Source organism: Mycolicibacterium parafortuitum, assembly GCF_002086815.1.
GTDB classification, from domain to species: Bacteria; Actinomycetota; Actinomycetes; order Mycobacteriales; family Mycobacteriaceae; genus Mycobacterium; species Mycobacterium parafortuitum.
In genome coordinates this window covers 57672-111131 of record NZ_MVID01000025.1, presented here as the reverse complement: position 1 = coordinate 111131, position 53460 = coordinate 57672, and the positions used below count along the sequence as shown (strand labels likewise).

Below are 53460 nucleotides of genomic sequence, written 5' to 3'. Positions count from 1 at the left end.
ACCAACATCGACGACCTCACCCTGGCCTGCCAGCCCGACAACCTGATGATCGACAACACCGCCTGGACCACCGGCAAGAACACCACAAACCACACCGAATGGCTCCCCCCACCCGACCTCGACACCGGCCGGCACCGCATCAACGGCTACCACCACCCCGAACGCCACCTCCTCGAAGACGAAGACACCGATGATGAGGTCCCGTAGCCGGGTAACCTCTGGCAATGCGCACACACCGGGGGTATTCGATGCTCGCCGCAGCCGCGGGCTGCGCGGTCTTCGTCGCGACGCCGGCGGCGCCCGCGCACGCGGCACCGTCCTACGGAAGCAACGGCGTCTTCGGCGTCACAACCCAGGCACGCGACGGCTGGGCGACGACGTTCATCCCGCCCGGCCGTTACCGGGTCGACCAGTCGCCGAGCATGCAGCCCTACCAGAGCCCGCCCGGTATGTGGTTCCGGTGCAGCAATTTCCCCTGCGCCGCAACATTTCCGGGCAACATCATCGCAACCGGAGCAGCATTGCGCGACGCCCCGACGTTCGTCGACATCCTGCCGAGCGACGTTGCGGTGTCACTGCTGAACGTCACCCTGACGCCGGCCTGACCTACAGCGGCGACGCGCCGCGCAGATGCTCGAAGATCAGCGATGTCTGTGTGCCCGCGACATCGGCGTCGGCGTTCAGGTTCTCCACGACGAATGCCCGCAGGTCGTCGGTGTCGCGCGCCGCCACGTGCAGGATGAAGTCGTCGGCGCCGGCCAGGAAGTACACGTCCATCACCTGTGGCTTGCGCCGGATGGTCTGGATGAAGTTGCGGATCTTGCCCCGCGAACTGGCCTGCAGGCTGACCGAGATCATCGCCTGCAGGTTCAGGCCGATCGCCGCCGGGTCGATGTCGGTGTAGAAGCCGCGGATCACACCGAGCTCCTGAAGGCGGCGCACCCGGCCGTGACATGTCGACGGCGCGATGCCGACCAGCTCGGCCAACGCGTTGTTGGCGATCCGGGCGTCGGCGTGCAGCGCCGTCAGGATGCGGCGGTCGACGTCATCGATCGGAACCGGCCGAACATCCTTCGGCGCCACGGACCGAACAGGCTCCTGTGCCGATGATATTTCTGACATTCCAGCATCATAATGAATCTTTGTCGCAAATATTGCGCTGGATTTCACTTTTCTTCACACTCTTAACCAGCCCATTCCTAGCTGAGGAGCGATCATGCGCGTCGGTATCCCGACCGAGATCAAGAACAACGAATACCGCGTCGCGGCCACCCCGTCGGGCGTCGCCGAGCTGGTCCACCGCGGCCACGAGGTGCTGGTCCAGGTCGGCGCCGGCGACGGATCGGCGATCTCCGACGCCGACTTCAAGCGCGCCGGCGCGCAGCTGATCAGCACCGCCGACGAGGTGTGGGCCGAGGCCGACCTGCTGCTGAAGGTCAAGGAGCCCATCGAGGCCGAATACGCGAAGATGCGCAAGGGCCAGACCCTGTTCACCTATCTCCACCTCGCCGCGTCCAAGCCCTGTACCGATGCGCTGATGGCCTCCGGCACCACGTCGATCGCGTACGAGACCGTGCAGACCCCTGACGGCGCGCTTCCTCTTCTGGCCCCGATGAGTGAGGTCGCCGGCCGCCTGTCGGCCCAGGTCGGCGCCTACCACCTGATGCGTAGCCACGGCGGACGCGGCGTGCTGATGGGCGGTGTCCCCGGCGTCGCCCCGGCCGAGGTCGTCGTCATCGGCGGCGGTGTGGCCGGCTACAACGCCGCCCGCATCGCCAAGGGCATGGGCGCTCACGTCAACGTCTTCGACGTCAACATCAACACCTTGCGCAAGATCGACAACGAGTTCAACGGCAGCATCGAGACCCGCTACTCGTCCTCGCTCGACCTGGAGGATGCCGTCAAGGGCGCCGACCTCGTCATCGGCGCGGTGCTCGTGCCCGGCGCGAAGGCCCCCAAGCTGGTCACCAATTCGACTGTCGCCGCGATGAAGTCGGGTGCGGTGCTGGTCGACATCGCGATCGACCAAGGCGGCTGCTTCGAGGACTCGCGCCCCACCACGCACGACGATCCGACGTTCGCGGTGCACGACACGGTGTTCTACTGCGTCGCCAACATGCCCGGCGCCGTGCCGCGCACGTCCACCTACGCGCTGACCAACGCGACGCTGCCCTACGTGATCAAGCTCGCGAACCAGGGCTGGCAGGACGCCTGCCGCGCGGACGCGGCTCTGGCGAAGGGCCTGTCGACCCACGAGGGCGCGCTGCTGTCCGAGCAGGTGGCCTCCGATCTCGACCTGCCCTACACCGATCCCGCGAGCCTGCTGGCCTGACTCAGTCGAAGAGATCGCCGTCGACGTAGAACCACCGCCCGGCGCGCCGCGCGAAGCGCGACCGCTCGTGCAGCACTCCGGCGCGGTGGTACGCGCGGAACTCGACCTCACCGGTGTCGTCCGCCGGCCCGCCGCCGACCCGGTCGAGGATCTCCAGCCGCGACCAGGTGACCGTCAGGTCCGAGACCTCGTCCGGACGGGTGCGGGGGTGCCATGTGCGCCACACATATTCGGAGTCGCCCACGACGTACGCGCTGTAGCGCGAGCGCATCAGCTCTTCGGCCGTCTCGGCCTGCCGGTCGCCGACATGCAACGGCCGGCAGCAGGATCCGAACACCTCACCGCTGCCGCACGGGCACGGTTCGTCAGCGCGCACCGGTGGACGGCCCGTCCAGCTCGGCCAGCACCAGCGTCGCCAACTCCCCGATCAGCGGCCGCAGGCTCGGCGCATCGGGGTCGTCGGTGATCGACCGGGTCATCACCGCGACCACCAGCCGCTGGCCGTCCGGCCCGAACACGACGCCGACATCGTTGGTGGTGCCATAGTCGCCGCTGCCGGTCTTGTCGGCGCTCGTGAATCCCTGCGGGAGGCCGGCGCGCATGCTGGAGGTCTGGTTGGCCAGCATCCAGTCGGTGAGCTGCTGTCGGCCCGCGGGCTCCAGCACGTCGCCGGTCAGCAGCGCGCGATACCCCGTCCCCAACGCCCGCGGCGTACTCGTGTCGCGCGGATCGCCGGGCACCGCCGAGTTCAGCTCGACTTCCCAGCGGTCCAGGCGGGTCTGGTCGTCGCCGATGCCGCGGGCGAACTCGGTGATCGCGGGCGGTCCGCCGAGCACGCCGAGCAATGCGTTGGCCGCGGCGTTGTCGCTCTGCTGCAGCGCGGCCTGACAAAGCTCGGCCAGCGTCATCTCGGTGCCGACCCACGGTTCGGTGACCGGCGAGTGCGGGCGGATGTCCTCGGCCCGGATCGGCACCGTGTCGCCGAGGCGCAGCGCGCCCTGCTGAACCCGCTGCAACACCGCACCCGCGGCGTAGGCCTTGAACGTCGAGCACATCGCGAATCGCTCGGTGTCACCGAACGCGAGGCTGTCACCGGTATCGAGATTGGCTGCGTACAAACCGATTTGCGCATTGTGCCGCTGGCCCAGCGCAGCGATCCGGTCCTGCGCCGGGGGCAGCGGTCCGGCAGGTTCGGCGAGAACGGTCTGTGTGGAACACGCGGTCAGCGCGAACAGGGACAGCCCGCCGAGAAGTACGTGTCGTCGGGTGAGTTCCGTCATCGCCCGCCAGGCTACCGGTCAGCCGGTGATCTTTTGAAGTGGCCTGGGCAGCGCGCGTTTCGAACGCACCGGTCCGAGCACCGCGGCACCGAACGGCCGGGTGAGCAGTTGGCGCGCCACCGCGTTGACCTCGTCGAGGGACACCGCGTCGATCCGCGACAGCGTCTCGGCGATCGTGTGGTGCTCGCCGAAGTTGAGCTCGCTGCGGCCGATGCGGTTCATCCGCGAGCCCGAATCCTCCAGGCCCAACACCAGGCCACCCCGCAGCGACCCCTTCGCGATCCGGCATTCGTCGGCGGTGATGCCGTCGCGGGCGACGTCGTCCAGCACGTCGGTGGTCACACGGACCACCTCGTCGAATCGCTCCGGTAGACACCCTGCGTAGATCGACAGCGCACCGCTGTCGGCGAACGTGTCGATGGTCGAATAGACCGAGTAGGCCAGTCCCCTGCTCTCCCGGATCTGTTGGAACAGACGCGAACTCAGGCCTCCGCCGAGCGCGGTGTTCAGCACCGACAGCGCCCACCGATGCTCCCAGTGCCGGCCCGGCGTGCGCACCCCGAGTGACAGGTGGGTCTGCTCGGCGTCGCGTTTGACCAGTTCCAGCGTCGGGCGCCCGGTGACGCGACCGGTGCCCTTACGCGGGGGCACCGGGGCGCGACCGCGCACCAGGTGCGGACCGAAGTGCCGCCGCACCAGCCGGACCACCTCGTCGTGCTCGACGTTTCCGGCCACCGCGACGACCATCCGGTCCGGGGTGTAGCGGCGCACGTGGAACGAATGCAGTTGCGAGCGGGTCATCCCCGAGATCGACTCGACGCTGCCGATGACCGGCCTGCCGACGGGGTGGTCGCCGAACATCGCCGACAGGAACACGTCGCCGAGGGTGTCCTCGGGGTCGTCGTCACGCATCGCGATCTCTTCGAGCACGACGTCACGCTCGACCTCGACGTCCTCGACCGCGCAGCGGCCGTTGAGCACCACGTCGGACACCAGGTCCACCGCCAGCGCCAGATCCGCGTCGAGCACGTGCGCGTAGTAGCAGGTGTGCTCGCGCGAGGTGAACGCGTTCAGCTCACCGCCGACCGCGTCCACCTCCTGGGCGATCTGCACCGCGGTGCGCGTCGGAGTCGACTTGAACAGCAGGTGTTCGAGGAAGTGCGCGGCGCCGGCCACACTGCGGCCCTCGTCGCGCGATCCCACGTTCACCCAGACGCCGACCGACGCCGAGTGCACCGACGGGATGTGTTCGGTGACCACACGCAGGCCACCGGGTAACCGCGTGCGGCGCACCGCCAGGGACGTGTCGTTGCCACGACGTCCCCGGCGGAGCGCCCCAGAATCAGCTGCTGGCGGTCGCGGCATCAACCGGTGCGGACGCGTCGGCGGGAGCCTCTGCAACCTCGTCTTCGGCGACCAGGACCAGCGAGATCTTGCCGCGGTTGTCGATGTCGGCGATCTCCACGCGGATCTTGTCACCGACCTTCACGACGTCCTCGACCTTGTTGACCCGCTTGCCGCGGCCCAACTTCGAGATGTGCACCAGGCCGTCGCGGCCCGGCAGTAAGGAAACGAAGGCTCCAAAATCAGTGGTTTTCACCACCGTTCCGAGGAACCGCTCGCCGACCTTGGGCAGCTGCGGGTTCGCGATCGCGTTGATCTTGTCGATCGCGGCCTGCGCGGCCTCGCCGTTGGAGGCGCCGACGAACACGGTGCCGTCGTCCTCGATGGAGATCGACGCGCCGGTCTCCTCGGTGATCGAGTTGATCATCTTGCCCTTGGGCCCGATGACCTCGCCGATCTTGTCGACCGGCACCTTGATCGTGGTGATGCGCGGCGCGTACGGGCTCATCTCGTCGGGCTCGTCGATGGCCTCGGCCATCACCTCGAGGATGGTGATCCGGGCGTCCTTGGCCTGCGCGAGCGCACCGGCCAGCACCTGGGACGGGATGCCGTCGAGCTTGGTGTCCAACTGCAGGGCGGTGACGAAGTCCTTGGTGCCCGCGCACTTGAAGTCCATGTCGCCGAACGCGTCCTCGGCGCCGAGGATGTCGGTCAGCGTGACGAAGCGGCGCTCCGTCTTGCCATCCACCTCGACATCGTCGGACACCAGGCCCATCGCGATACCCGCGACCGGCGCCTTCAGCGGCACACCGGCGTTCAGCAGCGACAGCGTCGACGCACACACCGACCCCATCGAGGTCGAGCCGTTGGAGCTCAGCGCCTCCGACACCTGACGGATCGCGTACGGGAACTCCTCGACACTCGGCAGCACCGGCATCAGCGCACGCTCGGCGAGCGCCCCGTGGCCGATCTCGCGGCGCTTCGGCGAACCGACGCGGCCGGTCTCACCCGTCGAGAACGGCGGGAAGTTGTAGTGGTGCATGTAGCGCTTGCTGGTCTCCGGTCCCAGCGAGTCGATCTGCTGGGCCATCTTGACCATGTCGAGGGTGGTGACGCCCATGATCTGGGTCTCGCCACGCTCGAACAGCGCGCTGCCGTGTGCCCGCGGGACGACCGCGACCTCGGCGGACAGTGCGCGGATGTCGGTGACACCGCGGCCGTCGATGCGGAAGTGGTCGGTCAGGATGCGCTGGCGCACAAGCTTCTTCGTCAGCGAGCGGTACGCCGCGCCGATCTCCTTCTCACGGCCCGCGTACTGCTCGGCGAGCCGTTCGACGACCTCGGCCTTGATCTCGTTGGTGCGGTCGTCGCGCTCTTCCTTGCCCGCGATGGTCAGCGCCTCGGCCAGGGCGTCGGTCGCGACCGACGCGACGGAGTAGTAGACGTCCTCGGCGTAGTCCGGGAACACCGGGTACTCGGCGGTCTCCTTGCCGGCGGCACCGGCGAGCTCGGCCTGCGCATCGCACAGCACCGCGATGAACGGCTTGGCGGCCTCCAGGCCCTCGGCCACCACCGACTCGGTCGGTGCGCCCGCACCGCCGGCGATCAGGTCGATGACCTTGTCGGTGGCCTCGGCCTCGACCATCATGATCGCGACGTCGTCGCCGGCCTTCCGGCCCGCGACGACCATGTCGAACACGGCGCCTTCGAGCTGCTCGACGGTCGGGAAAGCGACCCACTGGCCGTCAATCAGCGCGACGCGCACGCCGCCGACCGGGCCGTTGAACGGGATGCCCGAGATCTGGGTCGACGCCGACGCGGCGTTGATGGCCAGCACGTCGTACAGATCCTTGGGATCCAGGCTCAGCACGGTGACGACGACCTGGATCTCGTTCCGCAGACCCGAGATGAACGTCGGGCGCAGCGGCCGGTCGATCAGTCGGCAGGTCAGGATCGCGTCGGTGGACGGACGACCCTCGCGGCGGAAGAACGAGCCGGGGATGCGCCCGGCGGCGTACATCCGCTCCTCGACGTCGATCGTCAGCGGGAAGAAGTCGAAATGGTCCTTGGGCTGCTTGCTCGCGGTGGTCGCGCTCAGCAGCATGGTGTCGTCGTCGAGGTAGGCGACGACGGCGCCGGCGGCCTGCTTGGCCAGCCGGCCGGTCTCGAAACGGATGGTGCGGGTGCCGAAGCTCCCGTTGTCGATGGTGGCGGTCGACTCGAACACGCCCTCTTCGATTTCAACTACAGACATAGACGTCCGTACGGCCTCTCTGATCATTCAGCTGTTTCGCGTGGACACGCGCAGGTGAAAGCGGGCCCGGGTAATCCCGTCAGCCCGGCCTTGATGCGTCGACGGCCGTCGATCGAAGCTGTCGGAGATCTCTCCGGCAGCCACTACCGAAGACCGCGCGATCAGGCGGTTCATGTTCGTGTCTACGCGGGAACGGTGCGCGCGGGTCTGCGAGGACCGCACCCGGTCTGTTCGTGCCAAAGGCAGCCGAACGAACCTCATGCTACATCCCGGTACCTGCGAAACCCCTAATCCGGGCCTTTCGGCACAAAACGAGTCCGCCCCGCTGCCGTGCGGCAGCGGGGCGGATCGCAGACGACGAGCGCCGTGTCAGCGACGCAGGCCCAGGCGCTCGATCAGCGAGCGGTAGCGTGCGACGTCGACCTGGGCGACGTACTTCAGCAGCCGGCGACGGCGGCCGACCAGCAGCAGCAGGCCACGACGCGAGTGGTGGTCATGCTTGTGCTGCTTGAGGTGTTCGGTGAGATCCGTGATCCGCTTGGTCAGCAGTGCGACCTGGGCTTCCGGGGATCCGGTATCGGTGTCGTGCAGGCCGTACTGGCCAAGGATTTCTTTCTTCTGTTCGGCAGTGAGCGCCACGAAACAACTCCATCGATTCGGTCCGCGAACGTTGGGGCCCGGTACAGATCGGACCCCGAAAAAGCGCGGCCACCGCGAACTGCAGCACGCGCCGGGTCGGCAGGGAGTCTAGCAGCGGGCCCCACCCGCCGACGAATCGCCGAATGCGCAGCTAGTGAGCCGACAAGATGGTGCGGGCGCGTTCGGTGTCGACGCCCATCGCGACGATCAGATCGTCGACCGAGTCGAACTTCTCCTGGCCGCGCAACCGGGCGACGAAATCGACGGCGACGTGCTGGCCGTACAGATCGGCCTCGGTGTCGAGGACGAACGCCTCGACCGTGCGGGTGCGCCCCGAGAACGTCGGGTTGGTGCCGACCGACACGGCGGCCTGATATCTCTCCCCCGGCATGACCGTGCCGACGACGGGTCCGTGCCCGAGCACGGTGAACCACGCGGCGTAGACGCCGTCGGCCGGGATCGCCGAGTACATCGGCGGTGCGACGTTGGCCGTCGGGAACCCCAGCACCCGGCCGCGGCCGTCGCCCCGGACCACCACGCCCTCGACGCGGTGCGGGCGGCCCAACGCCTCGGCGGCGGCGACCATGTCGCCGGCGTCCACGCAGGAGCGGATGTAGGTCGACGAGAACGTCACCGTCTCGTCCTGGTGATGCTCGGCGACCAGGGACAGCGAGTCGACGGCGAAGCCGAACCGGTCGCCGGCCTTGCGCAGCAGGTCGACGTTTCCGGCAGCCTTCTTACCGAACGTGAAGTTGTCCCCGACCACGACCTCGACGACGTGCAGGCGTTCGACGAGCAACTCGTGGATGTAGCGCTCCGGGGTGAGCTTCATGAAGTCGGCGGTGAACGGCACCACCAGGAAAACGTCGATGCCGAGTTCCTCGACCAGTTCGGCGCGCCGGGTCAGGGTGGTCAGCTGCGCCGGGTGACTGCCCGGGAACACGACCTCCATCGGGTGCGGGTCGAACGTCATCAGCACCGTCGGCACCCCGCGGGAGCGGCCGGCCTTCACGGCGCGGTTGATCAGCTCCTGGTGGCCGCGGTGTACCCCGTCGAAAACCCCGATGGTGACGACACATCGACCCCAGTCTGTGGGGATGTCGTCCTGCCCCCGCCAGCGCTGCACGCCCGCTAGCCTACGACCCGCGCCCGGCTCTGGTCTAAACACCGGGCGAGCGACACCACCGGATCAGGTGATGATTGCCTAAACTCAATGATCGTGAGTCCTGACGCCGCCAATCCCACCGATCTGTCGACGGTCGCCCAGGACTATCTGAAGGTCATCTGGACCGCCCAGGAGTGGTCCCCCGACAAGGTCAGCACCAAGCTGCTCGCCGACCGGATCGGCGTCTCGGCCAGCACCGCGTCGGAGTCGATCCGCAAGCTCGCCGACCAGGGCCTGGTGGACCACGAGAAGTACGGTGCGGTGACGCTGACCGACGCGGGCCGTCGCGCCGCGCTGGCGATGGTGCGCCGGCACCGGCTGATGGAGACGTTCCTCGTCAACGAGCTCGGCTACGGCTGGGACGAGGTGCACGACGAGGCCGAGATCCTCGAGCATGCCGTCTCGGACCGGATGCTCGACCGCATCGACGCGAAGCTCGGCTATCCGACCCGCGATCCGCACGGCGATCCGATCCCCGCGCCCGACGGCCGGGTTCCGACTCCCCCGGCGCGGCAGCTCTCGGCGTGCCAGGACGGCGAGTCCGGCACCGTCGCACGGATCTCCGACGCCGACCCGGAGATGCTGCGCTACTTCGACACCGTCGGCATCAGCCTGGATTCCCGGCTGCGGGTGGTGGCCCGGCGCGACTTCGCGGGCATGATCTCGGTGGCGATCGAGGACCCTGCCACCACCGGAACAGAGACGACTGTTGATTTGGGAAGCCCTGCCGCACAAGCGATCTGGGTCGTAGCGTAAGGAGTCGCGTGGCCAAGCTGGAGTTGTCCCGATCGTTGGCGATGTCCGCCGAGGACGCCTGGGCACATGCATCGGACCTGTCCTCGCTGGGCGACTGGATGCCGATGCACCAGGGGTGGCGCTCCGACGTCCCCGACGAGATCACCGTCGGGACGACGATCGTCGGGGTGGCCGGTGCCAAGGGGATGCGTAACCGGGTGACGTGGACGGTCAAGGAGTTCACCCCGCCGTCGTCGCTCGCGGTGCACGGTGAGGGCGTCGGCGGAACCCGCTACAAGTTGACGATGAAGGTCGACTCGACCGGTGAAGGCTGCACCTTCACGGTGCGGATGGACCTCGGCGGCGCGCCGCTGTTCGGGCCCATCGGCTCTGCGGCCGCCCGCGCGGTCAAGGGTGACATCGACAGGGCCATCGAAGAATTCGAGCGGCTCTACGCTTGAGCCGCGCCGGGCGTCGAGTGCACGCTTTGTGACGAGTTCCGGGCCGACTTCCGTCATAAACCGTGCAGTCGGCGAGCTGCGGGCGCCTACAGCGTCGCCGGGCGGATCACCACCACCGACTTGGTCCGCGCCCCGGCGTCCTGCAGCAGCGCCATGACGCGACCGTCGGGTGCGGTCGCGGCGTAGATGCCGTCCACGCCCGCGGCGGCGAGCGGTCGGCCGTGCGCGGCGTCGACCGCCTCCTCCTCGGACAGGTCACGCCGCGGGAAGCCCTGCAGGCACGCCTCGTCGAGTGAATAGCTGAGCTCGGCGTGGTCGGCGAGCTGTTCCAGCGTGCGGGCCTGGTCGAGCCCGAACCCGCCGACGCGGGTGCGCCGCAACGCGGTCAGATGACCGCCGACCCCGAGCGCGGCGCCGACATCGCGGGCCAGCGCGCGGATGTAGGTCCCGCTGGAGCAGTCGACCACCACGTCGACGTCGACGACGTCGGCGGCCCCTTCGATCCCGCGGCGGACCGCGAGGACCTCGAATCGGTCGATACGCACGGCACGCGCGGCGAGTTCGACGTGCTCGCCGTCGCGCACCATCTGGTAGGCGCGTTTGCCCGCCACCTTGATCGCGCTGACGGCCGACGGGATCTGTTCGATGTTCCCCCGCAGCGGCGCGATGGCGTCCTCGATCTGCGCGTCGGTCACCTGCGAGGCCGAAACCTGTTGCAGGAGCTCACCTTCGGCGTCCTCGGTGGAGGTCGTCTGACCCAGCCGGATCGTCGCGTCGTAGGACTTGTCGGTCGCGGTCAGCAGTCCGAGGATCTTGGTGGCGCGCTCGATACCGATGACCAGCACGCCGGTGGCCATCGGGTCCAGCGTGCCGGCGTGGCCGACCTTGCGGGTGCCGAACAGCCGCCGGCACCGGCCGACGACGTCGTGACTGGTCATCCCGCCGGGTTTGTCGACCACCACCAGACCGGGGGCTGGATTGCTCACAGCACGATCGCGGTCAACGCGATGCCGTTGCGCACCGCCCACCGCCCGGTCAGCGTCTCCAGCGGCGGGCCGAATTCCGCGGCGGGGTCGATCAGGATCCGCGACGTGAACGTCCCCGCCTGCCCGGAAGCGTCGGAAGTGTCCACGGCAAACGTGATGTGGGCGTCCTCGAAGCCCAGCCACCGGTGCGTCAGCGGATACCACGCCTTGTACGTGGCCTCCTTGGCGCAGAACAGCACCCGGTCCCAGTGCACGCCGTCGGGCATCGCCCCGAGTTCGTGGCGTTCGACGGGCAGGCTGATCGCGTCGAGCACACCGTTGGGGAGCACATCGTGCGGTTCGGCGTCGATCCCGAGCGAGCGCACCTGTTCGCGGCGCCCGACGGCCGCGCCGCGGAACCCGTCGCAGTGCGTCAGGCTGCCGACGACACCGTCGGGCCAGCGCGGTTCGCCCTTCTCCCCCTTCAGGATCGGCACCGGCTCCATGCCGAGGTCGACGAGCGCCCGGCGCGCGCAGTAGCGCACGGTGACGAACTCGTTGCGCCGTTTGGCCACCGATCGAGAGATCAGCGGTTCCTCCTCCGGCAGCGGTGCGAGTTCGGTGGGGTCGGTGTACAACTCGGCCGCCGCCAGCGCGTCGACCTCACCCGGCAGCACGCCGGCGAGCAGGGGTGCCGCGATCACGCGCGGTCCTTGATGCGCTGCTGGATCCGCGCGGCGTTGTCGCGCATCTCCTGGGTGATCTGGAAGTGCCCGCCGAACTCGTTGAGGTAGCCGGGCGCGTACTTCGGGTCCGGCAGGATCTGCCGCAACCAGCGGTAGGGCCTGCGCCGGCGCCACTCTCGCGGATAGCCGACCGACACCTCTTCGAAGCGCACGCCGTCGTACCAGGTGGTGCGCGGGATGTGCAGATGCCCGTACACGGAGCAGATCGCGTTGTAGCGGGTGTGCCAGTCGGCGGTGGCGGTGGTGCCGCACCACAGCGCGAACTCCGGGTAGTACATCGCGTCGCAGGGTTCGCGCACCATCGGGAAATGGTTGACCTGGACGGTCGGCATCATCCAGTCCAGATCCTCGAGCCGCTTGCGGGTGTAGTTGACCCGGTCGCGGCACCACGCGTCACGTGTGGCGTACGGCTCCGACGACAACAGGTATTCGTCGGTGCCGACGATGTTGCGCTCCTTGGCGATCGCCAGCCCCTCGGCTTTCGTCCCCGCGCCCTGCGGCAGGAACGAATAGTCGTAGAGCAGGAACATCGGCACGATCGTCGCCGGGCCACCCTCCTCGGTCCACACCGGGTAGGGATGCTCGGGGGTGATCACACCCATCTCGTCGCACATGTTGACCAGGTAGTCGTAGCGCGATTTCCCGTAGATCTGCATCGGGTCGCGCTGAGTGGTCCACAGCTCGTGGTTGCCGGGGATCCAGATCACCTTGGCGAAGCGCTTGCGCAGCAGGTCCAGTGCCCACCGGATCTCGTCGGTGCGCTCGGCGACGTCACCGGCGACGATCAGCCAGTCGTCGGGCGAGGCCGGGTACAGCGACTCCGTGACCGGCTTGTTGCCGGTGTGTCCGGTGTGAAGGTCACTGACCGCCCACAAGGTGGGACGTCGTTCGTCAGTGCTCACAACCCGTCAGCCTACTGGTGGACGGATGCGGGGCACCTTCCGGCAACTAGAACAGGTTCTAAGTTCCTGTCCGCGCGCTGAGTGCCTCCCGTTACACTCCCGGGACGACCCCGATCACGAACCGACGACTCTGGAGGTGTCATGGTCGCCAAGCTGCGACTGTTCTCGGCGCTGTGCGCGCTGGTCGCAGCGGTGGTCGTGGTCTGGCAGATAGAACCCGCGGCGACGGCCGGGCCCGACCGCGTCGACCTGCGGTCGACGCATGCGCCGCTTCCGCTGCAGACGACGACGATGAAATGGCCGGTGCTCGATCTGACCGACCCCGATCCGTTCGACCCCTGCCGTGACATCCCGCTCGACGTGATCGAGCGAATCGGGCTGGCCTTCACCCCGCCGGCACACGAGGACAGCCTGCGCTGCAAGTACGACGCCGGCAACTACCAGATGGCGGTCGAGGCCTTCGTGTGGCGCACCTACGAGGAGACGCTGCCGCCCGACGCCGTCGAACTCGACATCAACGGCCACCGGGCCGCCCAGTTCTGGATCATGAAGCCCACGGACTGGAACAACCGCTGGTGGATCACCTGCATGGTCGCGTTCAAGACCAGCTACGGGGTCATCCAGCAGTCGCTGTTCTATTCGCCGGTCTACTCCGAGCCCGACCCCGACTGCATGCAGACCAATCTGCAGCGCGCCCACGAGCTCAGCCCGTATTACGTCTACTGACACGTAACCTCGTGTCGTGACCCGCCTGCAGCAGGCCGCGCTGACCACGCTCAGCAGCGTATTGCGGCTCCCCCCGGCAACCACCGAGTTCACCGTGGACCGGCATCTGCCGGTGCCGATGCGCGACGGCGTCGACCTCGTCGCCGACCACTACGCGCCGCACACCGACACGCCCGCGGGCACGCTGCTGGTACGCGGCCCGTACGGGCGAGGCTGGCCGTTCTCGGCGCTGTTCGGCGCGGTGTACGCCGCGCGCGGCTATCACGTGGTGGTGCAGAGCGTGCGTGGCACGTTCGGTTCCGGCGGCGAGTTCGACCCGTTCGTCAACGAGGCCGCCGACGGCGCCGACACCGTCGCGTGGCTACGGACCCAACCGTGGTTCACCGGCACCTTCGCCACCCTCGGGCTGTCCTACCTGGGCTGGACGCAGTGGGCGCTGTTGTCCGATCCGCCGCCGGAGTTGAAGGCGGCCGTGATCACCGTCGGCCCCCACGACATCAGCGGACCTCGTTGGGGCACCGGCTCGTTCGCGCTGAACGATTTCCTCGGCTGGAGCGATCTGGTCTCCCGCCAGGAGGATCCGCGACGGCTGCGGGTGCTGCTGCACCAACTGCGGGCGCAGCGGCTGGTCACCCGGGCCGCGCTGGGCTCACCGCTGGGCGAGTCCAGCCGGGCGCTGCTCGGCGACGGCGCACCGTGGTTCGAATCCTGGCTGGAGCATCCCGCCCCCGACGACCCGTTCTGGACCCGGCTGCGCGCCGACGACGCGCTCGACCACAGCGAGGTGCCGGTGCTGTTCCTGACGGGATGGCAGGACCTGTTCCTTGAGCAGACGCTCGAACAGTACCGCCGGCTGCGCACCCGCGGGGTGGCCACCGGCCTGACCATCGGACCGTGGACGCATGGTCACATGATGACCAAGGCCGCACCGACGGTGCTGCGCGAGACGATGGACTGGCTCGGCACTCATCTCGCCGGGGCGCCGGAGGGCAGGCCGGCACCGGTCCGCATCCACGTCCACGGCGCGGGATGGCGCGAACTTCCCGACTGGCCGCCGGTCACCGACGAGCAGGTGCTCTATCCCCTGCCCGGGCACCGATTGGCTGCGCACGCAGGCGAATCCGGTCAGGTGACGTTCGTGTACAACCCGGCCGATCCGACGCCGACGGTCGGCGGCCGGCTGTTGTCCCCGGTGGGCGGCTACCGCGACGACACCGAACTGGCCCGCCGCGCCGACACGGTGACGTTCACGAGCGCCCCGCTGCCTACCGATCTTCGGGTCATCGGGGCACCGGTGGTGGAATTGGCGCACGAATGCCCGAACCCGCACAACGATCTGTTCGTCCGGATCAGCCAGGTCGAATCCGACGGCAGCTCACACAATGTCAGCGACGGTTACCTGGCCTCGGCCCCGGTGTCGGGCATCGCACGCATCGAACTCGACGCGACCGGATGGACGTTTCCTGCCGGGTCGCGGATCAGGCTGCTGGTCGCAGGCGGGTCACATCCGAGGTTCCTGCGCAACCACGGGACCAGCGAACCGGCCTCCACCGCAACGAGTTTCGCGACGGCGAGGCACACGATCCGGTTGGGTGCGCAGACCCGCGTCACGCTGCCGGTGTCAGCCGACTGAATCGCGTACCCGCGCCGCGATCGACTCCAGGGTCGCGTCGTCGTGCACCGGCTCGCCCCACGCCGGGCTGACGGGTAGTTGCACCCAGCTCGAGCAACCCCGGTACTCGGGTGTGCGCGCGAGGCGCACCGACTCGTCGAGCGGGGCCGCCGACACGACGAGCACGGTCAGCCGGTGCCGCGGCCGGAAATCGAGGCGATCCTCCTGCACCGACTGTGCCGTCCAGATATGCAGTGGCGCGATCTCTTCCAATCCGTCAGGGCGTTCCACCGGAATCGCCGCGACCACCCGGGCGCCGGCCCGCAGCACGACGGCGTCGTCGGTGCTGTCGGATGCCGCCGTCTCCAGGAGCTCGCGGTGTTCGGGGCGGACCCGTTCGGCATGGCTGTGCGCGACCGTCGGAAAGAGCAGGAACCGCGACCGGGCCACCTCGGGAGCGACCTCGAATCGCTTCTCGTGGATGCCGCCCTTGCGCAGCAGCACGGTCTGTCGGCCGTCGAGCAGCGCGTGCACCGCGGCGCCCCACTCCTTGAGCGCGGGCTGGGTCGGCCTCGCGGTCACGCGAGATTCAGCCGGGCGCGTACCTCGGGGCGGCGCAGCGGCGGAACGGTTTTCGGCGGCTGTCTGCGAGGTGGCAGGCCGGCCAGTAGCCGGCGGGTGGAGTCGGTGACCTCGGCGACCGCGGCCTCGAACGCATCCACGTTGGCCCCCGAAGGCCGGGTGATCCCGCTGACCTTGCGGACGTACTGGCGGGCGGCGGCCTCGATCTCGTCGACCGTCGCGGCCGGCTCCAGGCCCCGCAGCTCGGTGATGTTTCGGCACATGGACACCACGATAGGCGCGTGTCCGCGCTCCGGTTACGGTGTGGCGATGAGCACCGACAACTCCGCCGCCGATGTCCTGCTGGTCGACACCACCGACCGTGTCCGCACGCTGACGCTGAACCGGCCCGGTTCGCGCAACGCGCTGTCAGCGGCACTGCGCAGCGAGCTGTTCGCGGCGCTGCGGCAGGCCCAAGCCGACGACGACGTCGACGTGGTGATCCTGACCGGTGCCGATCCGGTCTTCTGCGCGGGCCTGGACCTCAAGGAGCTCGGCGACACCACCGAGCTGCCCGACATCTCGCCGAAGTGGCCGCCGATGACCAAGCCGGTGATCGGCGCGATCAACGGGCCCGCGGTGACCGGTGGGCTGGAGATCGCGCTGTACTGCGACATCCTGATCGCGTCGGAGCAGGCGCGGTTCGCCGACACCCACGCCCGGGTCGGTCTGCTGCCGACGTGGGGGCTGTCGGTGCGGCTGCCGCAGAAGGTCGGTGTCGGGATGGCCCGCCGGATGAGCATGACCGGTGACTACCTGTCGGCTGAGGACGCGCTGCGCTGCGGTCTGGTCACCCAGGTGGTTCCGCACGCCGAGCTGCTCGACACCGCCCGTGCGATCGCCGCGTCCATCGTCGGCAACAACCAGAAGGCCGTGCGTGCGCTGCTGGCGTCGTACCACGACATCGACGACGCGCAGAACGGCGGCGCGCTGTGGCAGGAGGCCGCGGCGGCGCGCGAGTGGATGAAGAGCACCAGCGGCGAGGACATCGCAGCCAGCCGCAGCAGCGTGATCGACCGCGGCCGCACGCAGGTGCGGCCCTAGGGCCGTGAACTTCGCGCGAGCGTGCGCGAACTACTGAAACTCCACGGCGTGTCGCCGACGGACACGCACGCTCGCGCCACGAGCGCGACCACCTCAGCGCGTGCCCGGCACCAGCCAGCGTCCCGACAGCACCCGCCACCCGACGAACACCAATCGCAGCACCATGAAGGTGCTCAACCCGGCCCAGATGCCGAGCAGGCCCCACCCGAACGCCAACGACAGCCAGATCAGCGGCAGAAACCCGACCAGGGCGCTGAACAGCGTCGCGTTGCGCATGAACGTCGCGTCGCCGGCGCCGAGCAGCACCCCGTCGATGGCGAACACGATCCCGGCGACCGGCAACTGGGCCACCAGGAACCACCACGGCACACCGATCTGGTCGAGCACCGACTGATCGGTGGTGAACACCGTCGGGAACACCGAGGAACCCAGCGCGAACACCCCGGCCAGCACCACGCCCGCGATGCTGGAGAAGATCGTCACCCGCCACGCCACCGCCTTGGCATGGGCCAGCTGCCCGGCACCGAGCGCCGCGCCGACCAGCGACTGCGCGGCGATGGCCAGTGAATCGAGCACCAGCGCAAGGAAACTCCACAGTTGCAGCACCACCTGGTGCGCTGCGACGCTGGCCGCACCGAAGCGTGCCGCGACGGCTCCGGCGGAGATGAAGCAGGCCTGGAACGCCATGGTGCGCAGGATCAGGTCCCGTCCCATCACCACCTGCGCGCGCAGCACCGCGGGGCGCAGCCGCAGCGGCACCTTCTCGACGACCAGCGCACGGCAGAACAGGACGGCGGCCAGGTACTGCCCGACCACGTTGGCGACCGCCGAGCCGGGCAGCCCGAGTTCCGGGAATCCCAGCCAGCCGTACACGAGCAACGGGCACAGCACCGCCGACAGCGCGAAGCCGACCACCACATACCGCAGGGGCCGCATGGTGTCCTGCACCCCGCGCATCCACCCGTTGCCCGCCGCGGCGATCAGGATGGCCGGGACGGCGAGGCTGGCGATCCGCACCCACGGGAGGGCGGCCTCGGCGATCTCCCCGCCGGCCGACAGCGCGGACACCAGCGGCACCGCGGTCAGTTGCACGACGGCGACGATCACGGTGCCGATGCCCAGCGCCAGCCAGGTCGCCTGCACGCCCTCACCGACGGCGGCGGTGCGGTCACCGGCGCCGTAGAACCGGGCCGCGCGGGCCGTCGTGCCGTAGGACAGGAAGGTCAGCTGGGAACTCAGCACACCCATGATCAGCGCGCCGATGGCCAGGCCGGCCAGGCTCAGTGCCCCGAGCCGGCCGATGACCGCCAGGTCGAACAGCAGATAGACCGGTTCGGCGGCCAGGACACCCAGCGCCGGGAACGCCAGCCCGGCGATGCGCCGGCTGGTTGCCGGAGCAACGCCGTCAGCCAAGGGCCGCACGCAGGGCCGCGACGACATCGGCCGCCGATCCGGTCGCCGAGTATCCGGCGGCCAGGCGATGCCCGCCCCCGCCGAAGGTGCCCGCGACCGCGGCGACGTCGAATGTCTTGGCGCGCATGGACACCGACCAGCGCGCCGGCCCGATCTCCTTGAACACCGCGGCCACCTCGGCCTGCGCGGTGGTGCGGACGATGTCGACGATGCTCTCGACTTCCTCGGGCCGCGCATTCGCCAGCTCGTCGTGGTCGACGACCGCGTAGACGAACCCGCGGCCCCCGACCGCGTCGGTGACCAGTTCGGCCGAGCCAAGCACCCTCGACAGCATCGGCAGCCATGCGAACGGGTGTGTGTCGAGCAGCGTGCGACTGATCGCGGCGTTGTCGACACCGGCCTCGAGCAGTCGGGCCGCCAGCCGGTGCGCCCGCGCGCTCGCCCAGCGGAACGATCCGGTGTCGGTGGTCAACCCGGCGTAGAGGCAGTGTGCCACCGCGAGATCGATCGGCTTGCCCCATGCGTCGAGCAGCTCGGCGACCAGCATCGTCGTCGAATCCGCGGTCGGGTCGACGAAGTTGGCGGTACCGAACAACTGATTCGACGCGTGATGGTCGATGACGAGCACGTCGGCAGCGCCGTCGGCGATCTCGGCCAGCGCGCCCAGCCGGTTCACGCTGGGGATGTCGACTGTTACAACCAGGTCGGCGTCGCGTCGCATCCGCGCCGGGGGCACCAGAAGGTGCCCACCGGGCAGCGAATGCAGCGAGTCGGGCAGGGTGTCCGGCTCGGCGAAGCTGACGTCGACCGACTTGCCCGCGGCGTCGAGCACCAACGCCAGCGCCAGCCCGGCACCGATCGTGTCGGCGTCCGGGAAGACGTGGCAGACGATGCTCACGCTTTCCGCCCGGGTCAGCAGTTCCGCCGCACCGCAGGCGTCCACGCTCACGCCCGGCATGCGGGCGTGAGCCGTCGGATCAGTTATCGAGCGTGTCGGCGCCACCCTTGTCCTCAGCGTCCCCGATTGCCTCGTCCTCCCCGACTACACGGTAAGGGTCGGCCTCGCCCGCGTGCTTGGCGCCTTCGCGAACTCTCGCCAAATCCTCATCAGCCGCGCGGGCTTTTGCCAGGAGCGCCTCCATGTGGTGCGCGGTATCGGGCACGGTGTCGCGCGCGAACGCCAGCGTCGGGGTGAACCGGACCCCCAACGAGGCGCCGACTCGGGTACGCAGCACGCCCTTGGCCTTCTCCAGGCCGGCGGCGGCGCCCTCGTAGTCGGGTTCCTCGTCGAGGGACCGGCCCAACACCGTGTAGTACAGCGTCGCGTCGTGCAGGTCGTTGGTGACCTTGGCGTCGGTGATCGTCACCCCGGCCAGCCGCGGATCCTTGATCTCGTACTCGATGGCCGAGGCGACGAGCGTGGAGATCCGCTTGGCGAGCCGCTTGGCCCGTGCGGGATCAGGCATTACGTCCTGGCCTTCTCGACCAGCTCGTAGGTCTCGATGACGTCGCCTTCCTTGATGTCGTTGTAGGTCAGCGTCAAACCGCACTCGTAGCCCTCGCGGACCTCGGTGGCGTCATCCTTCTCCCGCTTGAGCGACGAGATGGTGAGGTTCTCGGCGACCACCACGTTGTCACGCAGCAGGCGCGCCTTGGCGTTGCGGCGCATGATCCCCGACTGCACGAGGCAGCCGGCGATGTTGCCGACCTTGGACGACCGGAAGATCGCCCGGATCTCGGCGCGGCCGAGTTCCTTCTCCTCGTAGATCGGCTTGAGCATGCCCTTGAGCGCGGCTTCGATCTCGTCGATCGCCTGGTAGATGATCGAGTAGTAGCGGATCTCGACGCCCTCGCGGTTGGCCAGCTCGGTGGCCTTGCCCTCCGCGCGGACGTTGAAGCCGATGATGATCGCATCCGAGGCCGACGCCAGGTTGACGTTGGTCTCGGTGACGCCACCGACACCGCGGTCGATGACGCGCAGCTGCACCTCGTCGTCGACCTGGATGCCCAGCAGGGCCTCCTCGAGGGCTTCGACCGTACCGGCGTTGTCGCCCTTGAGGATCAGGTTCAGCTGGCTGGTTTCCTTCAGCGCCGAATCCAGGTCCTCCAGGCTGATCCGCTTGCGGGTGCGGGCCGCCAGCGCGTTGCGCTTGCGCGCGCTGCGCCGGTCGGCGATCTGGCGGGCGATGCGGTCCTCGTCCACGACGAGGAAGTTGTCACCCGCGCCGGGCACCGACGTGAAGCCGATGACCTGCACCGGACGCGACGGCAGCGCCTCGGTGACGTCCTCGCCGTGCTCGTCGACCATGCGACGGACGCGGCCGTAGGCGTCGCCTGCCACCACCGAGTCGCCGACCCGCAGCGTGCCGCGCTGGATGAGCACGGTCGCCACCGGGCCGCGGCCACGGTCGAGGTGGGCCTCGATCGCGACGCCCTGGGCCTCCATGTCGGGGTTGGCCCGCAGGTCCAGCGATGCGTCGGCGGTCAGGATCACCGCTTCGAGCAGCTGCTCGATGTTGGTGCCGGCCTTGGCCGAGATGTCGACGAACATCGTGTCGCCGCCGTACTCCTCGGGCACCAGGCCGTACTCGGTCAGCTGACCGCGGATCTTGGCCGGGTCGGCGCCTTCCTTGTCGATCTTGTTGACCGCCACCACGATCGGCACGTCGGCGGCCTGCGCATGGTTGACCGCCTCCACCGTCTGCGGCATGACGCCGTCGTCGGCCGCGACCACCAGGATCGCGATGTCGGTGGCCTTCGCACCGCGGGCACGCATGGCGGTGAACGCCTCGTGACCCGGGGTGTCGATGAAGGTGATCGGCCGCTCGTTGCCGTCCAGCTCGACGGTGACCTGGTAGGCACCGATGTGCTGGGTGATGCCGCCGGCCTCGCCCTCACGTACGGTCGCGTTACGGATGGTGTCGAGCAGTCGGGTCTTGCCGTGGTCGACGTGGCCCATGACGGTGACGACCGGCGGACGGAACTCGAGGTCCTCTTCGCCGCCCTCGTCTTCGCCGTAGGACAGGTCGAACGACTGCAGCAGTTCGCGGTCCTCGTCCTCCGGGGACACGACCTGCACGACGTAGTTCATCTCGCTGCCGAGCAGCTCGAGGGTCTCGTCGCCGACGGACTGCGTCGCGGTCACCATCTCACCGAGGTTGAACAGCGCCTGCACCAGCGAGGCCGGGTTGGCGTTGATCTTCTCGGCGAAATCGCTCAGCGATGCGCCGCGGGCCAGCCGGATGGTCTCGCCGTTGCCGTGCGGAAGCCGCACACCACCGACGACCGGGGCCTGCATGTTCTCGTATTCGGCCCTTTTCGCGCGCTTCGACTTGCGACCACGCTTGGGCGCGCCACCGGGACGACCGAACGCGCCGGCTGCGCCACCGCGCTGACCGGGACGACCACCGCCGCCACCGGGACGACCGCGGAAACCGCCGGCTGCTGCGCCTCCGGCGCCACCGCCACCACCGGCGCCGCCGCCGCGGTAATTACCGCCGCCGCCACCGCCGGGACGTCCTGCGCCACCGGGCGTCGGCCGTGGGCCGGCACCGGGACGCGGGCCGCCACCGGGACGGGGACCGCCACCGGGACGTGCGCCCTGCGGGCGGGGAGGCATGTTGCCGGGCGTTGCGCCGGGACGCGGACCGCCGCCGGGGCGGGGGCCTGCGGCACCCGGGCCGGGACGCGGACCGCCGGGGCCGGCCTGCGGCCGGGGCGCGGGACGCTCGACCGGCTGCTGCGAGGAGAACGGATTGTTGCCGACGCGCGGGGTGCGCGCAGCGGGCTTGGGTGCCCCGGGGCGCGGACCACCAGGTCCGGGACGCGGTCCGGGGGTGGGCCGTGCGGCCGGTGCCTCGGAGGGTGCGGCCGATGCCGCCGGTGCGGCCGGTGCTGCCGGCGGAGGCGCGGGCGTCGCGGCCGGCGGAGGCGTCGGGGCTGCCGGGGTCGGCGCGGCCGCGGCGGGTGCCACCGGTTCGGCGGCCTTGGGCTGCGCGGGTGCCGGGGGGCCCGGGCGCGGGCCGGGGCGCTTCTCGGGGGCGGACGGCTTCGCGGGTGCGCCGTTGGACGCCTCGGCGCCGGGCTTCACCTTGTCGGACTTGCCGCCACCGAACGATTCCCGCAGACGTCGCGCGACGGGTGCTTCCACCGTCGACGATGCGGACTTGACGAATTCGCCTTGCTCGCCCAGACGGGCGAGTACTTCCTTGCTTGTGACACCGAGTTCCTTAGCCAACTCGTGCACGCGGGCTTTACCTGCCACTACATCTCCTGTCTGAGAGGCGACAGCGGTGGTAGGCGCCGCGCCTCGGTTTAGCTATGACGCATGGTCATCGGGACTTCACGGTGTGCTCATGTTCTTCGCTTACCTGTTCTCTTGACCGGGCATGTCGAGCGCCTCCCCGTTGGAGAGACGGTCCGACACCGCGGTGATGTCCGGTGAACCGGTGATACGCAACGCTCGGCCGAACGCTCGCCGGCGCATCGCTGCCTGCAGACACTCCGGATCGGGATGCAACCAGGCACCCCGCCCCGGAAGCTTTCCCGCTGAATCGACAGTGACGACACTGTCGACCGCGACAACCCGAAGCAGTTCGACGGCCAGCTCTCGTCTCCGACATCCGATACATGTCCGCACCGGTCCCCCGGAGGGTGCCTTGGTGTTTTCACGCATCCGAGCCGATGCCTCGTGCTGGATCACAGGTGAGTCTACCGCCAGGGCGGCGTGGAGAAGAAAACCGGTGCGCAATGTGTTTCCGCGCCACCTCAGCCGGCGCCGTGAGCGGCATCGGGATGCGGAGCCTGCCGCGCCCCGGGGTGCGGGCTCCCGTCATCGCCGTCGCGGGACGCGTCGTCGCTGCGGATGTCGATCCGCCAGCCGGTCAGCCGCGCCGCGAGCCGGGCGTTCTGGCCTTCCTTGCCGATCGCCAGCGACAACTGGAAGTCCGGCACGATCACCCGGGCCGCGCGCGCGGCCTCGTCGATCACGGACACCGACACCACCTTGGCCGGCGACAGCGCGTTGGCGACGAACTTCGCCGGGTCCTCGTCGTAGTCGATGATGTCGATCTTCTCGCCGGACAGCTCGCTCATCACGTTGCGCACCCGCTGGCCCATGGGGCCGATGCAGGCGCCCTTGGCGTTCAGGCCGGGCGCGCGGGACGCGACCGCGATCTTGGACCGGTGCCCGGCTTCACGCGCGACGGCGACGATCTCGACGGAGCCGTCGGCGATCTCGGGAACCTCCAGCGAGAACAGTTTGCGCACCAGGTTGGGGTGGGTGCGCGACAGCGTGATCAGCGGCTCGCGTGCGCCGCGGCTCACGCCGACGACGTAGCAGCGCAGCCGGTCGCCGTGTTCGTAGCGTTCACCGGGAACCTGCTCGGCCGCCGGGATGACGCCCTCGGAGCCCTTCGTCTCGCTGCCCATCCGGACCACCACGAGGCCGCGGGCGTTCGCGCGCGCGTCGCGCTGGATGACGCCGGCGACGATGTCGCCCTCGCGGGCGGAGAACTCGCCGTAGTTCTTCTCGTTCTCGGCGTCGCGCAGCCGCTGCAGGATGACCTGACGGGCGGTGGTCGCCGCGATCCGGCCGAACCCCTCGGGGGTGTCGTCCCACTCGTGCAGCACGTTGCCGTCTTCGTCGGTCTGCCGGGCGATCACCTTGACGACACCGGTCTTGCGGTCGATGTCGATGCGCGCGTCGGGCTCGTGCCCGTCGGTGTGCCGGTAGGCGGTCAGCAGGGCCGACTTGATGGTGTCGACGACGACGTCGACCGTGATTCCCTTGTCGGCCTCGATCGCGTGCAGGGCCGCCATGTCGATGTTCATGTTCAGGCTTCCTCTCCGGAGACGCCGGCCAGTTCCAATTCCCGCGGATTAGGCGGCGAAAACTCCACCTGGACAACGGCTTTGACCACCGTGGTGAGTGTGATGTCGCGGACGGTCAGATTCGCGCGCTTCTCCCGGACGATCACGTCCACGGTGCCGTCGTGCACCTGACCGATGCGTCCGGTCACCGTGGAGCCGTCGTCGAGGGTCAGCTCGGCGAGCCGTCCCTGTGCGCGGCGGTAGTGCTTCTCGGTCGTCAGCGGGCGGTCGACGCCCGGTGAGGTCACCTCGAGCACGTACGGCGGGGTGTCGAGGACGTCGAGTCGCTCCGCGGCGGTGCGGGACAGCTCAGCGATCGCGTCGAGGTCCAAGCCACCGTCGGCATCGGCGATCACGGTGATTCGCGGTGGACGGACGGCGGTGTCGACCACCACGTCCTCGATGTCATAACCGGCGCGCGCGAAGTCCCCGTCGAGCAGTTCGACCACCTGTCGTTGCGACGGTAATCCCGCAGACCGCTCCGCCACGGTGAAGCTCCTCGTCTTGAGTTGTCCGGACACGGTTCGCGAGGGATGCCCCGCGAACACGACTCCCCACGATACGCCAGCGTCGGCAGGACAAATCACGAAAAGCAGGACCGCGGCCTGGCGGCACGCCCGCGGCCCGCCGCGGGTGCACATTCGCGGCCCGCCGCGGTACTGATGGCAGGATGTGGCACGTGCCGAGCCGACCGCCGACCCTGAGCCGTCGACGTGTTCTCGCCGGCGCGGCCGTCCTGGCAGCCCTCGGGGTCGCCGGCGCCGGCTGCGGAACACCGCCCCCACCGGCCGACCTCGACGATCTGACCACCGCGCTGGACCGATCCCGCTCGGACAGTGACCTGGCCGCGGAGGTCGCCGACAGCGCGAAGGGCAAGCTGGCCGCGGTGCTGACCGACATCGCCGCGCAGCGGGCCGCACACGCTCAGGCGCTGGCCGACGAGATCGTGCGCCTGACCGGCCACCAAGCACCCACCGCGACCACCGAGCCGTCCGCCGCGGCGCCGACGTCGGCCCCGACACCCGCGTCGGTGCCCCCACCGACGGTCGACGACGTGATCGGTGCGCTACGGACGTCGGCCGACAGCGCGGCGAAGTCCGCCCGTGTGCTGTCGGGCTACCGCGCCGGTCTGCTGGCGTCCATCGCGGCGTCCTGCACGGCCGCCTACACCGTCGCGCTGGCCGGAGCGGGGCGAGGCCGATGACCTCCCCCGAGAACGCCTCCACCGAAGACGCGATGCCGACCCGACCCGGCGACGCCGGGACCGGCGCGCTGTTCGACGCCATCGCCGTCGAACACGCGACGATCTACGGGTACGGCGTAGTCTCGGCGCATTCGATCCCGGAAATGAACTACCTGGTGTCGGACGCGATCGCCGAACACCGGGCACGCCGCGAGGCCGCGATAGCGCTGATCGAAGCCCAGGGCGCCGAGGCGGCGATGCCTGCCGCGGGCTACACGATGCCGATGGAGATTGACTCCCCGACCGATGCGGAGAACCTCGCCGTACGAATGGAGGAGGACGCCGCGACCGCGTGGCGGGCCGTGGTCGAGCAGACCGCGGACCAGGAGGTGCGCGCGTTCGCGGTGACCGCGCTGACCGAATGCGCGGTCACCGCGGCCCGGTGGCGGGCCGCCCGCGGGGACGCGACGGTGACCGTCGCGTTCCCCGGCGGATCCGAGTGACGCTCAGCCAGTGATCGCGGCGCGGATCTGCTCGGCGGCGCCCTCGACGGGGATCTCGCGCTTCTCCCCGCTGAACCGGTCGCGCAGCTCGACCACGCCGTCGGCCCAGCCCCGCCCGACGACGACGATCCACGGCACACCCAGCAGCTCGGCGTCTTTGAACTTCACGCCCGGCGAGGAGGTCCGGTCGTCGAGCAGCACGTCGGCGCCGGCCAGGTCCAGCGCGGCGGCGAGTTCGGTCGCGCCGGTGCGCGCGTCGGCGTCCTTGTTCGCGATGACGACGTGCACATCGAACGGCGACACCGACGACGGCCAGCGCAGCCCGAGCTCGTCGTGCTGCTGCTCGGCGATCACGGCCACCAGCCGCGAGACCCCGATCCCGTAGGAACCCATGGTCAGCCGCACCGGCTTGCCGTTCTCGCCGAGCACGTCGGCGCCGAACGCGTCGGCGTACTTGCGGCCCAGCTGGAACACGTGGCCGATCTCGATGCCGCGTGCGGCGACCAGCGGTCCGGCCCCGTCCGGGGACAGGTCGCCTTCGCGGACCTCGGCGGCCTCGATGGTGCCGTCCGGGGTGAAGTCGCGGCCCGCGACCAGGTCGACGACGTGCTTGTTCTTCTCGTCGGCGCCGGTGATCCACCGGGTGCCGTCGACGATCCGGGGGTCGACCAGATAGCGGACCCCGTTGGCCAGCAACGCCTTCGGTCCGATGTAGCCCTTGACCAGGAACAGGTGCTTGGCGAAGTCGGCGTCGTCGAGCAGCGCGTACTCGGCCGGTTCGAGCGCGGCGCCGAGGCGTTTGTCGTCGACCTCGCGGTCGCCGGGCACACCGATCGCCAGCAACTCCCACTCCCCGCCCGGCTCCCGGACCTTCAGCATCACGTTCTTCAGCGTGTCGGCCGCGGTCACGGTGCGGCCGTCGAAGCTGGGCAGGTTCGCGCTGTTGGCCCAGTCCACGAGTGTCGCGATGGTCGGGGTGTCCGGGGTGTCGTGCACGACCGCCTCCGGCAGCCCGTCCAGCGGGATCGGGTCCGGGGCGGTGGTGACGACGGCTTCGACGTTCGCGGCGTACCCGGACTGCGGGCAGCGCACGTAGGTGTCCTCGCCGACCTCGCTCTCGGCGAGGAACTCCTCGGACGCGCTGCCGCCCATCGCGCCGGACACCGCCGACACGATGACGTAGCGGACCTTCAGCGTGTCGAAGATCCGCCGATAGGCCTCACGATGCGCGTCGTAGGCCTTCTTCAGGCCGTCGTCGTCGACGTCGAACGAGTAGGAGTCCTTCATCAGGAACTCGCGTCCACGAAGAATGCCGGCCCGCGGCCTGGCCTCGTCGCGGTACTTGTTCTGGATCTGGTAGAGCCGCAGCGGGAAGTCCTTGTACGACGAGTACTCCCCCTTCACGGTCAGGGTGAACATCTCTTCGTGGGTGGGCCCGAGCAGGTAGTCGTTGCCGCGGCGGTCCTGCAGCCGGAACAGCGTGTCGCCGTACTCGGTCCAGCGGTTGGTCGTCTCGTACGGCGCACGCGGCAGCAGCGCGGGGAACAGGATCTCCTGCCCGCCGATCGCGTTCATCTCGGTGCGGACGATGTTCTCGATCTTGCGGAGCACCTTCAGGCCCAGCGGCAGCCAGCTGTAGAGCCCGGGGCCGACGGGGCGGACGTATCCGGCGCGGATGAGCAGCTTGTGGCTCGGCACCTCCGCGTCGGCGGGGTCGTCACGCAGGGTGCGCAGGAACAGCTCGGACATGCGGGTGATCACAGCGGAACACCTTACTGACTACCGGGCGAGCTAAAGCTCTCGCAGGCCCCGATGTCGAGCTAAAGCTCTCGCAGGCCCAAGGTCGAGCTAAAGCTCTCGCAGGTCCAAGGTCGAGCTAAAGCTCTCCGGCGTCGATCGCGTCCTTGACCTCTTGTGCGTGCGCAACCTGTTCGGCGGTGTACCCGATGAACAGCGCGACACCGCCGACGATCACCGCGACCGCCGCGACCCACAGCAGGCCGTACGAGTAGCCCTGGTCGAGCGCGTGCATCTGCGCGGCGTTCATGTCCTTGACCGGACCGGTGGTGCCGCCGAGGTACAGCGTGCGCGAGGTGATGACGGCCTGGATGATCGCCAGCACGACGGGGCCGCCGAGGTTCTGCAGCATCAGCGCGATCGCCGAGACAGGACCGATCTGGTCGAAGCCCACGCCGGCGATCGCGGAGATCATCAGCGGCACCACGATCATGCCGATGCCCAGCCCGCCGATGGTGATCGGCAGCACCAGGTTCGGGAAGTACGGGATCCCGGCGTCGAGCGTCGAGCCGTAGATCATCGCGGCCAGCACGAGGACACCGCCACCGATCACCAGCACCCGCGGCGGGTACTTCGAGACCAGCGCCGAGGACACGCCGAGGCCGATGCCCAGGGCGATCACGAACGGGATGAAGCCGACGCCGGCCCGCAGCGCGCTGTAGCCCATGATGTCCTGGACGTAGAGCCCGATGGTCACGGTCAGCGTGAACATCACGCCACCGGCCAGGAACACCGCGGCGAAGGTGGCCACCCGGTTGCGGTCGAGGAACAGGTTGAACGGCACCACCGGGTTCTCGGCGGTGCGCTCGACCCACAGGAACGCGAGCAGGCAGCCGACCGCGGCGACGCCGGAACCGATGGTCACCGGTGACGTCCAGCCCGCCTCCGGGCCCATCGAGAAGCCGAACACCGCTGCGGTGCAGCCCATGGTGGCCAGCAGCGCGCCCGCCGCGTCGAGCTTGAGCCGTTCGCGGCTGGTCTCGCGCAGCGTCTTCCGGGCCAGATAGATCATGATCAGGCCGATCGGCACGTTCACCAGGAACGCCAGTCGCCACGACACCTCGGTCAGCGCGCCGCCGACGACAAGGCCCATCACTGATCCGACACCGGTCATCGCCGCGAACACCGCGGTGGCGGCGTTGCGGGCCGGCCCCTTCGGGAAGGTCGTCGCGATCAGCGCCAGCGCTGTCGGCGACGCGATCGCCGCGCCCACGCCCTGCAGCAGCCGCGCGATCACCAGCGTCGCCTCATCCCAGGCGATACCGCACAGGATCGACGCGATGGTGAACAGCGTGACGCCGACGATGAAGGTCCGCTTGCGCCCGATGGTGTCGCCGAGGCGTCCGCCGAGAAGCATCAGACCGCCGAACGTCAGGACGTAGGCGGTGATGACCCAGCTGCGTCCGGCATCGGACAGGGACAGTTCGTCCTGGATCTTGGGGAGCGCGACGATCGCGATGGTGCTGTCCATCGTCGCGAGAAGCTGCATGCCGCCGATCGCGATGACCGCGGCGAAGAACCGGCGCGACGGCACCCAGGCCGGGGTCTTACCCCGTGGTCCCGAGCCACCTCCGCGGCCACCCGCCGTCTCACCCGTCGCCGTGACGCGGGCGGGCAGAGCTCGGCCTGAGGCCTTCGAGCCCTGTCGTCCTTTAGCTTTAGCATCACGTTGGATGGCGGCACGCTCCGCATCGTTGAGAGCCGTCATACCGGGTTACCCTACAGTAATCTTAAGAACTCTTTAAGCGCCGAAGGCCGCCACTGCGCCGATCACGATAATCGCCGGAGGCCGAATCCCGTCCGATCGGACCTTCTCCGGCGTCTCCGCCAGGGTGGCCCGCAAACTCCGCTGCGCAGATGTCGTGCCGTGCTGCACCACCAGAACCGGTGTATCTGCAGGTCGGCCGCCATTCAGCAACGCCTTGACGAACAGTTCGATCCGTTCGACCGCCATCAGCAAAACGATGGTGCCATTCATGGCGGCGAGTGCGTCCCAATTCACTAACGATTCGGGGTGGTCGGGCGCCAGATGCCCGCTGACCACCACGAACTCGTGTGTGAGGCCGCGATGGGTGACGGGGACGCCGGCGAGTGCGGGCACCGCTATGGCGCTCGTCACACCCGGCACCACGGTCACCGGGATCCCGGCGTCGGCGCACGCGATCACCTCTTCGTAGCCGCGGGCGAACACGAACGGATCGCCGCCCTTGAGCCGCACCACGAACTTGCCCTGTTTGGCCCGGTCCACGAGCACGCTGTTGATCGCGTCCTGCGCCATCGCCCGGCCGTACGGGATCTTGGCCGCATCGATGACCTCGACCTCGGGAGACAGTTCGGCGAGCAGTTCCTGCGGGGCGAGCCGGTCGGCGACGACGACGTCGGCGTGCGCGAGCAGCCGCCTGCCGCGCACCGTGATCAACTCCGGATCGCCGGGCCCGCCGCCGACCAGGGCGACGCCGCCCTTGACGACGCCGGCCGCCTCGCCGGCGTCCTCGGCGATCACACCCTGTTGCAGCGCCTCGCGGATCGCGGTGCGGATGCCTGCCGAGCGCCGGTGCTCCCCGCCGGCGAGCACTCCCACCGCCAGGCCTTCGTACTCGAAGGTGGCCGGCGTGACCGCGGTGCCCTCGACGGCGATGTCGGCGCGCACACAGAACACGCGGCGCCGCTCGGCGCCGGCCACGATGGCCGCGTTGACCTCCGGATCATCGGTGGCGGCGATCACATACCAGGCGCCGTCGAGGTCTTCGTCACGAAACTCCCGCAACGTCAACGTGATTCCGTCGATGGCCTCGACGACCGGGGTGGCGGCCTTGGTCACGACGTGGACGTCGGCGCCGCTGGCGACCAGCAGCGGCAGCCGCCGTTGAGCGACGGTTCCGCCGCCGACGACGACCACCTTCTTACCTGCCAGGCGCAGCCCCACCAGATAGGCGTTGTCCGACGCCCCATTGCTGCTCGCGTCCGCAGAAGTCACCCGCCGAGCCTAGTGGTTTGCCGCCGCCGCGACGAAGCGGGCGACGGCCCCCGGATGCGCGGCGGCGTGGGTGTGCAGGTAGCCGGCGTGCACGCCGCGCTGCACCGCCCCGTCCTCCACGATGCGCCCGCCACGGCCGCCGTAGCGCCATGCCGGATTCCGGTCGGGTGCGAATCGCACTGTGGTGCGGTGGAATTCATGGCCGGTGACGCGTTCGCCGACGGTGTGCAGCGGCGACTCGGCGACCGCGACGGCGTCGCGGTAGCCCAGCGTCAGCGAGTCGGTGAACGACGCCGACCCGGCCAGCACACCGCACATCGGGTGACCGTCGAGGTCGTCGACCAGATAGGTCAGCCCCGCGCATTCGGCGTGCACCGGCGCACCGCCGGCGGCGAGCGCCTTGATCTGGCCGCGCACCGTGTCGTTGGCCGACAGTTCGGTGCCGAACTCCTCGGGGAAGCCGCCCGGCAGCACCAGCGCGGCGGCACCGGCGGGCAGCGGGTCGCACAGTGGGTCGAACTCGACGACGTCCGCGCCGGCCGCGCACAGGATCTCGCGATGCTCGGCGTAGCCGAACGTGAACGCCTTGCCCGCGGCCAGCGCGACGGTGACGGGTTCGGCGGTGGCGGCGACCTGCGCCGGCGTCCACGGTTCGCCGGGCACCCGGCTCGCGGCGACCGCGGCCACCGCGGCCAGGTCGACGTGGCGGGCGACCAGCTCGGTCATCGCGGCGACGGCCTCGGTGGCGCGCCGGCCGTGTTCGGTCGCGGTCACCAGCCCGAGATGCCGCGACGGCACGGCCAGTTCGTCGGCGCGCGGAATCGAACCGAGAACCGCCAGCCCGGCGTGATCGCAGGCCTGACGTAACACCTCGTCGTGGCGCGCGGATCCGACGCGGTTGAGGATCACCCCGGCCAGTCGCACGCCGCGGTCGAAGGTCGCGAACCCGTGCAGTAGCGCCGCGACGCTGTGGCTCTGGCCGCGGGCGTCGACGACGAGCACGACCGGGGCGCCCAGCATCGCGGCGACGTGGGCGGTGGAACCGCGTGCCGGCCCGGTCGTCGCGTCGCTGATGCGGCCGTCGAACAGGCCCATCACGCCCTCGACGACCGCGATGTCGGCGTCGTCGCTGCCGTGCCGGAACAGGGGGCCGATCAGCGGCTCACCGACCAGCACCGGGTCCAGGTTGCGGCCCGGCCTGCCGGTGGCCAGCGCGTGATAGCCGGGGTCGATGAAGTCGGGGCCGACCTTGAACGGTGCGACCCGGCGCCCGGCCTGGCGCAGCGCGCCCATCAGCCCGGTGGCCACGGTGGTCTTGCCGCTGCCCGACGCCGGCGCGGCGATCACCACCGCCGCAGTGCTCACACCTTCCCCCAAGCCCGCGAGCGTGCGTGTCTGCGGGCGACACGCCGCCCACATACCGAACTTTGCGCACGCTCGCACCGACCGCGGCGCACGCTCACCACTCGATGCCCTTCTGGCCCTTGCGTCCGGCGTCCATCGGGTGCTTGATCTTGGTCATCTCGGTGACCAGATCGGCGGCGTCGAGCAGCGCCTGCGGGGCGTCCCGGCCGGTGATCACCACATGCTGGGTGCCCGGGCGGTTCGCCAGCGTCTCGACCACTTCCTCGACGTCCACCCAGCCCCACTTCAGCGGATAGGTGAACTCGTCGAGCACGTAGAAGTCGTGGCGCTGCTCGGCGAGCCTGCGCGAGATCTCGGCCCACCCGTCGGCGGCGGCGACGGCGTGGTCGGTCTCGGTGCCGGGCTTGCGGGTCCACGACCAGCCCGCGCCCATCTTGTGCCATTCGACGGGTCCACCGACACCGCGTTCGGTGTGCGCGCGACCGAGTTCGACAAGCGCGGTCTCCTCGCCGACCTTCCATTTCGCGCTCTTGACGAACTGGAACACCGCGATGTCGAAACCCTGGTTCCAGGCGCGCAGCGCCATCCCGAACGCGGCCGTCGACTTACCCTTGCCCGGTCCGGTGTGCACCGCCAGCAGCGGGGCGTTGCGCCGGGCTCGTGTCGTCAGGCCATCGTCGGGAACCGTCAGCGGTTGTCCCTGAGGCATGGCATCACCCTTCTACGCGGCGCCTTTCACCAGCGCGGTCAGATTCTCGGCCCGCAGTTCGTCCAGACGTACGGCGGGGGCGCCGAGCCGGTGGGCCAGCTCCTGCGCGAGATCGAGTCGGATATAGGAGGTTTCACAGTCGACGACGACGCCCGCCGCGCCTTCGGCCACCAGCCGGGCCGCGGCCGCCCTGGCCCGGCCCAGTGGGTCGGGTCCGCCGGTGGCGCGTCCGTCGGTCAGCACCACCACCAGGCTGCGGCGGGCACGGTCGCGCGCCCGTTCCCGCACCACCATGTCGCGGGCGGCCAGAAGCCCTTGCGCCAGCGGGGTTTTCCCGCCGGTGGCGAATCGGCTCAGCCGCCGGCTGGCGATGTGCACCGAAGTGGTCGGAGGCAACAGGACCTGGGCGTCCTGGCCGCGGAACGTGATCACCGCGACCTTGTCGCGGCGCTGGTACGCGTCGCGCAGCAGCGACAGCGTCGCTCCGCTGACCGCCGACATCCGGTCGCGGGCGGCCATCGAGCCCGACGCATCGACCACGAAGATCACCAGGTTGCCCTCGCGGCCCTCGCGCACCGCGCGGTGCACGTCGTCGGGAACGGGACGCAGCGCGCCGGGCCCGGCCTGCCGGCCCGCCGCGGCGAGCAGCGTCGCGAACACGTGCATGCCGTGCCCGGAGTCGGGCTCGGCGGTCGCGGCGATCACCGAACCGGTGCGGTTGCGGGCCCGGGACCGCCGCCCCGGCGCCCCCTCCCCCACGCCGGGCACGACGAGTGTCCTGGTCTTGAACGTCGGCGACGGGGCCGCGCTGTGCCCGCCGCGCGGCGCGGCGCCGCGCTGCGGCGCATCTTGCTGCGATGAATTCTGTTGCGGTGCATCACCGTTCGCGGGGTCCTGCGGCTCACCCCCGCCGCCGGGCGGATCGGGGTCGGGCTCGGGCTCGGGCTCCCGGTCGGCGGATTCACCGGCCTGCTGCATCGCGTCGTCGAGTTGTCCGGGGTCCAGACCCGGGTCGTCGAACGGGTCGCGACGCCGGCGGTGCGGCAGCGCGAGTTCGGCGGCCACCCGGATATCGCCCTCGTCCACGGTGGTTTCGCCACGCCAGGCGGCATGCGCCACCGCGGTGCGCGCCACCACCAGGTCGGCGCGCATACCGTCGACGTCGAACGCCGCACACAGCGCGGCGATCCGGCGTAACTCGTTGTCGGGCAACACCACCTGCGACACCAGCGCCCTGGCCTCGGCGATGCGCGCGGAAAGCTCGGCATCCGCGTCGGCGTAGCGCTGCGCGAACGCGGCCGGGTCGGCCTCATAGGCGAGCCGGGCGCGGATCACCTCGGCGCGCACGTCGACATCGCGGGAGGCCGCCACGTCGACGGTGAGCCCGAACCTGTCGAGCAACTGCGGGCGCAGTTCGCCCTCTTCGGGATTCATCGTCCCGATCAACACGAACCGGGCGTCGTGGCTGTGCGAGACGCCGTCGCGTTCGATGTGCACGCGTCCCATCGCCGCGGCGTCGAGGAGCACGTCGACGAGGTGGTCGTGCAGCAGGTTGACCTCGTCGACGTAGAGCACGCCGCGGTGCGCCTTCGCGAGCAGTCCGGGTGAGAACGCGTGCTCGCCGTCGCGCAGCACCTTCTGCAGGTCCAGTGACCCGACGACGCGGTCCTCGGTGGCCCCGATCGGCAGCTCGACCAACTGGCCGCCGCCGTCGCCCGCGGCCGCGTACGCCGCCGAGAGCACCTGTGCCAGACCTCGCACCGCCGTCGACTTCGCGGTGCCCTTCTCGCCGCGGATCAGCACGCCCCCGATGTCGGGGCGCACGGCGCACAGCACGAGCGCCAGCCGCAGTTGATCGTGCCCGATCACCGCGCTGAACGGGTAGATCGGCACCGCCGGCGACGCCCCGGAAAGCGCCGTCACGGCTTGACCATCGCCACGTGCGGGATGCCGTCGTCGAGGAACTCCTCGCCGTCACGCACGAACCCGTGCCTGCCGTACATCTCCGCGAGGTAGGTCTGGGCGTTGATGTGGCACGGATAGTCGCCGACCTCTGCCAGCGCGGCCTGCAGCAGCCGGGTGGTGTGGCCCTTCCCGCGGTCGCTACGCCGGGTACAGACCCGGCCGATCCGGAACGCCTTCTGCCCGGCGGGGTGCTCCTCCATCAAGCGCAGCGTCGAAATGACTTCTCCTTCAGCGTTTTCCAGCCAGAAGTGGCGGGTCTCTGCGAGCAGGTCGCGGCCGTCGAGTTCCGGGTACGGTGTCGCCTGCTCGACGACGAAAACCTCGACCCGAAGTTTGAGCAGCCCGTAGAGCGTCGCGGCGTCGAGGTCCTTGGCCCAGCTACGGCGCAGCGGCACTGTCATATGAGCGGCCGGATCAAACGGTCGCCGCGGTCGGGGTGTGCTCGGTGCCCGCGGTCGATTCGCCGTCTGCCGTGGCGGGCAGCGAAGAGGCGGGATTGTCGAGCTTGAGCACCTTGGTGCCGTGTGCCCACACCTCGTCGAAGAGCTTCGGGTTCTCGGACAGCTTGGTGCCCAGTGACGGCACCATCTCCTTGAGCTTGGGCTCCCAGGACGGGTAGCGGTCGGCGAAACACCGCTGCATCACGTCGAACATCGCGGGCACCGCGGTCGACGCACCCGGCGACGCGCCGAGGAGTCCGGCGATGCTGCCGTCGGCGGCCGAGAGCACCGTGGTGCCGAACTCGAGCACGCCGCCCTTGCCCTTGGCCTTGCGGATCACCTGCACGCGCTGGCCGGCGATGTCCAGCTCCCAGTCGGAATTCTTTGCGGTCGGCGCGAATTCACGAAGGTTCTCCACCCGCGCGGCTTCGCTGAGCAGCAGCTGGCCGATCAGGTACTTCAACAGACCCATCTCGGTCAGGCCGACCCCGAGCATCGAGACCAGGTTGTCGGGGCGTACCGAGAACGGCAGATCGGTGATCTTGCCCTGCTTGAGGAACTTCGGCGACCAGCCGGCGAACGGCCCGAACAGCAGCCAGGATTTGTCGTTGATGACGCGGGTGTCGAGGTGCGGCACCGACATCGGGGGCGCACCCAGCGGCGGCAGACCGTAGACCTTGGCCTGGTGCCGGGCGGTGAGGTCCGGGTTGCCGGTGCGCAGCCACTGGCCGCCGACCGGGAACCCGCCGAATCCCTTGGCCTCCTTGATGCCCGCCTTCTGCAGCAGCGGCAGCGCTCCGCCGCCGGCGCCGACGAACACGAACTTGGCGTTGAACACCCGCTTGTGGCCGGTGCGGCCGTTGACGACCTTGACGTTCCAGGTGCCGTCCGACTTCTTGTCGAGGTCGGTCACCGAATGACCGAACAGCGTGGACAGTCCTTGTTTGGCACCGAATCCGAGCAGCTGACGCGACAGCGACCCGAAGTCGACGTCGGTGCCGTCCTGGGTCCAGTTCAGCCCGACGGGCTCGCGCAGGTCGCGGCCCTCGGCCATCAGCGGCAGCCGGCGGGCGAACTCGTCGGTGTCGTCGATGAACTCCATCGTCGCGAACAACGGGTTGGTGACCAGCGCGTTGTAGCGCTTGCGCAGGTACTGCACGTTGTCGGCGCCGGTGACGAAGCTGACGTGCGGGATCGGGTTCAGGAAGCTGCGCACCTCGGGCAGCACGCCGTTCTCCACCGCGTAGGCCCAGAACTGGCGCGACACCTGGAACTGCTCGTTGACGTTGATGGCCTTGCTGATGTCGATCGAGCCGTCGGGCTTGGCGGGCGTGTAGTTCAGCTCGCAGAGGGCGGAGTGGCCCGTGCCCGCGTTGTTCCACGCGTCGCTGCTTTCGGCCGCGACCCCGTCGAGGCGCTCGACCAGCGTCATCGACCAGTTCGGCTCGACCAACCGCAACAGTGCGCTGAGGGTTGCGCTCATGATGCCGGCGCCGACGAGCAGGACGTCGGTCTTCTCTGCTTCTGACACCTTTTCGTGGGTCCTTCGTGGTCGCTGCCCGTTTCTCACGGCTTACCGGTGTTCAGGTTATCCCGCCACGGTCGGGGTCAACCCGCCGACCGGGTCACACGATTAGGGTGGCAGGCGTGTCTGGATGGGAGCCCGACGTGCTGCCCGGATACCGGCAACGCACCTACGCCCTCGGGCCCGACCCGGACGGCGAAGGCGATCTGGTGGCGACGCTGGTGCGGCGAGGGGAACCGGACCCCGCCGCGCGGCACGCGGTGCTGCTGGTGCACGGCTACACCGACTACTTCTTCCACACCGAACTCGGTGACCACCTGGCGGCCCGCGGCTTCACCGTCTACGCCCTCGACCTGCACAAATGCGGCCGATCCCACCGGGACGGGCAGACCCCGCACTTCACCACCGACCTGTCCCGCTACGACGTCGAGCTCGAGTTGGCCCTCGACGAGATCGCCGCGGAGTCCCCGCACACACGGGTGATGGTCTACGGACATTCGGCAGGCGGGCTGGTGGTGTCGCTGTGGCTGGACCGGTTGCGCGCCCGCGCGGGCGCAGGCGCCGACCGGGTCGACGGAGGCGCAGGCGCCGACCGGGTCGGAGGCCTGGTCCTGAACGCGCCGTGGCTGGATCTGCAGGGGCATGCGATCTTGCGCACACCGGCGGCGTCGGCGGCGATCATGGCGATCCGGAGGCTCCGCAAGAACGCGGTGATCCGGCGTCCCAATCCCGGCGGTGGTTACGGCGCGACGCTGCACCGCGACTTCTTCGGGGAGTTCGACTACGACCTGCGCTGGAAGCCGGTCGGCGGGTTCCCGGTCACGTCCGGTTGGCTGCATGCGATCCGGCGCGGGCAGGCCCGGCTGCACCGGGGACTGGACGTCGGTGTGCCGAACCTGATCCTGCGTTCGGACCACAGTGTGCGCGAGGCCGTCGACCCGGAAGCGATTCAGCGCGGTGACGCGGTGCTGGACGTGGCCCAGATCGCGCGCTGGGCGGGGTGTATCGGGAACCGGTCGACGGTGGTGCCGATCGTCGACGCCAAACACGATGTTTTCCTGTCCCTGCCCGGTCCGCGCCGCGTCGCCTACGCCGAGCTGGACGCCTGGCTGGACTGGTACCTGGCCGACCGGCCGACCACCGCGACATCATCCGACGGGAGCACAGACCATGGCTGACTTCGATATCGCCATCATCGGCACGGGGTCGGGCAACTCGATCCTCGACGAACGCTATGTGGACAAGCGGGTGGCGATCTGCGAGAAGGGCGTCTTCGGCGGCACCTGCCTCAACGTCGGCTGCATCCCGACGAAGATGTTCGTCTACTCGGCCGGGGTGGCCGAACAGATCAGGGAGTCAAGCAGATTCGGCGTCGACGGACGCATCGACGGGGTGCGTTGGACCGACATCGTGTCCCGGGTGTTCGGCCGGATCGACCCGCTGGCCGCCGGCGGCGAACAGTACCGGCGCTCGTCGCCGAACGTCGAGGTGTTCGACAGCCACACCCGCTTCGCCGGGCCCGACACCGGTGCCGGCTACCGGCTGCGCACCGACGACGCCGACGAGTTCACCGCGACGCAGGTGGTACTGGCCGCCGGGGCCCGCGCGACCGTGCCGCCGGCGATCCTCGACTGCGGCGTCGCCCATCACACCAGCGACACCATCATGCGGATCTCGGAACTGCCCGAGCATCTGGTGATCGTCGGCGGCGGTTTCGTCGCCGCGGAGTTCGCGCACGTGTTCTCCGCGTTGGGATCCCGCGTGACGATCGTGCTGCGCGGCACGACGATGCTCACCCACTGTGACGACACGATCTGCGAGCGCTTCACCGACATCGCGGGCAAGAAGTGGGAGATCCGCAGCCGCCGCAACATCGTCGGGGGTAGTTCCGACAGCAGCGGGGTCACGCTGCGCCTCGACGACGGCGCCACGCTGCGTGCCGACGCGCTGCTGGTGGCGACCGGCCGGGTGCCCAACGGCGACCTGCTCGACGCGCACCTGGGCGGGGTCGAGGTCACCGACGGCCGGGTCACCGTCGACGAGTACCAGCGCACCACCGCCCGCAACGTGTTCGCGCTCGGCGACGTCAGCTCCCCGTACCAGCTCAAGCACGTCGCCAACCACGAAGCCCGGGTGGTCAAGCACAACCTGCTGCAGGACTGGGACGACACCGAGAACCTGATGCCGGCCAATCACCGCTTCGTGCCGTCGGCGGTGTTCACCGAACCCCAGATCGCATCGGTCGGACTGACCGAGAACGAGGCGCGCGCGGCGGGCTACCGCATCCGGTCCAAGGTGCAGGACTACGCCGACGTCGCCTACGGGTGGGCGATGGAGGACTCCACCGGTTTCGCGAAACTGATCGTCGACGACGACAGCGGATTGCTGCTCGGTGCGCACATCATGGGTCATCAGGCGTCGTCGATCATCCAGCCGCTGATCCAGGCGATGGCGTTCGACCTGCCCGCCCAGGACATGGCGCGCGGGCAGTACTGGATTCATCCGGCGCTGCCCGAGGTCGTCGAAAACGCGCTGCTGGCGCTGTGCGGGGAGCCGCCCTGGCCGCCGTCCCGGCGGCATTAGGCAGGAGCCGCCGTCCCGGCGGCATCAGGCCGCCGGTTGGCGCAGGTAGCCTCGGTCGGCCGCGACGTCGGCGAGCAGGCCGCGCAGCGCGCGCCTGCCGCGGTGCAGTCGCGACATCACCGTGCCCTTCGGGATGTCGAGGACGTCGGCGATCTCCTGATAGCTCAGTCCCTCGACGTCGGCGTAGTACACGACCAGGCGCTGCTCGACGCGGAGCGCACCGAGCGCATCCCTGACCTCGTCGTCGCCGAGCGCTTCGAGCGCGGTGAGCTCCGCTGACGCCGGCCCTGTCGACGTGTGGTTCAGCTGCGCATGCAGCTGCGCGTCGGTCAGCTCGTCCGAGAGCACCTCCGCGGGCCGGCACTGGGCGCGCCGATGCGCCTTGATCCAGGTGTTCGTCATGATCCGGAAGAGCCACGCCCGAACGTTGGTGCCGTCCTCGAACTGATGAAATGCCTTGTAGGACTTCATCATCGTCTCCTGCACCAGATCCTCGGCGTCGATGGCGTTACCGGTGTAGCGCCGGGCCGCCCGGTAGAGCTGATCGGTCAATGCCAGCACGTCACGCTCGAAGCGTTGCAGTACCGGGTCTTTCACTGTCTCGGTCATATCGGAACCTCCAAAGCCGCTGTCTGGCCGTTGGTTCCAACTGTATGGACGTCACCGCGCGACGCCAGATGTGCATAGGAAACTCAAACACATATGAAATCTCTATGAGGTGCTGACGCGGCCCGCCGGAAGAGGCGACAATGGGCTGATGACGTCCGCGCCGGTCGAGGACCAGGGACCCCGCCGCGCGATCCTGGGCAAGTTGCCCCGGATGTACCGCGCCGACGGGTCCGCCATCCGTGTGCTGCTCGTCGACGACGAGCGCGCGCTGACCAACCTCGTCAAGATGGCGCTGACGTACGAGGGGTGGGAGATCGATGTCGCCCACGACGCCGCCGAAGCCGTCGCGAAGTACCGCGAGAACACCCCTGACCTGCTGGTCCTGGACATCATGCTGCCCGACATGGACGGCCTGGGCGTGCTGGAACAGCTGCGCGCGTCCGGGACGTACACCCCGACGCTGTTCCTGACCGCGCGTGATTCGGTCGCCGACCGCGTGACCGGGCTGACCGCGGGCGGCGACGACTACATGACCAAGCCGTTCTCGCTGGAGGAACTCGTGGCGCGGCTGCGGGGGCTGCTGCGCCGGTCGGCCTACCTGACCCCGGCCGACGACGAGGCCCTGACGGTCGGGGACCTCGTCCTGGATGCGGCCAGCCGGGAGGTGACGCGCGCCGGTGCGCCGGTGGCGCTGACCTCCACCGAATTCGAACTGCTGCGCCTGCTGATGCGCAATCAGCGAAAGGCTCTGGACCGCAACGAGATTCTCCGCCAGGTGTGGAACTACGACTTCGGCGGGCGCTCGAGCATCGTCGACCTGTACGTGTCGTATCTGCGGAAGAAGGTCGACGCGGGCCGCGCGCCGATGATCCACACCGTGCGCGGGGTCGGGTACATGTTGCGGCCCGCACCATGAGACGCATCTGGCAGAGCTGGACGTTGCGGCGGCAACTGGTCGTCGGCGTCTCGGCCGTGGTGGGCATCGCCCTGATCACCGTCGGCACCCTGTCGGTGGTGAGCCTGCGCGCCTCCGTGCTGGGCATGATCGACGCCCAGCTCGCGGCCGCGGCCGACGGCGGGATCACCTCGGTGGCGAAGTACCGCGGCACCCCGGGTCCCGGCGGCGCGCTGCCCCCACCGGGCACGATGAAACCGCTGACCCATCTGATCGGGCAGGCACCCGACAACGTCGTGGTGCTGATCCGCAACGGCGAGGCGGTGGATTCCGCGGTGTTCGGCGACGGTGACGCCCAGCAGGCGGCGCCGGATGCGGTCGCCGCGATCGCCGGCCTGGACTGGACCGATCCGACGGTGCGCACCGTCAAGGTCCCCGGGCTGGGCTGGTACCGGATGGTGAGCCGTCCCGGTGACGGCGACGAGTTCCTGGTTACCGGGGTGTCCCGGGCGCCCGCGTGGGAAGCGATGGTGCGCGAGACGGTCGTGGTGTCCGGCATGACGGTGTTGGCGCTGGTGATGACGGCGCTGGGCACCGTCGCGATCGTCCGGTTCGCGCTTCGGCCGCTGCGGCGGGTGGCGTCGACGGCCGCGGAGGTGGCCGCGCTGCCGCTCGACCGTGACAACCATTCGATCACCCCGCGCGTGCCGACCGGCGACACCGACCCGCACACCGAGGTCGGCCTGGTCGGCGACACTCTGAACCGCCTCCTCGACCATGTCGAGCAGGCGTTGTCGGACGTCGCCGCGTCCGACCGGCGGATGCGCCAGTTCATCACCGACGCGAGCCACGAACTGCGCACGCCGCTGGCCGCGATCCACGGCTACGCCGAACTGACCCGCCAGGACAGCGCGGTGCTGCCCGAGACGACCGAGTATTCGCTGGCGCGCATCGAGGCCGAGGCGCGACGTATGAACGCCCTGGTCGCCGACCTGCTGCTGCTGGCCCGCCTGGACGAGGGGCAGGATCTGCAGAGCTGCGAAGTGGACCTGGCCGAGCTGGTGGCCGACGCGGTCAACGACGCGGCGGTGTCCGCACCGACCCACCGGTGGTCGGCGCAGGTTCCCGGGCAGCCCGTCTGGGTGCGCGGCGACCGCGCCCGGCTGCACCAGACGCTGGCAAACCTGCTGTCCAACGCCCGGGTGCACACGCCGGAGGGCACGACGGTGACGACGTCGGTGCGCACCGGCAGGGGCGATGACGGCATCGGCTACGTCGAGGTCACCGTCGCCGACGACGGGCCGGGCATCGAGGCCGACCTGCTGCCGCATCTGTTCGAGCGGTTCGTCCGCGCCGACAAGTCCCGCTCGAGCCGCACGGGCAGCTTCGGGCTCGGCCTGTCCATCGTGGCGTCGATCGTCGAATCCCACGGCGGCACGATCACCGCGCGATCGGCTTCGGGCACCACCGCGTTCAGCATCCGCCTGCCGACGGTCGCCGCGCCGGTGCCGGCACGACGCTGAAACCCCACGGCAGTTCGAGCCGGTGCGCGGAGAGCAGGTCGGCGTCCGACAGCACCTCGCCCACCGGCCCGTCGGCGACGATGACGCCGCCGTCCATCACGATCGCGCGGTCGCACAGCTGCGCGGCGTAGGGCAGATCATGGGTGACGATCAGCATCGTCGCGTCCAGACCCGCCAGCGTCTCGGCCAGCTCCCGCCGCGCGACCGGGTCCAGGTTGGCCGACGGTTCGTCGAGCACCAGCACCTCGGGTTCGCAGGCCAGCACGGTGGCCAGCGCGGCTCTGCGCCGCTGGCCGCCGGACATGTGTGCCGGGTTGCGGTCGGCGAGCTCGGTCATCGACACGACGGCGAGGGCGTGCGCCACCCGGGCGTCCAGCTCCGCACCGCGCACACCGAAGTTGGCCGGGCCGAACGCGACATCCTGCGCCAGTGTCGGCATGAACAGCTGGTCGTCGGGATCCTGGAACACCAGCCCGACCCGGCGCCGGATGTCGCGGATCGTGTTGCGCGACAGGGTGTGCCCGCTGATCTCGACGGTGCCGGCCGTCGCGGTGAGCACTCCGTTGAGGTGCAGCATCAGTGTGGTCTTGCCCGCGCCGTTGGGGCCGAGCAGCGCGACGCGCTCCCCCTCGTCGATGTCGAGGTCGATGCCGGCCAGCGCCTCGTGCCCACCCGGGTAGCTGTACCGCAGCCCACGGATGCGGATGGCGGGGACGCTCACAGCGTCGCCCACGCGCTCGCCGCCACGGTGACCGCGGCCGCCGCGGGCAGCAGAGCCACGGCCCATTGTCTCGGAGTCGCGGTCGCGACACCACCGGCGCCGACCGCCAGATTCGGGACGTGGCCGTCGAATCCGCGGGACAGCATCGCCAGGTAGACACGTTCGCCGCGTTCGTAGGACCGCAGGAACAGCGATCCGACGCTGCGGGCGGTCGCCCCCACCTGGTGCAGCATGGTCGGCGAGTCGCCACGCGAGATCCGGGCCATCCGCATGCGCCGGGCCTCGGCGGTGAGCACGTCGATGTAGCGGATCATCAGGGTCAGCACGCTGACGACCAGTGCCGGTACGCGCAGCCGGCTCAGCGCGACCGGCAGCTCACGGGCCGTGGTCGTCGCGGCGACCGTCAGCGATGCCGCGACACCGAGTGTGCCCTTGACCACGATGCCCCACGCCGCGTACAGGCCGGCGACGGACAGCTGCATCCCGGCCACCGTGACGCGCTCGCCCCCCTCGGAGAACGGCAACAGCAGCGCCAGCACCACGAACGGCGCCTCGATCAGCATGCGTGGCAGCATCCAGCGCAGCGGGATCCGCGCCGCGCGCCAGACGGCGAGGATGATCAGCGCGTAGACCGCGAAGGGCCAGAACAGCTCTCGCGGAGTGGCCACGACGGCGAGCACGAACGCCGCCAGACAGACGATCTTGACCTCGGCGGGCAGCCGGTGCACCCGGGAGTCGCCGTCGCGGTAGAGCGGATGCGAATGTCCGCCACCCACCGTCAATCCCCCACTGCGGACTTCGGTTTCGCAGCGTTCGGTTTCGCACGGGCGATGAGCCAGAATGCGCCGCCCGCGACGGCGACGGTGACGAGCACACCGACGATGCCCGCCCATCCTCCGGTGCCGTCGCGGCCGTCGACCGCGTAGTCGGCGAGCGGCGATTCGGCCAGCGGATGCTCCTGGGCGTGCTGGGCGATGCAGTCGCCGTCGAGCAGTTCACCGTCGGATGTCTCGACGACCTCGCAACCGCGCAGCGTCGCCGAATCCAGCCCGTCGGGGCTCGAGCTCGCGAACGAGGACACCACGCCCGCGATCAGCAGGGTGGCCGCGGCGAACGCGGCCCAGAACCACCAGCGCCGGGTCATGCCGGGACCACCTCTCGGGCGCGCTGGGTTCGCAACAGGTAGACCAGGTCGGGCCGGGCCCGCACGACCGCGACCACGGTCAGCGCGGTGATGACACCCTCACCGACGCCGATCAGCAGGTGGGTGCCGAACATGTAGGCCGCGACGGTGCCCAGCGAGGTCGTCGCCGCCCCGCCGAGGGCGTACTGCAGCACGAAACCCATGGCCGCGCACACCGTTCCGATCAGAGCGGACACGAACGCGATGCCACCGACCACGGGGACGGGCACCGCGGGACGACCGCGCCGCAGCAACCGGTAGAGCAGGACCGCGGTGCCGTAACCCGCCGCGACCCCGATCACGGCCATGTTGGTGATGTTGGTGCCCAGCGCGGTGACGCCGCCGTCGGCGAACAGCAGCGCCTGCACGATCAGCACGATCGAGATGCACAGCGCGCCGGTGTACGGGCCTACCAGGATCGCGGCGAGCGCACCTCCGAGCAGGTGCCCGCTGACGCCGGGCAGGATCGGGAAGTTCACCATCTGCACGGCGAAGATGAACGCCGCGACCAGGCCGGCCAGCGGCACGGTGCGCTCGTCGAGTTCCGCCCGGGCCCGCCACGCGCACAGGCCCACCGCGACGACGGCGACGGCGACGAACAGCAGCGAGATCGGCGCGTTGATGATGCCGTCGCTCATGTGCATCGCGACGTAGTCGACGGTCATCCCGGGAGCCTATTCCTCCATGTGAACACCTGTCTAGCTGAACAGATGAAGGGGCGCTCTCACTGGTCGATGTGCAGCAGGCGCTCAGCGTTGAGGTGGCTCAGCTTGGCGCGGTCGTCCTCGGAGATCGGGGCGCCGGCCAGGAACGCGGTCGCCGTGTTGATGTCCTCATAGGGATAGTCGGTCGCGAACAGGACATGGTCGGACCCGAGCGCCGACAGCGCGCACACCAGGGGCGCGGCGTCGCAGACGCCGCTGGTGGTGACGTAGAGGTTGCGCCGCAGGTACTCCGATGGATGCCCCAGTTCGAGCTCGACGCCGTGGTGGCGATGCCAGTCCCAGCGCGAGTCCAGCCGCCACAGCGAGTAGGGCAGGCTTTCGCCCATATGCCCCAGCAGCAGCTTCGCACCGGGAAAGTCGTCGAAGACCCCGCCGAACACCATGCGCAGGGCGTGGGTGGCGGTGTCGGTTCCCCAACTCCACATCGGGCCGATCAGCTCGGGATGACCGGCGATGACGTGCGGAGTGTCGAACCCGTTCGCCGGATGCAGGTACAGCGGGACGTCCAGTCGCTCGGCGGCCTCCCACACCACCCGCAGCGGCGGCGCATCGAGGTAGACGCCCAGAGTGTGCGCATTGACCAGTGCGCCGCACAACCCGAGTTGCTCGACCGCACGCTCCAGTTCCTTCGCCGCGGCGTCCGGGTTCTGCAGGGGCAACGCGGCGAACCCTCGGAACCTGGACGGGTTGGCCGCGACGACGCCTGCGACGAAATCGTTGACCTCGCGGGCCCGCTCCACCGCCAGCTGCGGATCGGGTTCAGCCTGGATGCCCGGGGCGGTCAGCGACAGCACGGCCACGTCCACCCCTGCGGCGTCCATGTCGGCCAGCCGCAGCTCGGCGAGGTCGGCCAGCCTGCGCTCCGCTTCCTTCCAGATCTGGGGCTGGGCCAGCGACCGGGTCGGGTCGCTGTAGTGCGCCAGGTCGGCGGTGAGGAAGTGCTCTTCCAGTGCGATGGTGCGCATGTTCGTCCCGCTCTCGCCGACTCCAGCCCGTGGACTCGACACTACGCGCAGCGACGCCCCGGCCCGCAGGTTTCCGCACAGCCGTCACATCCACATCCGGCGGGCAGGCGAGCGCCCGTTGAGAGGGAAAATGGTTGCGCTCAAGACACTTTCGGCGGTCAGTGACGAATCAGCCGTGCCGGGCGCCGATCCAGTGCAGCAGGTCGTGGACGACCTCATCCTCCAGTCGGTAGGTGACCGACCGGCCGGCGCGGGTGCTGTTGACCCAGCCTTGCTGGCGCAGGACTCGAAGCGCCTGCGAGACGGCGTTCTCCGAGCGGCCCAGCGCCGCGGCCAGGTCGCTGACGCAGATGCCGGGGGCGCGGTGCAGGCACAGCAGGATCTCCAGGCGGTGCGGATCGGACACCAGGTCGAACCGCTGCGCCCAGCCCGAGGTATCGACTTCCGCCAGCGCCGACGAGGCCCGATCTACGAGCTGCTGATCCTCCACACGGCAAATGTAGTCCCCACCGGCCGCGCGGCGGCCGACATGTGCTGCGTGGCGATCACCCGCAGCGCTCCATGCCGTCGATCCCGGACCCGCGTCGGTGGACGTCAGGCCGCGTGGCCTTCGGGTGGTGCGGGGCCGCCGGGTTCGCCGGGGGTGTCGGACGGTTGCACGGTGTCGGCCTCGGTGTCACGGATTGGCTCGCCGTCGTCGGGTTCGGCTGCCGGACTGCCATTTTCGGGCTCCTCGGGCGGGCGCAGTAGCCGTTCGGGGCGGTGGTAGGTGTTGATTCGGGTTTGTCCGGTGTCGAGGTGCTCGGGTGGGATCCATTCGACCTCGCCGCGGTCGTTGATGCGGGTGGTCCAGGCGGTGGGGTCGTTGTTGTTGACGCTGCGGTTATCCGGCGGGCAGGCCAGGCCGAGGTCGTTGATGTTGGTGAGACCGCCGCGGGCCCAATCGCTGACCACGTGATGGACCTGGGTGCCGTAGGCGCCGACGGGGCAACACGGCTTGGTACAGCCGCCGTCGCGGGCGATCAACATAATCCGCTGCTCTGGGGTGGCGATGCGTTTGGTGCGGAACAGATCCAACGCCGACCCGGTGGCCTTGTCGAACACCGCCAGGTAGTGGTTGGCGTGCCCGCCCATCCGGATCACGTCCTTGATGGGCATCCTGGTGCCACCACCGGTGGTGCCGACCCCGGCACGCGATTCCAAGTCTTGCAGTGTCGTGCGGATGATGATCGACACCGGCAGCCCGTTCAGCTTGCCGAGTTCCCCGCTCATCAACGCGATACGCCCGACGGCGATCAGCGCATCATGTTGGCGCTGCGCCAGGCTGCGGTCGTCGCCGTCGATCTGCGCCTGCGACGGCGTGCCGCTGGTGCAGGGTTGCGGGTCGGCGGGGTTGCACATACCTGGGGCGGCGTATTTGGCGAACAGCACCTCCAGCACCGCCCAGGCTTCGGGGGTCAAGGTGGCGGTCAGGTCGATCATCCCGTCAGCACGCTGCTTGTGTTTGGTCACCCCACGCTTGCGGGCACGTTCGGTGTCATCGGGTTCGGGGCCGTCCTGATCCAACAGAAACAAGGTCAGCTCCGCGGCGTCCTTCACCTCCTTCGGCCCCACCCCGACCGCGGTACGCACCAGATCGACCTCGAACTGCTCACGAGTCACGGCATCCACCCAGGCCGGCAGCTTGTCGACCGCTTTGCGGATCACCTCGACATGCTCGGGGTTGATCAATCCCCGCGACTGGGCGACCGCGGTCGCGGGTAGCAGCGGCGGCAGGGTCGGCCCGGTGACCGAGGGCCGCGGCGCCAACACCGCAGCCTCGGTCAGGCGCCGGTTGGCTTCACTCGCGGAGATGCGCCACCGGATCCGCAGCACGTCTTTCCACGATTTCGCGCCCATCTCCCGGGCGGTGGTTTCGGTCTGCAACCGCGCCAACAACCGATGACCCAGCCCGGGCAGCTGACACCCCAAACTCTCCAACTCGTCCATCACCTCGACGAGTTCATCGCGAGTCAGCAGGTCCAGATCGCACGCCGCCACGGTGTCGAAGGCGGCGCGCAGCGCGCTGACCGCGTCCTGCAACTCCGCCCTCGACATACTTCGAACATACGTGCGACCACCGACAAATCCGCTCGCCCCACGGGTGCGTGGACAGACCGTCAGTCCAAGAAACCGTGCAGCAGTGCCGCAGATGCCCAGACATGGGCGGTCATCATCGCTGCGGCGGAGTCGGCGTCGCCGGCCAGGATCGCGGACACGATCGCCTCGTGCTGCTCGTCGGAGTGGGTGATGTTGCGCCGCAGCAGCGGTATGCAGTCGAGCATCTCATTGAGGCGCATTCGGTTCTGCGCGACGAGCGGCACCAGCGACGGCACACCGGCGGCCTCGGCGATCGCGAGATGAAGACGGGAGTCCAGCCGGCGGAAATCCTCGGGAGCCGCGGAGCGCACGTCGATCAACCGCGCACGCAACGCTTCTCGGTCCGCGTCGGTCAGCGTGCGTCCCGCCGCCATCCGCGCGGCACCGACCTCGAGGATCTCCCGCAGCCGCAGGACGTCGTCGATGTCGGCGCGGTCGAACTCGACATGGTCGGGCCGCGGCGACGGCAGCTCGTCGGCCAGAAAGGTGCCGCCGTAGCGGCCCCGCCGTGACACCAGATATCCCGCGTCGGACAGCGACTTGATGGCCTCGCGCACCGTGTCGCGACTGACCCCGAGCCTGGTCGCAAGCTCCCGTTCCGGAGGCAGCGACCCACCCGGCCGCAGCACCCCGAGCCGGATGGTCTGCAGCAGCCTCTCGACGGTGTCCTCGAACGCGTTGAGCGGCCGCACCGGGCTCAGCAGCGCGTCGGAAGCCGTCGGCTCCTCGCGCAAGCGCTCGTCGGAAGCCGTCGGCTCCTCGCGCAAGCGCTCGTCGGAAGCCGTCGGCTCCTCGCGCAAGCGCTCGTCGGAAGCCGTCGGCTCCTCGCGCAAGCGCTCGTCGGAAGCCGTCGGCTCCTCGCGCAAGCGCTCGTCGGAAGCCGTCGGCTCCTCGCGCAAGCGCTCGTCGGAAGCTGTCGGCTCCGCCTCGGGCTCGGCAGCCATCAGGACTACAGCGGCGTGACGTAGTGGCCCGTGATACCGCCGTCGACCAGGAACGTCGAGCCGGTGATGAACGACGCGTCGTCGCTGGCCAGGAACGCGACCGCGGCGGCCAGTTCGTCGGGCTCGGCGAACCGCCCCATCGGCACGTGCACCAGCCGGCGCGCGGCGCGCTCCGGATCCTTGGCGAACAACTCCTGCAGCAGCGGGGTGTTCACCGGTCCCGGGCACAGCGCATTGACCCGGATCCCCTGGCGCGCGTACTGGATACCGAGTTCGCGTGACATCGCCAGCACACCGCCCTTGGACGCGGTGTAGGAGATCTGCGACGTCGCCGAACCGTTGACGGCGACGAACGACGCGGTGTTGACGATCGACCCCTTCTGCGCGGGCACCATGTGACGCAGCGCGGCCTTGCAGCAGAAGAACACCGACTTGAGGTTGATGTCCTGCACCCGGTCCCACGCGTCGATCCCGGTGTTCTCGATCAGATCATCCTCGGGCGGGCTGATGCCGGCGTTGTTGAACGCGATGTCCACCCCGCCGTGCAGCTCGAACGCGGTGTCGAACAAGTTGTCCACCGCGACCTGGTCGGACACGTCCACTTGCACGAAGGTCACGTTCAGGTCGTTGGCGACCGACTTGCCGGTCTTCTCGTCGAGATCCCCGATGACGACGATGGCGCCTTCGGAGCGCATCCGCTTGGCGGTCGCGAGCCCGATACCGCTGGCGCCGCCCGTGATGACGGCGACCTTGCCCGCCAGGCGCTGGGTCAGATCCATTTAGTGAGCCTCCTCTACGGCGATGAAAACATTCTTGGTCTCGGTGAACGACAGCGGGGCGTCCGGTCCGAGTTCGCGCCCCAGCCCCGACTGCTTGAAGCCGCCGAACGGGGTGCTGTAGCGCACCGACGAGTGCGAATTGACCGACAGGTTCCCGCCTTCGACAGCCCGCGACACCCGCAGTGCCCGGGACAGGTTGTCGGTCCAGATCGATCCCGAGAGCCCGTACACGGTGTCGTTGGCGAGCCCGATCGCGTCGGCCTCGCCGTCGAAGGCTTGCACGGTGACGACGGGACCGAAGATCTCCTCGACGACGGTGCGGTCGCCGCGCTGAGGCGTCAGCACCGTCGGCGGGAACCAGAACCCGGGTCCGCTCGGCGCGGATCCCCGGAACGCGACGGGCGCGTCGTCGGGCACGTAGGACGCCACCTTCTCCCAGTGCGCCTTGGCCACCAACGGGCCCATCTCGGTGCTCTCGGCCTGCGGATCACCGACCACCACACCCTTGACCGCCGGTTCGAGAAGCTCCATGAACCGGTCGAACACAGTGCGCTGCACCAGAATCCGGCTGCGCGCACAACAGTCCTGACCCGAGTTGTCGAACACCCCGTACGGCGCGGTCGCCGCGGCGCGTTCGAGGTCGCAGTCGTCGAAGATGATGTTGGCGCTCTTGCCGCCCAGCTCGAGGGTGAGGCGCTTGACCTGGCTCGCGGCCTGCGCCATCACCCGGGTGCCGGTCGCGGTGGATCCGGTGAACACGATCTTGCGGACGTCGGGGTGGCTGACGAACCGCTCCCCGACCACCGAGCCCCGCCCGGGCAGCACCTGGAGCAGGTCGGCGGGCAGACCCGCGTCGAGCGCGAGTTCGCCGAGCCGCAGCGTGGTCAGCGGGGTCCACTCGGCGGGTTTGACGAGCACCGCGTTGCCCGCGGCCAGCGCGGGCGCGAAGCCCCACGCCGCGATCGTCATCGGGAAGTTCCACGGGGTGATGACCCCGACGACGCCGAGCGGCTCGTTGAACGTGACGTTGATGCCGCCCGCCACCGGAATCTGCTTGCCGGACAACCGTTCCGGGGAGCCGGCGTAGTACTGCAGCACATCGCGGACGTGGCCGGCCTCCCACCGGGCGTTCCCGATCGGGTGCCCGGAGTTCGCGACCTCCAGCTGTGCCAGTTCCTCGACGTGCGCGTCGACGACCGCGGCGAACGCGCGTAGCGCGGCGGCCCTTTCGGCGGGTGCCTGTCGTGCCCACAGGCGTTGGGCCGCCTTGGCCCTGGCAACCGCGTCGTCGACGCCGGCCTCGTCGGTGTGCTCGACCGTGCGCAGCAGTTCCTCGGTCGCGGGATTGATCACATCGCAGGCGGTCATACCTTCACTTTCTGTGCCGCTTTGGTGGTCGCGAACTGAGCCGCGGCGCCGACCAGCCCCGCGAACAGTCGCAGATCGTCGAGGCGCTCCTCGGGGTGCCACTGCACCGCGACCGCCCAGCGGTCCGGGTAGCGCGCTGGGTCGACCTCGACGGCCTCGATCACCCCGTCGGTGTCGGAGGCGCTGACGATCAGCCCGTCGCCGAGTCGGTCGATGGCCTGGTGGTGGTAGCACTGCGCCGACGTGTCGGGTCCGACGAGCGAGGCCACCCTGGTGTTGGGGACGGTCCTGATCGACGACGTGGTGAACACCGCGTTGCCCTGTTGGTGCCGGGTGTGCCCGACGACGTCGGGCAGGTGCTGATGCAGGGTGCCGCCGAGTGCCACGTTGAGAACCTGTGCGCCGCGGCAGATCCCGAGCACGGGCGTGCCGCGGCGCAGCGCGGCACGAAGCAACGCGAACTCGAACGCGTCGCGCATGCGGGTGTCGGCATCGGGCACGTCGGTCACCGGGTGAGGGTCGGCGCCGTAGGTCGCCGGGTCGACGTCGCGTCCGCCGGTGATGATCAGGCCGTCGAGGCGGTCGAGGATCTGTCCGGCGATCGCGTCGTCGACCGGCTGCGGCGGCAGCAGCGTAGAGATGCCGCCCGCCATGCCGACACCCTCGAAGTAGATGGCGGGCAGAAAGCTCGCCTTCACATCCCACACCCCGGTCTGCGCCCGCTGCAGATAGGTGGTCAGCCCGATGACGGGCCGCACCGGGTTGCTAGAGGCGTTCAAAGCCACGGATCCTCTCCCAGTCGGTGACGACCGCGTTGAACGCGTTGAGCTCGACCTGCGCATAGTTGACGTAGTGGTCGACGACGTCGTCGCCGAACGCGTCGCGGGCGATCGTCGAGTTCTCGAACAGCTCCATGGCCTCGGTCAGCGTGGTGGGCAGCCGGTCTGCGCCACTGGTGTACGCATTGCCTTCCAGGGCGTCTTCGAGCTCGAGCTCGTTCTCGATGCCGTAGAGCCCGCCGGCGATCAACGCCGACACCGCCAGGTACTGGTTGACGTCGCCGCCGGGCGCGCGGTTCTCCATCCGCATGCCCTGGCCGTGGCCGACCACCCGCAGCGCGCAGGTGCGGTTGTCCAGGCCCCAGGCGATCGCGGTCGGGGCGAAGCTTCCTTCAGCGAACCGCTTGTAGGAGTTGATGTTCGGCGCATAGAACAGGGTGAAGTCGCGCATGGTGGCCAGCTGACCGGCGATGAAACTGCGGAACATCGGCGACATCCCGAGTTCGTCGCCGTCGTCGGCGAACACCGCCTCGCCGTCTTTCCCGCGGAACGAGATGTGGATGTGGCAGCTGTTGCCTTCGCTCTCGTCGAACTTGGCCATGAACGTCAGGGATTTGCCGTGCTGGTCGGCGATCTCCTTGGCACCGTTCTTGTAGATCGTGTGGTTGTCGCAGGTGACCAGCGCCTGGTCGTAGCGGAAGCCGATCTCCTGCTGGCCCAGGTTGCACTCGCCCTTGACGCCTTCGCAGTACATGCCTGCGCCGTCCATCCCGACGCGGATGTCGCGCAGCAGCGGTTCCATCCGCGTGGAGGCGTGCATGGCGTAGTCGATGTTGTAGTCGGTGGCGGGCCTGAGATTTCGGTATCCGGCCGCCCAGGCGTCGCGGAATCCGGTGTCGAAAACCATGAACTCCAGCTCGGTGGCGGCGACGGCGTCGAGGCCGCGTTCGGACAGCCGGTCCAGCTGGGCGCGCAGGATGCCGCGCGGCGCCTGGGCGACCGGACGCCCGTCGGTCCAGGACAGGTCCGCCATCACCAGCGCGGTGGCGGGCTGCCACGGCACCTGCCGCAGCGTGGACATGTCCGGGGTCATGACCATGTCCCCGTAGCCGGTCTCCCAGCTGGAGATCGCATAGCCGTTGACGGTGTTCATATCGACGTCGACGGCCAGCAGGTAGTTACAGCACTCGGCGCCGTGGTCGGCGACTTCCTCGACGAACAGCCGCGCCGAAATCCGCTTGCCGGTGAGCCGGCCCTGCATGTCGCAGAACGCGACGATGACGGTGTCGATATCGCCGTCGGCGACCTTACGTTCCAGATCCGCCTTCGACAGCATTCCGCGCTTGGTCATCAGTTCACGTGCCCTTCGCCGGTGGTGGGCCTTTCACGATTCCACGATCACGCCATCCTGTCCAAAGGTAGGGCATCAGACCAATAGGCGAATGATGCGGCCCCTCGATTCGATCCCGCCCGGCCTCGCGCCGGGGCTCAATCTTTCATCGCCGACTACCGGCCCCAAAACGGTCAACTTCAGATTGTCAACAATCGGCAACCCTGCTAACGTGCCCGTAAGCGAGCCGCCAACGGCGACCCGGCGAGCGACCGACCGACCGCACACCCGGCCGTGAGGAGGACTTCAGGCGCGGCGAGTTGGGCCACCCAGGGCCTGCCGC

Annotated in this window: 53 protein-coding genes and 1 pseudogene; 14 read left to right on the top strand and 40 right to left on the bottom strand. The window is 69.4% G+C overall.

Annotated features, from left to right (window positions below):
- Nucleotides 1–207 (top strand): annotated as a pseudogene (locus tag BST38_RS22740) (HNH endonuclease signature motif containing protein); the annotation flags it as partial.
- A 41-nt stretch (nt 208–248) separates the two neighbouring features.
- The gene (locus BST38_RS22735) at nt 249–605 is read left to right on the top strand and encodes a hypothetical protein (protein WP_083145757.1); all 357 of its coding nucleotides are present in this window, start codon (nt 249–251) and stop codon (nt 603–605) included.
- 1 nt (nt 606) lies between these two features.
- Here the strand turns inward: BST38_RS22735 and aldR are convergent, their stop codons facing one another.
- The gene (aldR, locus tag BST38_RS22730; RefSeq protein WP_083145744.1) at nt 607–1122 is read right to left on the bottom strand and encodes an HTH-type transcriptional regulator AldR; all 516 of its coding nucleotides are present in this window, start codon (nt 1120–1122) and stop codon (nt 607–609) included.
- A 94-nt stretch (nt 1123–1216) separates the two neighbouring features.
- Here aldR and ald point away from each other — a divergent pair, with 94 nt between their 5' ends.
- Complete coding sequence (gene ald, locus BST38_RS22725; RefSeq protein ID WP_083145743.1) at nt 1217–2332, top strand: alanine dehydrogenase; 1116 nt, start codon at nt 1217–1219, stop codon at nt 2330–2332.
- A 1-nt stretch (nt 2333) separates the two neighbouring features.
- Here the strand turns inward: ald and BST38_RS22720 are convergent, their stop codons facing one another.
- The 6 genes from BST38_RS22720 to BST38_RS22695 form a co-directional block, all read right to left on the bottom strand.
- Nucleotides 2334–2708 carry a YchJ family protein gene (locus tag BST38_RS22720; RefSeq protein ID WP_083145742.1) on the bottom strand — a complete coding sequence of 125 codons (375 nt, stop codon included), beginning with the start codon at nt 2706–2708 and terminating at the stop codon, nt 2334–2336.
- Complete coding sequence (gene bla, locus BST38_RS22715; RefSeq protein ID WP_083145741.1) at nt 2698–3612, bottom strand: class A beta-lactamase; 915 nt, start codon at nt 3610–3612, stop codon at nt 2698–2700. Before bla ends, BST38_RS22720 begins: the two co-directional genes overlap by 11 nt.
- 18 nt (nt 3613–3630) lie before the next feature.
- Nucleotides 3631–4977 (bottom strand): M16 family metallopeptidase, encoded by a 1347-nt coding sequence (locus BST38_RS22710; protein ID WP_083145740.1) that lies wholly within the window; start codon nt 4975–4977, stop codon nt 3631–3633.
- The gene (locus tag BST38_RS22705) at nt 4955–7210 is read right to left on the bottom strand and encodes a polyribonucleotide nucleotidyltransferase (RefSeq protein ID WP_083145739.1); all 2256 of its coding nucleotides are present in this window, start codon (nt 7208–7210) and stop codon (nt 4955–4957) included. The genes BST38_RS22710 and BST38_RS22705 overlap by 23 nt, the downstream gene beginning before the upstream one ends.
- A 369-nt stretch (nt 7211–7579) precedes the next feature.
- Nucleotides 7580–7849 (bottom strand): 30S ribosomal protein S15, encoded by a 270-nt coding sequence (gene rpsO / locus BST38_RS22700; protein ID WP_083145738.1) that lies wholly within the window; start codon nt 7847–7849, stop codon nt 7580–7582.
- Nucleotides 7850–8000: 151 nt separating this feature from the next.
- Nucleotides 8001–8975, bottom strand: a complete 975-nt coding sequence (locus BST38_RS22695; RefSeq protein ID WP_083145737.1) for a bifunctional riboflavin kinase/FAD synthetase — start codon at nt 8973–8975, stop codon at nt 8001–8003.
- An 87-nt stretch (nt 8976–9062) separates the two neighbouring features.
- Here BST38_RS22695 and mntR point away from each other — a divergent pair, with 87 nt between their 5' ends.
- On the top strand, nt 9063–9770 hold the full coding sequence (mntR, locus tag BST38_RS22690; protein ID WP_181792038.1) for a manganese-binding transcriptional regulator MntR: 708 nt from the start codon (nt 9063–9065) through the stop codon (nt 9768–9770).
- 8 nt (nt 9771–9778) lie between these two features.
- Nucleotides 9779–10210, top strand: coding sequence for a type II toxin-antitoxin system Rv0910 family toxin (locus tag BST38_RS22685; RefSeq protein ID WP_083145736.1), 432 nt, complete (start codon nt 9779–9781; stop codon nt 10208–10210).
- Nucleotides 10211–10296: 86 nt separating this feature from the next.
- On the opposite strand, the gene truB is transcribed toward BST38_RS22685, so the two are convergent.
- From truB to pptH, 3 genes are read right to left on the bottom strand one after another with little or no spacing between them, the layout of a single operon-like run.
- Nucleotides 10297–11196, bottom strand: a complete 900-nt coding sequence (gene truB, locus BST38_RS22680; protein WP_083145735.1) for a tRNA pseudouridine(55) synthase TruB — start codon at nt 11194–11196, stop codon at nt 10297–10299.
- The gene (gene pptT / locus BST38_RS22675; RefSeq protein WP_083145734.1) at nt 11193–11879 is read right to left on the bottom strand and encodes a 4'-phosphopantetheinyl transferase PptT; all 687 of its coding nucleotides are present in this window, start codon (nt 11877–11879) and stop codon (nt 11193–11195) included. Before pptT ends, truB begins: the two co-directional genes overlap by 4 nt.
- Entirely contained in the window at nt 11876–12823 is a 948-nt protein-coding gene (pptH, locus tag BST38_RS22670; RefSeq protein WP_083145733.1) for an ACP phosphodiesterase PptH, read from the bottom strand. Before pptH ends, pptT begins: the two co-directional genes overlap by 4 nt.
- Nucleotides 12824–12964: 141 nt before the next feature.
- On the opposite strand from pptH, the gene BST38_RS22665 reads away from it, so the two are divergent.
- Both BST38_RS22665 and BST38_RS22660 read left to right on the top strand, forming a co-directional pair.
- Nucleotides 12965–13549 carry a DUF3558 domain-containing protein gene (locus BST38_RS22665; protein ID WP_083145732.1) on the top strand — a complete coding sequence of 195 codons (585 nt, stop codon included), beginning with the start codon at nt 12965–12967 and terminating at the stop codon, nt 13547–13549.
- Between the two features lie 16 nt (nt 13550–13565).
- Entirely contained in the window at nt 13566–15182 is a 1617-nt protein-coding gene (locus BST38_RS22660; RefSeq protein ID WP_083145731.1) for a CocE/NonD family hydrolase, read from the top strand.
- On the opposite strand, the gene BST38_RS22655 is transcribed toward BST38_RS22660, so the two are convergent.
- Together BST38_RS22655 and BST38_RS22650 are read right to left on the bottom strand one after the other, a co-directional pair.
- Entirely contained in the window at nt 15171–15743 is a 573-nt protein-coding gene (locus BST38_RS22655) for a DUF1802 family protein (RefSeq protein ID WP_083145730.1), read from the bottom strand. The genes BST38_RS22660 and BST38_RS22655 overlap by 12 nt on opposite strands.
- A complete protein-coding gene (locus BST38_RS22650; RefSeq protein ID WP_083145755.1) occupies nt 15740–16006 on the bottom strand; it encodes a DUF2277 domain-containing protein in 267 nt (88 codons plus the stop codon). Before BST38_RS22650 ends, BST38_RS22655 begins: the two co-directional genes overlap by 4 nt.
- Before the next feature lie 46 nt (nt 16007–16052).
- Here BST38_RS22650 and BST38_RS22645 point away from each other — a divergent pair, with 46 nt between their 5' ends.
- The gene (locus BST38_RS22645) at nt 16053–16826 is read left to right on the top strand and encodes an enoyl-CoA hydratase (RefSeq protein WP_083145754.1); all 774 of its coding nucleotides are present in this window, start codon (nt 16053–16055) and stop codon (nt 16824–16826) included.
- Nucleotides 16827–16919: 93 nt separating this feature from the next.
- Here the strand turns inward: BST38_RS22645 and BST38_RS22640 are convergent, their stop codons facing one another.
- The 7 genes from BST38_RS22640 to rimP form a co-directional block, all read right to left on the bottom strand.
- Nucleotides 16920–18239 (bottom strand): MATE family efflux transporter, encoded by a 1320-nt coding sequence (locus tag BST38_RS22640; protein WP_110781877.1) that lies wholly within the window; start codon nt 18237–18239, stop codon nt 16920–16922.
- A complete protein-coding gene (locus BST38_RS22635) occupies nt 18232–19197 on the bottom strand; it encodes a DHH family phosphoesterase (protein ID WP_083145728.1) in 966 nt (321 codons plus the stop codon). The genes BST38_RS22640 and BST38_RS22635 overlap by 8 nt, the downstream gene beginning before the upstream one ends.
- 19 nt (nt 19198–19216) lie before the next feature.
- Nucleotides 19217–19705 (bottom strand): 30S ribosome-binding factor RbfA, encoded by a 489-nt coding sequence (gene rbfA / locus BST38_RS22630; RefSeq protein ID WP_083145727.1) that lies wholly within the window; start codon nt 19703–19705, stop codon nt 19217–19219.
- Nucleotides 19705–22503: a translation initiation factor IF-2 gene (gene infB / locus BST38_RS22625; RefSeq protein ID WP_083145726.1), complete on the bottom strand. Its 2799-nt coding sequence runs from the start codon at nt 22501–22503 to the stop codon at nt 19705–19707. Before infB ends, rbfA begins: the two co-directional genes overlap by 1 nt.
- Before the next feature lie 102 nt (nt 22504–22605).
- On the bottom strand, nt 22606–22914 hold the full coding sequence (locus BST38_RS22620; protein ID WP_181792037.1) for a YlxR family protein: 309 nt from the start codon (nt 22912–22914) through the stop codon (nt 22606–22608).
- 92 nt (nt 22915–23006) lie between these two features.
- Nucleotides 23007–24071, bottom strand: a complete 1065-nt coding sequence (nusA, locus tag BST38_RS22615) for a transcription termination factor NusA (protein WP_083145724.1) — start codon at nt 24069–24071, stop codon at nt 23007–23009.
- A 2-nt stretch (nt 24072–24073) separates the two neighbouring features.
- The gene (rimP, locus tag BST38_RS22610) at nt 24074–24598 is read right to left on the bottom strand and encodes a ribosome maturation factor RimP (protein WP_083145753.1); all 525 of its coding nucleotides are present in this window, start codon (nt 24596–24598) and stop codon (nt 24074–24076) included.
- 182 nt (nt 24599–24780) lie between these two features.
- On the opposite strand from rimP, the gene BST38_RS22605 reads away from it, so the two are divergent.
- Both BST38_RS22605 and BST38_RS22600 read left to right on the top strand, forming a co-directional pair.
- The gene (locus tag BST38_RS22605) at nt 24781–25314 is read left to right on the top strand and encodes a twin-arginine translocation signal domain-containing protein (RefSeq protein ID WP_083145723.1); all 534 of its coding nucleotides are present in this window, start codon (nt 24781–24783) and stop codon (nt 25312–25314) included.
- A complete protein-coding gene (locus BST38_RS22600) occupies nt 25311–25796 on the top strand; it encodes a ferritin-like domain-containing protein (protein ID WP_083145722.1) in 486 nt (161 codons plus the stop codon). Before BST38_RS22605 ends, BST38_RS22600 begins: the two co-directional genes overlap by 4 nt.
- Nucleotides 25797–25799: 3 nt before the next feature.
- On the opposite strand, the gene BST38_RS22595 is transcribed toward BST38_RS22600, so the two are convergent.
- The 8 genes from BST38_RS22595 to mqo form a co-directional block, all read right to left on the bottom strand.
- A complete protein-coding gene (locus BST38_RS22595) occupies nt 25800–27557 on the bottom strand; it encodes a proline--tRNA ligase (protein ID WP_083145721.1) in 1758 nt (585 codons plus the stop codon).
- A gap of 115 nt (nt 27558–27672) precedes the next feature.
- Entirely contained in the window at nt 27673–29301 is a 1629-nt protein-coding gene (locus tag BST38_RS22590; RefSeq protein WP_083145720.1) for an MFS transporter, read from the bottom strand.
- A 33-nt stretch (nt 29302–29334) separates the two neighbouring features.
- The gene (cobA, locus tag BST38_RS22585) at nt 29335–30570 is read right to left on the bottom strand and encodes a uroporphyrinogen-III C-methyltransferase (protein WP_083145719.1); all 1236 of its coding nucleotides are present in this window, start codon (nt 30568–30570) and stop codon (nt 29335–29337) included.
- A 9-nt stretch (nt 30571–30579) separates the two neighbouring features.
- Nucleotides 30580–31935, bottom strand: coding sequence for a cobyrinic acid a,c-diamide synthase CobB (locus BST38_RS22580; RefSeq protein WP_083145752.1), 1356 nt, complete (start codon nt 31933–31935; stop codon nt 30580–30582).
- Between the two features lie 94 nt (nt 31936–32029).
- Nucleotides 32030–32644, bottom strand: coding sequence for a cob(I)yrinic acid a,c-diamide adenosyltransferase (cobO, locus tag BST38_RS22575; protein ID WP_083145718.1), 615 nt, complete (start codon nt 32642–32644; stop codon nt 32030–32032).
- A gap of 12 nt (nt 32645–32656) precedes the next feature.
- The gene (locus BST38_RS22570; protein WP_083145717.1) at nt 32657–34567 is read right to left on the bottom strand and encodes a magnesium chelatase subunit D family protein; all 1911 of its coding nucleotides are present in this window, start codon (nt 34565–34567) and stop codon (nt 32657–32659) included.
- The gene (locus BST38_RS22565) at nt 34564–35010 is read right to left on the bottom strand and encodes a GNAT family N-acetyltransferase (protein WP_083145716.1); all 447 of its coding nucleotides are present in this window, start codon (nt 35008–35010) and stop codon (nt 34564–34566) included. The genes BST38_RS22570 and BST38_RS22565 overlap by 4 nt, the downstream gene beginning before the upstream one ends.
- A 13-nt stretch (nt 35011–35023) precedes the next feature.
- A complete protein-coding gene (gene mqo, locus BST38_RS22560) occupies nt 35024–36580 on the bottom strand; it encodes a malate dehydrogenase (quinone) (RefSeq protein WP_083145715.1) in 1557 nt (518 codons plus the stop codon).
- Nucleotides 36581–36696: 116 nt separating this feature from the next.
- On the opposite strand from mqo, the gene BST38_RS22555 reads away from it, so the two are divergent.
- Together BST38_RS22555 and mtr are read left to right on the top strand one after the other, a co-directional pair.
- A complete protein-coding gene (locus tag BST38_RS22555; protein WP_083145714.1) occupies nt 36697–37752 on the top strand; it encodes an alpha/beta hydrolase in 1056 nt (351 codons plus the stop codon).
- On the top strand, nt 37745–39157 hold the full coding sequence (gene mtr, locus BST38_RS22550; RefSeq protein ID WP_083145713.1) for a mycothione reductase: 1413 nt from the start codon (nt 37745–37747) through the stop codon (nt 39155–39157). The genes BST38_RS22555 and mtr overlap by 8 nt, the downstream gene beginning before the upstream one ends.
- A gap of 24 nt (nt 39158–39181) precedes the next feature.
- Here mtr and BST38_RS22545 read toward each other — a convergent pair whose 3' ends face one another.
- Entirely contained in the window at nt 39182–39766 is a 585-nt protein-coding gene (locus tag BST38_RS22545; protein WP_083145712.1) for a sigma-70 family RNA polymerase sigma factor, read from the bottom strand.
- Between the two features lie 148 nt (nt 39767–39914).
- Between BST38_RS22545 and BST38_RS22540 the strand changes: the two genes are divergently transcribed.
- Nucleotides 39915–40682, top strand: a complete 768-nt coding sequence (locus BST38_RS22540; protein WP_083145711.1) for a response regulator transcription factor — start codon at nt 39915–39917, stop codon at nt 40680–40682.
- Entirely contained in the window at nt 40679–42184 is a 1506-nt protein-coding gene (locus BST38_RS22535; protein ID WP_083145710.1) for a HAMP domain-containing sensor histidine kinase, read from the top strand. Before BST38_RS22540 ends, BST38_RS22535 begins: the two co-directional genes overlap by 4 nt.
- Here the strand turns inward: BST38_RS22535 and BST38_RS22530 are convergent.
- The 12 genes from BST38_RS22530 to BST38_RS22475 all read right to left on the bottom strand — a co-directional run bounded on the left by BST38_RS22530 (nt 42135) and on the right by BST38_RS22475 (nt 53138).
- On the bottom strand, nt 42135–42905 hold the full coding sequence (locus tag BST38_RS22530) for an energy-coupling factor ABC transporter ATP-binding protein (RefSeq protein WP_181792036.1): 771 nt from the start codon (nt 42903–42905) through the stop codon (nt 42135–42137). The genes BST38_RS22535 and BST38_RS22530 overlap by 50 nt on opposite strands.
- The gene (gene cbiQ / locus BST38_RS22525) at nt 42902–43681 is read right to left on the bottom strand and encodes a cobalt ECF transporter T component CbiQ (RefSeq protein WP_083145708.1); all 780 of its coding nucleotides are present in this window, start codon (nt 43679–43681) and stop codon (nt 42902–42904) included. Before cbiQ ends, BST38_RS22530 begins: the two co-directional genes overlap by 4 nt.
- Before the next feature lie 2 nt (nt 43682–43683).
- Nucleotides 43684–44049, bottom strand: coding sequence for a PDGLE domain-containing protein (locus tag BST38_RS22520; protein ID WP_083145707.1), 366 nt, complete (start codon nt 44047–44049; stop codon nt 43684–43686).
- Nucleotides 44046–44753 (bottom strand): energy-coupling factor ABC transporter permease, encoded by a 708-nt coding sequence (locus tag BST38_RS22515; protein WP_083145706.1) that lies wholly within the window; start codon nt 44751–44753, stop codon nt 44046–44048. Before BST38_RS22515 ends, BST38_RS22520 begins: the two co-directional genes overlap by 4 nt.
- Before the next feature lie 59 nt (nt 44754–44812).
- A complete protein-coding gene (locus BST38_RS22510; RefSeq protein ID WP_083145705.1) occupies nt 44813–45778 on the bottom strand; it encodes an amidohydrolase family protein in 966 nt (321 codons plus the stop codon).
- A gap of 169 nt (nt 45779–45947) precedes the next feature.
- Nucleotides 45948–46268 carry an ArsR/SmtB family transcription factor gene (locus BST38_RS22505; RefSeq protein ID WP_420872533.1) on the bottom strand — a complete coding sequence of 107 codons (321 nt, stop codon included), beginning with the start codon at nt 46266–46268 and terminating at the stop codon, nt 45948–45950.
- A 104-nt stretch (nt 46269–46372) separates the two neighbouring features.
- On the bottom strand, nt 46373–47875 hold the full coding sequence (locus BST38_RS22500) for an HNH endonuclease signature motif containing protein (protein ID WP_083145703.1): 1503 nt from the start codon (nt 47873–47875) through the stop codon (nt 46373–46375).
- Nucleotides 47876–47937: 62 nt separating this feature from the next.
- Entirely contained in the window at nt 47938–48651 is a 714-nt protein-coding gene (locus tag BST38_RS22495; RefSeq protein ID WP_083145751.1) for a FadR/GntR family transcriptional regulator, read from the bottom strand.
- A gap of 215 nt (nt 48652–48866) precedes the next feature.
- Nucleotides 48867–49640 carry a 3-oxoacyl-ACP reductase gene (locus BST38_RS22490; RefSeq protein WP_083145702.1) on the bottom strand — a complete coding sequence of 258 codons (774 nt, stop codon included), beginning with the start codon at nt 49638–49640 and terminating at the stop codon, nt 48867–48869.
- The gene (locus tag BST38_RS22485; protein ID WP_083145701.1) at nt 49641–51008 is read right to left on the bottom strand and encodes an aldehyde dehydrogenase family protein; all 1368 of its coding nucleotides are present in this window, start codon (nt 51006–51008) and stop codon (nt 49641–49643) included. It abuts the gene before it with no gap.
- Complete coding sequence (locus tag BST38_RS22480; protein WP_181792035.1) at nt 51005–51850, bottom strand: gamma-glutamyl-gamma-aminobutyrate hydrolase family protein; 846 nt, start codon at nt 51848–51850, stop codon at nt 51005–51007. Before BST38_RS22480 ends, BST38_RS22485 begins: the two co-directional genes overlap by 4 nt.
- Nucleotides 51774–53138: a glutamine synthetase family protein gene (locus BST38_RS22475; RefSeq protein ID WP_181792034.1), complete on the bottom strand. Its 1365-nt coding sequence runs from the start codon at nt 53136–53138 to the stop codon at nt 51774–51776. The genes BST38_RS22480 and BST38_RS22475 overlap by 77 nt, the downstream gene beginning before the upstream one ends.
- Nucleotides 53139–53460 lie beyond the last annotated feature (322 nt).

Coding starts and splice junctions, on each gene's coding strand:
- BST38_RS22650 (WP_083145755.1), bottom strand. CDS start 16,006: ATGTGCCGAAACATCACCGAGCTGCGGGGCCTGGAGCCGGCCGCGACG.
- cobO (WP_083145718.1), bottom strand. CDS start 32,644: ATGCCTCAGGGACAACCGCTGACGGTTCCCGACGATGGCCTGACGACA.
- ald (WP_083145743.1), top strand. CDS start 1,217: ATGCGCGTCGGTATCCCGACCGAGATCAAGAACAACGAATACCGCGTC.
- rbfA (WP_083145727.1), bottom strand. CDS start 19,705: ATGCCTGATCCCGCACGGGCCAAGCGGCTCGCCAAGCGGATCTCCACG.
- BST38_RS22605 (WP_083145723.1), top strand. CDS start 24,781: ATGTGGCACGTGCCGAGCCGACCGCCGACCCTGAGCCGTCGACGTGTT.
- BST38_RS22515 (WP_083145706.1), bottom strand. CDS start 44,753: ATGACCGTCGACTACGTCGCGATGCACATGAGCGACGGCATCATCAAC.
- BST38_RS22705 (WP_083145739.1), bottom strand. CDS start 7,210: ATGTCTGTAGTTGAAATCGAAGAGGGCGTGTTCGAGTCGACCGCCACC.
- mtr (WP_083145713.1), top strand. CDS start 37,745: ATGGCTGACTTCGATATCGCCATCATCGGCACGGGGTCGGGCAACTCG.
- BST38_RS22510 (WP_083145705.1), bottom strand. CDS start 45,778: ATGCGCACCATCGCACTGGAAGAGCACTTCCTCACCGCCGACCTGGCG.
- BST38_RS22480 (WP_181792035.1), bottom strand. CDS start 51,850: ATGCGCAGGTCGAGCTCAACGCGTTCAACGCGGTCGTCACCGACTGGG.
- BST38_RS22645 (WP_083145754.1), top strand. CDS start 16,053: ATGAGCACCGACAACTCCGCCGCCGATGTCCTGCTGGTCGACACCACC.
- BST38_RS22620 (WP_181792037.1), bottom strand. CDS start 22,914: ATGCGTGAAAACACCAAGGCACCCTCCGGGGGACCGGTGCGGACATGT.
- BST38_RS22710 (WP_083145740.1), bottom strand. CDS start 4,977: ATGCCGCGACCGCCAGCAGCTGATTCTGGGGCGCTCCGCCGGGGACGT.
- BST38_RS22635 (WP_083145728.1), bottom strand. CDS start 19,197: ATGCCGGGCGTGAGCGTGGACGCCTGCGGTGCGGCGGAACTGCTGACC.
- BST38_RS22540 (WP_083145711.1), top strand. CDS start 39,915: ATGACGTCCGCGCCGGTCGAGGACCAGGGACCCCGCCGCGCGATCCTG.
- BST38_RS22735 (WP_083145757.1), top strand. CDS start 249: ATGCTCGCCGCAGCCGCGGGCTGCGCGGTCTTCGTCGCGACGCCGGCG.
- bla (WP_083145741.1), bottom strand. CDS start 3,612: ATGACGGAACTCACCCGACGACACGTACTTCTCGGCGGGCTGTCCCTG.
- BST38_RS22475 (WP_181792034.1), bottom strand. CDS start 53,138: ATGACCAAGCGCGGAATGCTGTCGAAGGCGGATCTGGAACGTAAGGTC.
- BST38_RS22545 (WP_083145712.1), bottom strand. CDS start 39,766: ATGACCGAGACAGTGAAAGACCCGGTACTGCAACGCTTCGAGCGTGAC.
- BST38_RS22665 (WP_083145732.1), top strand. CDS start 12,965: ATGGTCGCCAAGCTGCGACTGTTCTCGGCGCTGTGCGCGCTGGTCGCA.
- BST38_RS22600 (WP_083145722.1), top strand. CDS start 25,311: ATGACCTCCCCCGAGAACGCCTCCACCGAAGACGCGATGCCGACCCGA.
- aldR (WP_083145744.1), bottom strand. CDS start 1,122: ATGTCAGAAATATCATCGGCACAGGAGCCTGTTCGGTCCGTGGCGCCG.
- mntR (WP_181792038.1), top strand. CDS start 9,063: ATGATCGTGAGTCCTGACGCCGCCAATCCCACCGATCTGTCGACGGTC.
- BST38_RS22490 (WP_083145702.1), bottom strand. CDS start 49,640: ATGGATCTGACCCAGCGCCTGGCGGGCAAGGTCGCCGTCATCACGGGC.
- BST38_RS22535 (WP_083145710.1), top strand. CDS start 40,679: ATGAGACGCATCTGGCAGAGCTGGACGTTGCGGCGGCAACTGGTCGTC.
- BST38_RS22485 (WP_083145701.1), bottom strand. CDS start 51,008: ATGACCGCCTGCGATGTGATCAATCCCGCGACCGAGGAACTGCTGCGC.
- BST38_RS22590 (WP_083145720.1), bottom strand. CDS start 29,301: ATGACGGCTCTCAACGATGCGGAGCGTGCCGCCATCCAACGTGATGCT.
- BST38_RS22565 (WP_083145716.1), bottom strand. CDS start 35,010: ATGACAGTGCCGCTGCGCCGTAGCTGGGCCAAGGACCTCGACGCCGCG.
- nusA (WP_083145724.1), bottom strand. CDS start 24,071: ATGAACATCGACATGGCGGCCCTGCACGCGATCGAGGCCGACAAGGGA.
- BST38_RS22500 (WP_083145703.1), bottom strand. CDS start 47,875: ATGTCGAGGGCGGAGTTGCAGGACGCGGTCAGCGCGCTGCGCGCCGCC.
- BST38_RS22520 (WP_083145707.1), bottom strand. CDS start 44,049: ATGACCCGGCGCTGGTGGTTCTGGGCCGCGTTCGCCGCGGCCACCCTG.